This window comes from Bradyrhizobium sp. BR 10261, assembly GCF_019455395.1.
GTDB classification, from domain to species: domain Bacteria; phylum Pseudomonadota; class Alphaproteobacteria; order Rhizobiales; family Xanthobacteraceae; genus Bradyrhizobium; species Bradyrhizobium manausense.
Genome location: NZ_JACOFQ010000002.1, coordinates 260,073 through 315,117 on the forward strand (window position 1 = coordinate 260,073; position 55,045 = coordinate 315,117).

Below are 55,045 nucleotides of genomic sequence, written 5' to 3' on the forward strand. Positions count from 1 at the left end.
GGAAACCCGTTGTCGACGTCAGCAGCCAGACGGTGGGCACAGCGGGAGACAGAACGATCGGGTCAGTCCAGCTTGATCCAGACCCCCTTCGTGTTCAGGTACTCGTCGAGCTGTTCAGTGCCGCCCTCACGGCCATATCCGCTCATCTTGTAGCCGCCGAAGGGCAATGCAGGATCGATGGCGTGGTAGGTGTTCACCCAGACCGAGCCTGCGCGCAGGCTGCGCGAGACGATGTGGGCCTTGCTCACGTCGCGCGTGAACACACCGGCCGCAAGCCCATATGGCGTCGCATTGGCCCGTTCCACGGCTTCATCGAGCGTGTCGAACGGCAGCGCGGAGATGACAGGACCAAAGATTTCGTCACGGGCGATCTGCATGGTGTCGGAGACGCCGGCGAACACTGTCGGCTCGACGAAGTTGCCCTTGGCGAGGTTTCCTTCCTTCAACCGCCTGCCACCGGCCACGACCTTCGCGCCCTCGTCGCGTCCGCTGCGCAGGAAGCCTTCAACCTTGTCGAGTTGCCGCTCGGAAACCAGGGGGCCGATGTCCGTCGAGGGGTCGGCGCCATCGCCAATTTTCAGGGCCGAGGCAAACTTGCCCAGCCGTTCGACCAGTTCGTCGTGAATGGCCCGCTCGACGAACAGCCGCGAGCCGGCGATGCAGATCTGGCCTGAGTTTGCGAATGCCGCCATCGCGGCAATCGGAACGGCCTTGTCGAGGTCGGCATCGGCGCAGACGATGACGGGTGACTTTCCGCCAAGCTCGAGCGACACCCGCTTGAGATTGCCGGCAGAGGCACGAATGATGGCCTGCCCGGTTGCCGTGGAGCCCGTGAAGACGATCTTGTCGACGCCTTGATGTTCGGCCAGAGGCGCACCGGCCTCAGGCCCGGTCCCTGTCACGACGTTGACGACACCGGGCGGCACGCCTGCCTGGTTCATCAAATCCGCGATCAGCAGCGGCGTCAGCGGCGCCTCTTCGGAGGGCTTGAGCACGATCGTACAGCCGGTCGCCAGCGCAGGTCCGATCTTCCAGACCGACGCCGCCGTGGGCGCGTTCCAGGGAATGATCGCGCCGACCACGCCGACGGGCTCCTTCCGCGTGAACGAGACGATGTCGCCTGGAAGCGAATTGTCAATCGTCTGTCCGTGAATCGCGGTCGCCATGCCGGCGTAATATCTCAGCATGCCGAGCACGCGGAGCTTGTTCGCCCGCGTCCTCACGATCGGCATGCCCATGTCCGCCGTGTCGGACTGGCTGATCTCCTCCCAATGTTTCTCAAACAGATCGGCGATGCGCAGGAGCAGCGCCTGCCGCTCGAACGGCTTGAAGCGGCTCCATGGTCCGACAAGGGCGCGGCGAGCAGCGGTGACGGCGATGTCGATGTCGCCGCCATCGCCACGCGGGACACGGCCGATCACTTCTCCCGTTGCTGGGTTGCGCGTCTCGAAGACTTTCCCCGAGCGCGCCTCCACCCACGTGCCATCAACGAACATCTTGCGAGTTCGGCCGTCTAGGGGAAATCGGATCTCGGTCTTTGTCATTCGCTCAGTCTTTCCTGTCTCAACGCTCATTCTCTGGCCTGGGCTGCCGGCTTCGCCTTGCGAAGCAGCCGTGCAGGTCCGAAATATAGGCTCGGCCATGGCCGCCTTCGACCACGGCTGCGATGGCAGAGCGGACGCCGTCTGCGATCGCTTTGGAGGCGCCGGAGCCGTTCGCCATCGTCTGGTCGTAACCGGTATCCTTTAGCGCATTGGCGACGAAGAATGGAACGGTGCTGACGTCGCCCGTCACCAGGGCCGGAAGAGGCACATCGATCATTGAGAAAGACTGACACCCCGTTCAGGATTACTGCGGTGACACGGGACGCATTTGGCTAGACCTGCACCGAGGTCAGCTTTTTCAGGCAGCGCAGCGCAAACGATGAGCGGCTGTGACGAATGCCTGGAATGCGATAGAGCTTCTCGCGCAAAAAGCGTTCGTAGCCGGCGGTGCTTTCGACAGCGACCTTCACGACGTAGTCGTAGTCGCCGGTCGTGAGATAGGCCTCGATCACCTCCGGCAAGCTCGTCAGCAATTGGCCGAAACGCTCGAGCATCTCCTCATCGTGGCGATCGAGCGTCAGCTCTATGATGACCGTCTCGGGCAGGCCGGCTTGTCCTGATTGAGCAGCGCAACGTAGCCATCGATGTAGCCCTGCGTTTCCAGACGCTTCAGCCTGTTCCAGCACGGCGTGGTGGAGAGCCCGATTCTTTCGGCGAGTTGCGCCGTGGTCAGGCGTGCATCCTGCTGCAGGGCGCGCAGGATCTTGCGATCGATCTCGTCGAGCCGAAGCGCATCCTTGCGCGGTGCCTTGACCGGCCTTGTGGCACGCCTGGCTGGCGCCATACCGAGAACTTCTTTCTGGATTTTCCAACAATACGGAGAAATTTCATCCTACCTATCCATGGTATACCGAGATTAATGGAACGACAATCCTGACGTTTGGCAGTATCGTTTGCTAAAAGATGAGATCAACGCGGTGTTTTTGCTCGAACTCCAGACCAGCGATATGCACGCCGCACTCGGCCGCCTGCTCGACCAGACGCGTGTCGCGGGACTACGGCTCGCGGCCGTCAGCGCACGGGCGGACGCGAGCGAATGCCGCATCTCGGCTTCCATAGACATCGATGATCGCGACGCTGTCGACCGGATCGCTCGCCGCGTCGGCGCGTTGTTCTGCATCGATGCGATCGAGGTGAGAGGTGAAAGCCAATGCCCGACTCGGACCTCACACATGACACCATGAGCCCGCGGCGCGAGGTGGCTCCATCCCCCGCGCCTGCGCCACTGAAGCTGCACGTGCCCGAGCCGGCAGTGCGCCCGGGCGGCACGCCCGATTTCTCGAACATCCGCATCCCGCGCGCCGGCCAGGTCGATCGTCCCAGCGTCGACGTCGATCCCGAGGCCATCCGCGATCTCGCCTTCTCCGTCATCCGTGTGCTCAATCGCGACAGCGAAGCGGTGGGGCCCTGGGCCGGGGCGCTTTCGGACAGTGAATTGCTCGAGGGCCTGCGCCACATGATGACGCTGCGTGCGTTCGATGCGCGCATGCAAATGGCGCAGCGCCAAGGCAAGACCTCGTTCTATATGCAGCATATGGGCGAAGAGGCGGTGAGCTGCGCCTTCCGCAAGGCGCTTCTTCCGGGCGACATGAATTTTCCGACCTATCGCCAGGCGGGGCTCTTGATCGCCGGAGGCTACTCGCTGGTCGAGATGGCCTGCCAGATCTACTCCAACACGCACGATCCCCTGAAGGGGCGCCAATTGCCCGTGATGTATTCCTCCAGGGAACACGGCTTCTTCTCGATCTCGGGCAATCTCGCCACCCAGTACATCCAGGCAGTCGGCTGGGCGATGGCGTCCGCCATCAAGAACGACACCAAGATCGCCGTTGGCTGGATCGGCGACGGTGCAACCGCAGAATCGGACTTCCATGCCGCGCTGGTGTTCGCTTCGACCTATCGCGCGCCGGTCGTGCTCAACATCGTCAACAATCAATGGGCCATCTCGACCTTCCAGGGGATCGCACGCGGTGGCTCCGGCACGTTCGCCGCGCGCGGTCTCGGCTTCGGCATTCCGGCGCTGCGCGTCGACGGCAACGACTACCTCGCAGTCCATGCGGTCGCGAAATGGGCTTGCGAGCGCGCACGCCGCAATCTGGGTCCGACCCTGATCGAACACGTCACCTACCGAGTCGGCGCCCACTCCACTTCCGATGATCCGGCAGGCTACCGGCCGAAGACGGAGTCCGACGCGTGGCCGCTGGGAGATCCCGTGATCCGGCTGAAGAACCATCTGATCGTTCGCGGTGCCTGGTCGGAGGAGCGGCACAAGCAGACGGAGGCCGAGATCCTCGACACCGTAATCTCGGCGCAGAAGGAGGCCGAAAGCTACGGCACGCTCCATTCCGAGCAGCGGCCTACGGCACGCGACATGTTCGAGGGCGTATTCGCCGAGATGCCTCCGCATCTGCGCCGCCAGCGCCAGGAAGCCGGACTCTGAACCATGACACGCCGGACCATGATCGAGGCCATCAGGGATGCCATGGACGTGATGATGTCGCGTGACGACAATGTCGTCGTGTTCGGCGAGGATGTCGGTTATTTCGGCGGCGTGTTTCGCGCCAGCCAGGGACTGCAGGCGAAATACGGAACGAGCCGCTGCTTCGATACCCCGATCAGCGAGCTCGGCATCGTCGGCATCGCGGTAGGCATGGCGGCCTACGGATTGAAGCCCTGCGTCGAGATTCAGTTCGCCGACTACATGTATCCTGCCTACGACCAGATCGTCTCGGAGGCTGCACGGCTGCGCTATCGCTCCAACGGCCAGTTCACCTGCCCGCTTGTGGTTCGCATGCCGACCGGCGGCGGCATCTTTGGCGGGCAAACGCACAGCCAGAGCCCGGAAGCGCTGTTCACCCACGTCTGCGGTATCAAGACCGTGGTGCCGTCGAACCCGCGCGACGCCAAGGGTCTGCTGATCTCGGCCATCGAGGACCCCGATCCCGTGATCTTTCTCGAGCCGAAGCGTCTTTATAATGGTCCGTTCGATGGCCACCATGACCGGCCGGTGACGCCGTGGTCGAAGCACGATCTCGGCGAAGTCGACGACGGACACTTTGCAATTCCCCTCGGCAGCGCCGCGATCCGCAGGCAGGGCAAGGCCGTCACCGTCCTCGCTTACGGAACGATGGTTCATGTCGCCGAGACCGCCGCAAACGAAACCAGCATCGATGCCGAGATCATCGATCTTCGCTCACTGCTGCCGCTCGATCTGGATACCATCGAAGCCTCGGTCAAGAAGACCGGACGTTGCGTGATCGTGCATGAGGCAACGCTCACATCCGGCTTCGGGGCCGAGCTCTGCGCGCTGGTCCAGACGCGATGCTTCTATCATCTTGAAGCTCCCATCCTGCGCGTCGCCGGCTGGGATACGCCCTACCCGCACGCGCAGGAATGGGATTACTTCCCTGGCCCGGCGCGCATTGGCCGCGCGCTGATCGAAACGATGGAGGCCTGAGATGGCCGAGCGCGTGGTCAGGCTGCCCGACGTCGGCGAAGGCATTGCGGAAGCCGAACTGGTGGAATGGCACGTGAAGGTCGGCGATGTCGTTCGTGAGGACGCCGTGCTCGGCGCCGTCATGACCGACAAGGCGACCGTCGAAATCCCCTCGCCGGCTGATGGACGCGTCACCTGGCTCGCCGGCAATGTAGGCGACCTTCTCGCCATCGGCTCGGACTTCGTTCGGATGGAGGTCGATGGCGCGAGCGAGCGGGTGCCGGAGGCGGCAAAACCGGCATCGCCGGCAGCAAGCGCTCTGGCCAAAAAGGCGGATCACGGTGCAACCACCCCGCGCGCGCCCGCGAGCGCGCCACCCGATGCACGTAGGTCGCAGCCCTCCGCTGCGCCACTCCATCCAGCGGTCGAACGGCCTTTGGCCGCTCCGGCCGTCCGACTCCGGGCGCGGGAGGCAGGCGTCGATCTGCGGCAGATTCACGGCACGGGTCCGGCTGGACGGATCACTCACGATGATCTCGACGCTCTTCTCTTGCGCGGCCGCGCTGGAACGCCAGCGACGTCGCATCTGGCGCAAACTGCGGTCACCGACATCAAGATCGTCGGGTTGCGGCGCAAGATCGCCGAGAAGATGTCGATTGCGAACGCGCGCATCCCGCATATCACCTATGTCGAGGAGGTCGATGTCACTGCGCTGGAAGATTTGCGCGCGAAGATCAACGACCGCAAGCTGCCGGGCAAGCCGAAGGTGACATTGCTGCCGTTTCTGATGCGCGCGATGGTGCGCGCGATCGCCGAGCTGCCACATCTCAATGCCCATTTCGACGATGAGGCCGGGATCGTGCACCAGCACGCCGGCGTTCATATCGGGATCGCCACACAGACCCCGACCGGTCTGGTGGTTCCCGTCATCAGACACGCCGAAGCGCGCGATCTCTGGGATTGCGCCAGTGAGGTCGCGCGGCTCGCGGAAGCCGCCCGAAATGGCAGCGCCTCCCGCGACGAACTCACCGGCTCAACCATCACCATCACATCGCTCGGTGCCCTCGGCGGGCTGGCGACGACTCCCATCATAAATCACCCGGAGGTCGCGATCGTCGGCGTCAACCGGATCGCCATCCGGCCGCACTGGGACGGTTCGGCTTTCGTCCCGCGACAGATGATGAACCTGTCGTCCAGCTTCGATCATCGCGTGATCGATGGTTTTGATGCCGCTCAGTTCGTGCAGCGCATCAAGCTGCTTTTGGAGACGCCGGCGATGATCTTCATTGATTGAAAAAGCGATGACCGAGATCACCTGCAAGCTCCTCGTCATCGGCGCCGGCCCCGGCGGCTACACCTGCGCGATCCGTGCCGGCCAGCTCGGCATCGATACGATCGTCATCGAAGCCGAAAGGCCGGGTGGCACCTGCCTCAATGTCGGCTGCATTCCCTCGAAGGCCCTGATCCACGCGGCCGGCGAGTATGAAACGATTGCGATTGCCGCCGGGGGCAAGAGCCCGCTCGGAATTTCGACCGCAAGGCCGTCGCTCGACTTCGCCAAGACCATCGCCTGGAAAGACGGCATCGTCAGGCGCTTGAACGGCGGCGTGGCTGGCCTGCTGAAGAAAGCCGGCGTCAGGCTGATTGCCGGGCACGCTCGCTTTCGCGACGGCAAGTCGATCGAGGTCAGAACGCAATCCGGCTCGCAGATGATTCATGCCGAAGCGGTGGTGATCGCGACGGGGTCTGAGCCGATTGCGATTCCGACTCTGCCGTTCGGAGGTCGCGTGATCTCCTCCACCGAGGCCCTTGCGCTCACCGAGATTCCGGACAGGCTGATCGTGGTCGGCGGCGGCTATATCGGTTTGGAGCTCGGCACGGCGTTTGCAAAGATGGGCGCGGCCGTCACGGTCGTCGAGGCCGCCCCACGCATTCTGCCGCAATATGATGCCGAACTGAGCGCGCCTGTGGGAAGGCGCCTCGCCGCGCTCGGGGTGGGCGTTCTGACAGGCGCGAAGGCGAAAGCTCTCGTTTCGGACGGCACAGCGCTCGCGGTCGAGACCGCCGACGGCCAGCAGACGACCCTCGATGCCGACAAGATTCTGGTGACAGTGGGCCGCAGGCCTGTGACATCAGGATTCGGCCTCGAGACCCTCGATCTCGACATGAACGGATCTTTCATCCGGATTGACGACCGATGCTGTTCTTCGATGCGCGGCGTCTTCGCCATCGGCGACGTCACGGGCGAGCCGATGCTGGCGCATCGCGCCATGGCGCAAGGCGAGATGGTCGCAGAGATCGCCGCCGGCCGTCACCGCGCCTGGGACAGGGTTTCGATCCCGGCGATCTGCTTCACCGATCCCGAGATCGTCACGGTCGGCTTGTCGCCGAGCGAGGCAAGCGGTCAGAGCTTCGACATTAAGACGGACCTCTTTCCGTTCAAGGCCAACGGCCGCGCACTGACGCTGGAGCGCGAGGACGGCTTCATCCGGACCGTGGCGCGGGCGGACAATCATGTTCTGCTTGGCATCCAGGGCGTCGGAGCCGGTATCGCCGAGCTTTCTGCGGCCTTCAGCCTTGCGCTGGAAATGGGCGCGCGGCTCGAGGACGTCGCTCTCACCGTCCACGCGCATCCGACCCAAAGCGAGGCCCTTCAAGAGGCCGCTCTGAAGTTGCTGGGCCACGCAATTCACATCTGAAACATAGAGGGAGAAGCCGTGAGCCAGCCCCGGTGCGCAGTCACGCGGCAACTTCAATCGGTGCCTTCGCGCCGGTCATGAAGGCAACCGCATCCGACATCGTGTAGGCCTTGGGATCGATCACCGTGAGCCGCCGGCCGAGTCGATGAATATGGATGCGATCGGCTATCTCGAACACGTGCGGCATGTTGTGGCTGATCAGGACCACCGAAACGCCACGCCGCCGCACATCGAGGATCAGTTCCAGCACCCGACGCGATTCCTTGACGCCGAGCGCCGCAGTCGGCTCGTCCATGATGACGACGCGCGAGCCGAAGGCCGCGGCCCTCGCAACCGCCACACCCTGGCGCTGACCGCCCGACAAGGTTTCGACCCGCTGATTGATACTTTGCACGGTCATAAGGCCAAGCTCGGTGAGCTTCTCGCGGGCGATGCGCTGCATGGCCTTGCGATCGAGCATGCGGCAGATCGTTCCGAGCGGCCCGGCCCGGCGCAGTTCGCGGCCGAGGAACATATTGTCGGCGATCGATAGGCTGGGCGACAGAGCAAGCGTCTGGTAAACCGTCTCGATGCCGGCCGCCTGAGCGTCGAGCGGCGAACGAAATGCGACTGTCTTGCCGGCGAGTTTGATCTCGCCCGAGTCCGGAACGAGCGCGCCCGAGAGCGCGCGGATCAGCGATGATTTTCCGGCGCCATTATCTCCGATCACGGCCAAGATCTCGCCCTGATAGAGATCGAAGTCGGCATGATCGAGCGCCGTCACGCGGCCATAGCGCTTGTTGAGGCCACGTGCCTGAAGGAGCGGAGCTGTACCGGGAACGTTCGATCCTGTGCTCATGCCGACACCTTGCGAATCCATTGATCAAGCGCCACTGCGATGATGATCAGCCAGCCGACGGCGAATTCCTGCCAGAGCACGTCGACATCGGACAACGCGAGCCCGTTGCGAAATACGCCGACGATCAGCGCGCCAATCAGCGTGCCGATAATCGAACCGCGCCCGCCGAACAGACTTGCGCCACCGACGACCACCGCAGTGATGCTGTCCAGATTGGCTGTCTGGCCGGCCTGCGGGCTGATCGAGCCAATGCGTCCGATCAATGCCCAGGCACCAAGCGCGCAAATCACGCCGGCGATCACATAGACACTGAAGAGAATGCGGTCGGTCCGGATGCCGGAAAGCCGCGCCGCATCGGGATCGTCGCCCACCGCATAGAGATGGCGCCCGAAGGCGGTGCGATTCAACACGAACCAGATCAACGCCACGAGGCCGAGCATGAAGAAGGAGCCATAAGTGAAGCGGGCGCCAAGAATGTTGACCGGCGTTCCCAGGGCCTGCAGCAGCGGGGCGATTTTCGCGACCTCCTGCGAACGGATGGTCTCGGACGCCGAATACCAAAGATTAAGCGCAAAGAAGATCGACCACGTCCCGAGCGTCACGATGAAAGGCGGCAGCTTGAGTCGGGTCACGAGCGTACCGTTGATCACGCCGCAGCCGGCACCTGCGGCAACGCCGACAACGAGCGCGATGGGAGCCGGCAGTCCCATGGTGACCGCGAGCTTGCCCATGATGACGGAGCACAGCACCATGATGGCCCCAACCGAGAGATCGATGCCGGCGGTGATCACGATCAACGTCTGCGCCGCCCCGATGATACCGATGATCGTGACCTGCTGGATGATCAGCGAGAGGTTGAACATCGACAGAAAACGCGAGCCGACGGTGAAGCCGAACGCCGCAACGCTGAGCAGCAGCACGATCGCCGGCACTGCTGTCGGATTGGCGTGCAGGAAATGCTGAAGCTTCTGCAGCGGCGATCGCGCACGAACCTCGAACTCGGCGACGCGACTCTCGCCCTTGTCGAGCACGAGCTCGAAGGCTTGGGCAACCGGGCGGCTACTGCCGATATCGGTCATGACCATTTTCCTCGTTGCATGCGGGGATCTGCCCGTCCGATCGCGGAAGGGCTTCCGGCTTTTGGCGCCCGGCTCGCGGGCGCCAATCCTTGGCGACGACAAGTCAGAGCTGCGATCAGCCCCAGCACTTCTTCAAGGCAGCAGCGCTGTCGATCGACGGCATTTCGCCAACAGGCTTGTCGGTGACGAGTTCGACGCCGGTATTGACAAAGTCGAGACCGGGCGACGCCTTCGGCTTGCCGCCGCCGGTGGCAAAAGTCTTCACCGCCTCAACGCCCTTCGCCGCCATCAGCAGCGGGAATTGCATGGAGGTGGCGCCGATGACGCCATCCTTCACGTTGCGCACGCCAGGGCAACCGCCGTCGACCGAAACGATCAGCACATCCTTGTCGCGGCCAACCGAGCGCAAGGCCTCGTAAGCTCCCGCCGCCGCAGGCTCGTTGATGGTATAGACGAGCGAGATGTCCGGATTCTTCTGGAGCAGATTCTCCATCGCCTTGCGGCCGCCTTCCTCGCTGCCGAGCGTCACATCGTGACCGACGATGCGCGCATCCTTCTCGTCACCGATCTTGGCGGGGTTGCCGAGATCGATGCCAAAGCCTTTCAGAAAGCCCTGATCGCGCGCGACATCGACCGAGATCTGATTCACGTTGAGGTCGAGCAGCGCAATCTTCGCCGATGCCGCCTTGGCGCCCAGCGTCTTGGCAGCCCATTGGCCGATCATTTCACCTGCCAGGAAATTGTCGGTGGCAAACGTTGCATCAGCCGCATTCGCCGGATCGAGCGGGGTGTCGAGGGCGATGACCAGAATGCCCGCCGCCCGCGCTTTCTCGACAGCGGGGACGACCGCGCGGGAGTCGTTTGGTGTGATCAGGATGCCCTTGGCACCGGCGGCGATCAGGTTCTCGATCGCCGCGACCTGACTCTCATTGTCGCCGTCGACCTTTCCGGCAAACGAGCGGAGCTCGACATCATTCGCCTTGGCCGCCTCGTCGGCGCCGGCCTTCATCTTCACGAAGAACGGGTTGGTGTTGGTCTTGGTGATGAGGCCCACGATCGGCTTGTCGGCCGCGAAACTGCTGGTGGTGCCCAGAGTCAGCGCGAACGCTGTGAATAGTCCGAGTGACTGACGCATCAATTCCCTCCTCGTTAGTCGTCTTGTTGGCCTGCACGGTTTCGACCGCGTGGTGGGACATCCTAGAGAGCGCAAAACGACCTTGTCAATAAATAAATCATCCCGACTTATTAATTGACACGCATTGCCAACTGCGGTCATTGTAGCGGCCGACTGCCGGGAAGGGGCTAATCGACCTGTCGCTAGGACGGATTCCCCGGATTGTGAGGAGCCGAAGATGGAAGAAACAGCCGCGGTTGCTGGAACTACGGTGGCCTTCCCCGGCGACAGCCGCGGCACCACTCAAACCGGCGTGAGACTGTACAACGAGCGCCTGATCCTCTCCCTCATTCGGCGCCATCGTAGTCTCGCCAAGGTCGAGATCGCGCGCCTCACCGGGCTTTCGACTCAAACCACGACGGTGATCATCAATCGGTTGGAAGCCGACGGACTGCTCCGTGCAGGCGAACCGCAGCGAGGCCGCATCGGCCAGCCGTCGGTCCCCTATTCGCTCAATCCGGACGGCGCGTTTGGACTGGGGCTCATGATCGGCCGTCGCAGCTCCGACCTGGTGTTGATGGATTTCGCCGCCGGCATCCGCGCCAGGCGCCGCGTGATCTACTCCTTCCCGGCCCCCGAAGAGATCATGGCATTTGCCGAACGCGAGATGCCTGGTCTTCTCGCCGAATTGCCAGAAGCCCAGCACGACAGGATCAGCGGCATTGGCGTCGCGATGCCATTCGAGTTGTGGAATTGGGAAGCTGACCTGCAGACGCCACCCGGCGCACTCGGCAAATGGCGTGACTTCAATGTTGCAGCCGAGCTGTCGCGCCGTTTCGTCCCTTGGCCGGTGCGCGTCAGCAACGACGCGACTTCGGCATGCGCAGCCGAACTCACCTTCGGTGCCGGCGCGGCATATCGGGATTTCGCCTATTTCTACATTGGCGCCTTCATCGGCGGCGGCATCGTTCTGAACGGCAGCCTCTTCCCGGGACGCAGCAGCAATGCCGGCGCGCTCGGCTCCATGCCGATCATGCGACGGGAGGAAAATGGTAAGGCAAGCCTTCAGCAGTTGATCCGCACCGCTTCGATCTATCAGCTCGAGCGCCGACTGATCGCCGCTGGCCGACCAGGTACCGATATCTGGCTCTCGCCCGACGACTGGTCGAGCTTCGAGGAGCCGCTGGAAGCGTGGGTTTCCGAGGCGGCCGCAGCGCTGGCGCAGGCGATCACCGCCCTGCTCGCAGTGATCGACTTTGAAGCCGTCATCATCGACGGGGCCTTTCCGGTCGACGTGCGCCATCGTCTCGTCGAGCGCACAAAGGAACATTGGGCCGGTATGGACCGGCAGGGCCTCACCGACGCTGTCGTGGTGGAGGGCTCGATCGGGCGCGATGCGCGCGCGATCGGCGGCGCGGCGCTGCCGTTGCTCGCGGCGTTCGCTCGCGACCACGACGTGCTCTTCAAGGATTGAGCATGGTCGTCCTGATGAACGAGGGTCGCGCATCATGATTCTTGTCTGTGGCGAAGCCCTGATCGATCTGTTTGTGAGGGCGCACGGCGGGTCCGCGATGTCGACCCATGCCGTTGCCGGCGGCTCTCCCTTCAATGTTGCTGTTGGCCTCGCTCGGCTCGGGGTTCGAACGGCCTTCCTGAGTGGCATCTCGCGCGATCATTTCGGCGCGTTCCTCGCGGACAGGCTCGCTCGCGAGGGCGTGGATGGCAGCTTTCTCGTGCGAAGCGACCGGCCGTCCCCGATCTCGATCGTGGCGACGACCGGTGACGGCCAGCCAAACTATACTTTTCACGGCGAAGGCGCGGCAGAGCGCGCGCTGAGACTTGCCCATCTCCCCCGCATGCTGCCGGACGATATTCAGGCTCTGACCTTTGGCTCCTATTCCATGGCTGTCGAGCCGGTCGGCTCCACGTTTGCCGCGCTCGCCGAGCGCGAGCATGGCCGCCGCGTCATCAGCGTCGATCCGAACGTGCGACCGACCGTCGTCGGCGACATGAAAAGCTGGGCCATCGCCGCCGAACGCTTCTACCGGACGGCTACAATGATCAAGGCGAGCGACGAGGATGTCCGCATTGCGTGGGGTGGTCGTGCCTCGATTGCGGATGCGGCCGCCTACTGGCTCGCGTGCGGCGCGCATCTGGTGGTCGTGACCGAGGGAGCAAAGGGCGCAACCGCCTTTTCGACCACTGGCAGCGTCTCGGTGCCCGGTCGTCCCACGGTCGTGCGCGACACCGTGGGCGCCGGCGACACATTCCACGCCGCGCTGCTTGCGCAGCTTGCGAAAACCGGCCGGCTCCGTCCCGAGGCCATTGCGGCGCTCGAACCGCCTGATATCCGCGAGTTGCTCGCTTACGCAACGGCTGCCGCCGCCATCACGGTGTCCCGCGATGGAGCCGACCTGCCGACCGCCGCCGACATCGATGCGAGTACGGAGCCATGCCATGCTTGACAGAGTGACGGACACAACGCGGCACATCAAAGAGACTCGAATTGAAGAGGGGGCGGGCATGACAAGCCGCGTCATCCCGGTGGCACCCTTCGTCCTGACCGTTTTCGGCGTGACCGGCGATCTCGCACGCCGCAAGCTGTTGCCGGCGCTGTTTCGCCGCGATTTCGCCGGCCAATTGCCGGATGACGCCACCATTCTCGGCGTCGCGCGCGGTGCAATGTCGCGCGACGACTTCCTCGCCATGGTGCGCGAGGCGATCGTGCAACATGTGCCGGCATCGGAAACGACGGGAGCGGAACTCGATCGCTTCCTGGCCCGCATCTCCTACATGGCCGCCGACGCGGAAGGCGAGCATGGCTGGACCGAACTCGCTGCGGCGCTGTCGGCCTATGCCGACCGCATCCAGGTCCACTATCTGGCAACGGCACCGCATCTGTTCGGGCCGATCTGCGAAAGGCTCGGTCACTACGGTCTTTCAAAGGGCGATTCCCGCATCGTCATCGAGAAGCCCATCGGCAAGGATCTCGAATCCGCAATCCGTTTCAATCAAACCGTCGGGATGATTTTTCCGGAGGAACGCGTCTATCGGATCGATCACTATCTCGGCAAGGAGACGGTGCAGAACTTGATGGCGCTGCGGTTCGCCAACGCGCTGTTCGAACCGCTGTGGAATGCCGCCCACATCGACCATGTGCAGATCACGGTCGCCGAATCCATCGGCGTGGAGGAACGCGGCCCCTACTACGACAAGTCCGGTGCCCTGCGCGACATGGTTCAGAACCATCTTCTGCAGCTGCTCTGTCTGGTGGCGATGGAGCCGCCACATTCGCTCGAGGCCGACGCCGTGCGCGACGAGAAGCTCAAGATCCTGAAGTCGCTCGAACGGATCGACGAAACGAACGCTGCATTCCTGACCGTACCGGGCCAATACCGCGCCGGCGCATGCAATGGCATCGCCGTGCCCGGCTACGCGGAAGAGATCGCAGATCGCCCAAGCTCGACGGAGACGTTCGTTGCGCTCAAGGCCGCCGTTGCAAATTGGCGCTGGACCGGCGTTCCCTTCTACCTGCGCACCGGAAAGCGGCTGCAACAACGCAGTTCCGAGATCGTCGTGACCTTCCGCAAGGTCCCGCATTCGATTTTCAACTCGAACTCGGGAAAGGCGTTGCAGACGCGGCTCGTGATCCGTCTGCAGCCCGACGAGGGGATCAAGCTCTGGCTGATGATCAAGGAGCCCGGACCGGGCGGCATGCGATTGCAATATGTCCCTCTCGACATGAGCTTTGCGGAAGCATTCGACGTCTCCGTGCCGGACGCTTACGAGCGGCTGTTGATGGATGTGGTCCGCGGCGATGCGACCTTGTTCATGCGCCGGGACGAAGTGGAAGCGGCATGGCGTTGGATCGACCCGATCCGTCAGGCGTGGAGCCGGATGAATGAAATCCCGCGTCCCTACGTTGCCGGCAGCTGGGGCCCCTCCGCCGCCGTCGCGCTGATCGAACGCGACGGCCGGACATGGATGGAGGACGGTCCGTGACCACGGAGCAGCTTGTTGCCGAGGCCAGGTCCGCAGTCAGGAGGCGTGTATGACGATCGAAGCAAAGGTCAATGCGCGGGTGGCCGAAGTGACGGAGCGCATCATCAGGCGCAGTCACGACAGCCGGGCACGCTATCTCGACCGCATTGCGAATGCGGCGAGCACGCCGGTCCGCCGGCGGCTCGGATGCGCCAACCAGGCCCACGCCTTCGCGGCTTGCGGCGGGCACGACAAGAAGCTGATGCAGGACGGTCACGTCCCCAGCCTCGGAATTGTCACGGCCTACAACGATATGCTCTCGGCGCATCAGCCCTACGAGCGTTTCCCTGAACTCATCCGACGGAGCGCGCGCGCGGCCGGCGGGGTCGCCCAGGTCGCGGGCGGCGTACCGGCGATGTGCGACGGCATCACCCAGGGCGAAGCGGGAATGGAGCTCTCGCTGTTCTCGCGCGAGGTCATCGCCTTGTCCACCGCGGTCGCACTGTCGCATCAAACCTTCGACGCCGCGGTGTTTCTCGGCATTTGCGACAAGATCGTGCCGGGCCTCGTGATCGGCGCGTTGTCGTTCGGGCATCTGCCCGCGGTCTTCATTCCATCCGGTCCGATGACCTCGGGCCTCGCCAACGACGCAAAAGCGAAAATCCGGCAGGCTTACGCGGAAGGAAAGGTCGGCCGCGACGCCTTGCTGGAAGCCGAGGCGCAGGCCTATCACGGCGCGGGGACGTGCACGTTTTACGGCACCGCCAATACCAACCAGATGCTGATGGAGATCATGGGCCTGCAGCTGCCGGGCGCATCCTTCGTGAACCCGAACACGCCCTTGCGCGATGCGCTCACCTGTGCCGCGACCGAACGCGCATTGGACATCACCTCGCTCGGCAATCAGTACATCCCGATCGGCCGCGTGCTCGACGAGCGCGCCTTCGTCAACGGCATCGTCGGGCTGCATGCCACCGGCGGCTCGACCAATCTGACGCTGCATCTGGTCGCCATGGGCGCGGCGGCCGGCCTCACTTTGACCTGGGACGATTTCGCCGACCTTGCTGAGGTGACGCCGCTGATCGCGCGGATCTATCCCAACGGCTCCGCAGACGTGAATCATTTCCATGCCGCCGGCGGCATGAGCTTCCTCATCCGGGAATTGCTTGCTGCCGGGCTCCTGCACCGCGACGCCCTGACCGTCTGCGGCGCCGGGCTCGAGGCGTATCTGCAAGAGCCGCGGCTCGATGGCGAGGGAATGCTGACGTGGCGCGATGGACCGCCCGCAAGCGGCGATACCGCCGTGCTGCGGCGGACCTCCGACCCGTTCCAAACAACAGGCGGCCTTCGGGTTCTGAACGGCAATCTCGGGCGCGCCGTCGTCAAGACGTCTGCGGTGGCACCGCAGCGCCATGTGATCGAAGCACCGGCTCGCGTGTTCCATTGCCAGGAGGATCTGCAACGGAGCTTCGCTGCGGGCGAGCTCACGAGCGATATGATTGCGGTGGTGCGCTTCCAGGGTCCCAAGGCAAACGGAATGCCTGAGCTGCACAAGCTGATGCCGCTCCTTGGCGTTCTTCAGGACCGCGGGCTGAAAGTGGCACTTGTGACCGACGGGCGGCTTTCGGGCGCGTCGGGTAAGGTTCCCACAGCCATTCACGTGACGCCAGAAGCGGCGGACGACGGTGCGATTGCGCGGATCCGCGACGGCGACGTCATCAGGCTCGACGCCGTCACCGGTCGGCTTGACGTGCTCGTCACGCCGAGCGAGTGGGCCGCGCGAACCTGCGCGCAAGCCGATCTCTCCGCGGCACATACAGGGATTGGCCGCGAGCTCTTCGGCTTCTTCCGCGAGCGCGTCAGCTGCGCAGATCGCGGCGCAAGCGTTTTTGTGACGTAAACGCAAAAGGCGGCCGGCGGGCAAGAGTCAAATGTCGTCTACTGGTGGCTCCGAGCGGGCGCCAGCTACTGGGAGCCGTGGGTGCGAAAAAACCCCAGCTTCACAAAGGATGGGTGAGCTGGGGCAAGTTCACCTTCTCGCCCAGGATCACGAACCTGGGCTACCGGGAAAACGTGGCAATCGCCCCGTCGTTCCTCGCGGTCGCGCAGGTTGAAGCCCGCAACAACATATGTTGTTGTGAATTACGGGGAAAATGCCCCCTCAGTGCCACGATCTACTTAGGTTTCTGTTTGGATGTTGTTCGCATGTCACGCCAACGCACCAACTCTGCTCTTGATCAATACCAGCTTGCGGTCGATGAGATCGTTGCAGCTTGTGACGGTGATTGGCGCGGCGCGCTCAGAGCGCTGATGCTGCTGAATGAGCGGCTGGAGCTGAGATTGGAGCAGATGAGTGAGGTTCATCCTCCTCACCAGCGGCTGCATTAGTACGCAGGATGGGTCGAGCCTTTGCGAAACGCCGTGTCTCGGCATCCCGGGCCAAAGATTTGTGAATTTGCGCCAATGATCGAGCAGACCCGGGAGCCGGGCCGGCTCAGATCCGTGGCCCGCGCATCACTCCCGCGGCCTCCGATTGCTGCGTGCGGGCTCGTCGTAGCCCTTGCGGCGGCTGTAGAACATCAGGGCCGTCAGGCCGCTGCCGATCACGAACATCAGGACGGCAGCAACTCCAAGGATGACATTGCGGTAAAGCGGCATTGGTGAGGTGGCTTGCCACACCGACGCGCAGTACCAGACAGCCAGAACAAGAAGAGCTGCCAGAGCCGCAGAAAGGAGCCAATGCCTGGTGTTGCGCACAATTGCCTCCGTCATAGGAACTCGGGACCCGCACAAGCTCCGCGACAAATCTGCCGCCGCCGGGATGTGAGACTTTCGCGGCGGCGTTGCTAAACCCACCGCCAGCCGCAATGACGACGACCGCGGTGCCACCAGCAAACCCAGCGACGGCGCCGGCGCGGCGGCGGGCGGCCCCAGCCGGGAGCAGGTCCCCAGCCAGGTCCCCAACCCGGACCCGGTCCCCACTGCACCTGGGTCAGGAGATCCGACCGCCCGGCGGCCTTGGCAAGATCGGGAGCCATCGGCATCGCTTCCGCGGCCTCAATGAAACGAACCCCAAGCGCGCCGATCGCTGCGGCGGCAACGGCGTTCCGGGCAAAGCCAAGAAAAGCTCGACGGTTGGGAGCGTCCATCATCCTTCTCCTCTTGTTACGCAGTGCTTCGCGCAGCGTGAAGCGCGTAGAGCAGCCAGGCGAGGCCGTGCGAGATCAGATCGACGCCCAGCAGGAAGCCGAGTGCCCAGGCGCTGATGGTGGGAAAACCAAACAGGATGAGCAGCCCGGCAAGGACTGCGAAGAGACCGGAGACCAGCATCATCCAGCCGTTCTGCCGCCAATAGGCGAAACTCAGCACGCATCTGATGACACCCGATGCGAACAGCACGGCGCCGAGGAAATAGGTCAGGATCAGGGCGCCCGCAGCCGGCTGAGTCAGAAGCACGAGTCCGAGGGCGACATAGAGTGCGCCGAGCAGGATCTGCCACAGGAAGCCGCCCCAGCCCCTGGTCCAGAAGGCATGGACGATCTCGAACGCACCCGCTGCAATTGCCGCCAGCCCGATCAGCTTCACGCTGATGACAGTCGCGAGCACCACGTCGCCAAGCGCCGCGACGCCGGCGCCGATCATCACGATGCCGAGGAGGACGCAGACCCACAGGGGCGGAGGACCCAGCGCTTCGATGCCGGACCGGCTGTCGTAGACCGTCATGCCATCCTCCTGGACCGCGATCATCTGCTTGGCATGGTAACTTCGGCCCCGCAGCCCCGGCATCCGACGAAACCCTGAGCAGGGAAGCGGGAAATCCAACCGTCGTCACCCGCTGTCGCGCGCTATCGCCGGCCGCGTGGGCCCAATGTCAGATTGGTGACGCCGGCCGCGAGATTGAGCCCGATCGATCGCTCGATCGACAGTGGCTGCAACATGATACTTCGGCGCGAACCGCCAATCAGAACGTTGGCTCCGAGGCCCGGTCCAAGGGCGATGGCGCCGCTCGCTCCCACATAGTTCCCGCGCAGGGTGGCGGGTCCGATCCGGGAATTCCTGGCGAGGACCCCCCAGGACAAGGTGCCGGCGGAGGTCACGCCAAGGTCGAGGCCGATGCGCCTGATGCGTCCCTCATAGATATATGGTTGACGTGTCCTGCGCGCGTAGAACACGCAGCGCAGCGCTTGCGCCGATCCAAGGACCAGCCCCACGCGCGGCTCACTGAAGCACAAGAGTCTGCCGACCCGGAATGCCTCGGCGCGGGCGGGCAAGGCGGTGCATATCAAGGCGAGCGCACCGATGAAAACGAGCCGCATTGTTCGCATTCAAGCCTCCCTCTGGTTGTTGATGGATCTCGTCGCTGGCCGTCCGTCCTGGCGGAGCCAGAAGGTAATGCCGAGCCCGATCAGCAGCACGGCACCCAGCAGGAAGAAGAAGACGGACTGCTTCAGCCAGGATATCGCCGGAACGGCCAAGCCCATCGCAAGGCCGAGGAAGGAGATTTGCAGCGACAGAAGGCTGACGCCGGCGAGAAACGTGCCGAGTGCGAGCAAGGTCAGCAGGACGAGGCCGGTTGCCGGTGTGGGAAGCAATTGCTGCACGCCCGACACCAGCATGATGTTCATGGTGACCAGGACGGCAACCCAATGCAGCGCCTGGGTCCAGATCAATCGGAGCTGGGCCTCCTTGCCCTCCGTCCCCGGCCATTTGGTGACGACGCAGACGACGCCGATGGACAGCGCCAGGAACTCCCAATAGCCGACAAGCGGCTGGTGGGACACGTTGGTATAGGCGACGCCCGCGATGGCAAGCACCAGCGCCACGACATAGGGCAATTGCTGCCACAGGAAGTGAGCCATCCCCGAACGCGGTGCGGGGCTCTCCGTGCCATCGTTCCGTTCGACTTCGACGTCGCTCATGGTCATCCACTTATGAATGTTTGGCGTTCAACCTTTTCTTGCAACGTCCGCCTGGGATCATCCTCAAGCCAGTCCTCGACGTAGAACCGGATGATCGCAACCCGCCCGACAGCGACCGCGGGCATGGCGAGCGCGATGCCCATGACGCCGAACATCGCGCCCAGCAGGACGATCGCAACCAGGGTCCAGGCAGGTGGAATTTCGACAGCCTGGCGCTGAATCAACGGGCCGATGACATAGCCTTCGACCGACTGGATGATGGTGTAAACGACGATGGCCCAGATCAGCAGTGAAGCGCCGAGCGGCATCGCCACGAGGGCGATCGGAATCGCGGCCACGATCGGCCCGAGATACGGGATGAAATTGGACAGGCCCGCCTGCAATCCGAGCACGAAGGGACCGGGCAGCCCGATCAGATAGAGCGCGATCCACACGCACAGCGTCATGAGGATGATGCGGACCAACTGCCCGACGAACCATAGCCGCATGACGGCGCCCATCTCGTCCATGACGGCGCTCGCCCGCGCGCGATACGACCGCTTCATCAGCATGACCAGGCTGTCGCGATGGCTGGTCGGATCGAACGCGAACAGGATTCCGAGGAACAGGATCACGAGAGCGCCGGTCAGCAGGCTCGATGCACCGCCAAGCACGATCTGGGCGTGGCTGATCAACCTGCCCTGGTCGGAAAAAAGCCATTGCGAGAAATTGCGGCCGCCTTCCGGCCCAAGCAGCTCCACGCCGTACGACAGCAAATGGGCCTGGACGATGTCGAGTTGGGTATCCATCACCTTGATCAAGTTCCGCGTCTGCTCCGGCAACTTGCCCGCGCCCCAGTCGAGGCCGAACCCCGCGATGGCCGATAGCAGCAACAGCACCAGCGTCAGCCGCCAGGCACGATTGAGCGGGATGACCGGCGCCAGGGCCCGCGCCGACGCATCGAGAAACGCCGCGCACAGCACACCCGCGAAGATGAGCAGGAGGCTGGAGACCGTCTGCCAGACCAGGAACAGCGCGACGCCGGCGGCGAGCAGGCTCAGTCCCGTTCCCAACATGCTGCGCGGTCCGGAATCGCGGCAAGGTTCGTCGCCTCGTGCGACTTCGCCGTATCTCTCGCCTGCACTCGCATCGTTCATGGGTCGACCAATTTGCAGGTCTTACTGCGGGGCCTGAACCTGGCTGCGGACGCGGCGGCTGCCAAAGTGCGGATGCTTGCCGCCGCGATGACGCCAGTACCGGTGCTTGGCCGGAGTCATGTTGGTATTGGGCGTCGATGCAGCGGATGCGGCAGGCGCGTTCGACTGGGCAAAGGACAGGATCGGCGGCGCAGCAGCCGCCGCCATTCCGATCAGGATCAGGGGGCCGAAGAGTGTGATTTTCATGTTCGCCTCCAAATCATCAGAGCTGGTTCAATTCAGATCGAGATCGCTCCGGTCGCGAGTGCATAGATGCCGGCGCAGGCGGCGATCGCGATCGCTGCGAACAGGACGGCCTCGAGTGGTGTGAAGGCCGCTTCCTTGCGTTCGCGCTTGGCCAGAAAGAACAGCGACGTGCCGGGCGCGTACAGAATCGACGACAGCAGCAGAAACTTGGGCCCGCCGGCGTAAATCATGCCGATCGCGTAAAGCGTCGCGATCAGCGCACGGATCCAATCGACGATACGCGCCCGCTCGAAGGCCTTGTAGGTCTCGCCGCGCGAAGCCAGCTTCAGGCCATAGGCCGCGACCAGGAAGTACGGAACCAGCGTCATCGCGCTGGTCATCTTCAGGGCGAGCGTGAAGGCGTATTCGGCAAACCAGGTCACGAGCAGGAAGAGCTGGATGACGCAGTTGGTGAGCCAGAGCGCACCGGAGGGAACGTCGTGCGCGTTTACGCGGGCGAGAAACGAAGGCATGGTGCGATTGACGGCCGCAGAATGCAGCACCTCGGCCGCCAGCAGCGACCATGAAAGATAGTTGCCGAGGATCGAGACCAGCAAACCGACGCTGATGAACACGCCGCCCCAGCGACCAACCATCGCTTCCATGACGCCCGCCATCGACGGCGTCGGGAGGCCCGCCAGCTGTTGCCGCGGCAGCACGCCGTACGACAGCAGCGTCACCAGGACGAGAAGGCAGAGAACGGTCAGAAAGCCGACGACGGTTGCAAAGCCGATGTCGGCGCGGTTGCGCGCATAGCGGGAATATACGCTTGCCCCCTCGATCCCGACGAAGACAAAGACCGTCAGCAGCATCGTGCTGCGGACCTGGGTGAACACATCGGAAGCATCCGGCGCTTCCGTTCCCCAGAAATTCCCGGTGAATACATCGCCGTCGAGGGTGATCGCGGCCACGACGATGAACAGGAATATCGGGATGACCTTGGCGTAGGTCGCCACTGTGTTCAGCGCGGTCGCGCCCTTGATGCCGCGCAGCACCAGCACGTGTACGCTCCACAGCAGCACGGTTGCGGAGGCAATGGCAATCGGTGTCGAGCCGTCACCGAACACCGGGAAGAATATTCCCAGCGTCGCCTTGATCAGGATGAGGCAGGCGACGTCTGCAAGACAGCAGCCGATCCAGTAGCCGACGGCCGAGGCGAACCCGATATACTCCCCGAATCCAGCCTTGGCATAAGCGTAAATGCCGGCATCAAGGTCGGGCTTGCGTTGCGACAGCGACTGGAACACCAATGCCAGCATGAGCATGCCCGTGCCCGCGATCGCCCAGGCGATGAGCGCTCCGAATGCGCCGGTGGCTCGTCCGAACGATGCCGGCAATGCGAAGATGCCAGAGCCGACCATCGACCCGATCACAAGGGCGATGAGCGCGTTGCGGGAGAGCTTCTGGTTGGCCTCGTTGGTCGAGGGAGCCATGAGGACGGCCTTCCACATCCGGGACGAAGCCGGCACCGATGGCGGCCAATCCCGGTGGAGAGCCTAGAGGCACCTCTCACCTTCGGACATCAGGGATTCTCTGTAGGTGGCAGAGCAGGAAATCGGCCCGTGGCGGAGCCCAGCAAGCCGCCATCAGAGCTTGGCGGCGGGTGCAGCCGGGCCCTCATCGCCACCGCATGATGGCGATCCGGGAAGAGCGGCGCGCGCTACGAAGACGACACCGGCGCGGAAGAATTCGCCGGCCTTCGCGAGCTCGGCGGCGATCCGCTGGGCGTGCAGAACGGCTGCGTCGTCATTGGCATGGTCGCATCCGATGCCATCGGGACAAAGACCGTATTTGTCGACGATATGGAAGAAGAAGCGCATGCCGCAGAATTAAGCCGGATCCCAGCCGGCTTCCAAGTGACAAAGCCGTAAGAGACCTACGCCAAAGGGATGAGAAGCGCCAGATTGCGCATTCGTCATGCGCGCTGATGGCTGCCTGAAGGCGGGTTGCAGGGGTTTTCGCCACCGGCACTCGGGTGATTGTCCGATGTCGCCGCCTGGTCCTTGAGGGTAGCGTGCCCCCAGCTCCGCGAGTTCAGGAGGAGGCAGGCGATGTCAAACCTTGACCAGAACCTTTCGACATCAGGCGCGATCGGCGGCGGCACGACTACGTTGGACGCCGGACTGCGCAACTACATGATGCGCATCTACAACTACATGGCTGCAGGTGTCGGCCTCACTGCGGTCGCCGCGTGGGTGACCTACCAGCTCACCGGCCCGGCCCTGCTGCAGAGTCCGCTGATGTGGGTGTTTATCCTGGCGCCGCTGGCGCTGGTGTTCTTCATCGGCACGCGCATCAATACGCTCTCGGTATCAACGGCGCGCCTGCTGTTCTTCGTCTATGCAGCGCTGGTCGGCGTGTCGCTCTCGACCTTGTTCCACATCTATACGAGCGCTTCGATCACCCGCGTCTTCTTCATCTCCGCCGCAACGTTCGGGGCGCTCAGCGTCTTTGGCTATACGACGCGGCGCGACCTCTCCGGTCTCGGCACCTTCCTGTTCATGGGGCTCATCGGCGTCATCATCGCCAGCCTGGTGAACATCTTCCTGCGGTCGACCGGGCTCGACTGGCTGATCTCGATCGTAGGGGTCGGCGTCTTTGCCGGGCTTACGGCCTACGACACGCAGCGGATCAAGGCGATGTACGATGCCGGTGACGATGAAACTTCGGCAGGCCGCAAGTCGGTCATTTCAGCGCTGTCGCTCTATCTCAACTTCATCAACCTGTTCATGATGATGCTACGCCTGTTGGGCGGCCGACGCTGAACGGCCAAAGGCGGCCGTTTCAAGCCGCCGGCCGCTCCGCGGCGGCGCTTGCGAGCGCGTCGCGCAGAGCCTGTTCCTTGGCGTCGTCCAGCGACGTCTTCAGCACCGTCCCGCCGGCGTCCTTGATCTCCTTCAGCACCTTGTCGGCGGTCATGTTCTTGATCAGGACGAACAGCGCGGCGTTGCCGGTGTGCAGTGAGCCGGCCAGCTGCTTCATGAAGGCGTCATCGATGCCGAAATCGGACAATGCACCGCCAAGTGCGCCGGATGCCGCGCCGATCGCGACACCGAGGATCGGATTGAGGAAAATCACGCCGATCAGAAGACCCCAGAAGCTTCCGGTCATCGCGCCCATCGCGGTGGTGTTGACGAGTTGATTGAGCTTGATGCCGCCGGACTCCGTTTTCACGGCGATTACGGCATCGCTTATCGTGATCAGATACTCTTTCTGCAATTTGAGAAGGCGCTGACGTACCTCCTCGGCTTTCGCTTCGGACGGATACACGATCGCGACGAGATCGGACATTGAGACCTCCGTTTCCATTGGGACAGGTCCGCTCAGGACCGACTGGCCCCGACTGCACAGCACGAAATCCAGGATAAAGCGTGAGCCACCACCCCGGCATCCGACAAAACCCCAGATGCGAAGGATGTTTTTCCGGTTCGTGCGGTGTAACCGAGATTGACCGCCCCGCACCAGCGCTTGAGTGTTCAATCCGTTCCAAACATCGAAGCGGCGAGCAGCACCGTCACGGCGAGCATGCAGATGCCGGCCGCCGGCCATTGACGGAGGACACGATCGCCTCGCTCGACAAGGCTGCCAAGCCGCAGACCGGCGCGCCGAACAGGACCGAGCACGCGCGTCAGATCTTTCCAGGCCATCGTGCCGGCCAGCGGATGTGGCCAGGGACCGAGCAGGACCGCGAGCGCTGCGCCTCCGAGCACGGTTGTGAGCAATTTGACGAGCGCTTCGACGCCGAACAGTTTCGATTCCAGAGCATACGGGATCGGCAAATATGGCTGCCATGGCACCAGGCCGAGCAGCAGCGAGCAGAGCGCCAAGGCAAGCGCCGCCAAATCGCTGCCGCGTTCCGGCCTCGCCGCGAGGACAACCGGCTGGTCCGGAGGCGAAAGCGCGTGAGCAAGGACCACCAGGACGTACGCGGCCGTGAACATCCCGCCAAGCTGGAGCACACCAGCCCACCACCACTGTCCCGTCCTCGCCGTCTCCTGGAGCAACAATTCCTTCGCGAGCGAGGCACCGCCCGGCTGAAGCCCCATCAGTGCGAAGCCGGCCAAGGCGAAGGTCATGACGCTCAGGGGCAGCGCCCGTGCGGCGCCACAGATCCTGGTGATGCGATCATGGCCCAGGCCGGCGTAGATCGACCCGACCGCCATGAACATCGCCGCTTTCGCGGTGGCGTGGGAGATTGCCTGTATCAATCCACCTGCCAGGGCCGGTCCGGTCTCGAGGCGGCCTGAGGCATCGACGGCCAGTGGAAACAGCAGGAAGAGGTACCCGATCTGGGCCAATGTCGAATATGCGACGAGCAGCTTAAGGCGCTCCTGCCGCAGGGCGAGGATGTTCCCGACCACGATCGCGCCAGCCCCCAGCGTTGCCAGAAACTGTGCGGCGGCAAAGCCCGGGAGGGCGGGCAGCACGTCGAACCATAGCCGCAGGAGGATGAAGAACGATCCCTTCACGACCAGTCCGGACAGGATTGCGCTCGCTGCGGCCGGGGCGCCGGCGTGAGCGGGCGGCAGCCAGAGATGCAGCGGAAACAGCGCGGTCTTTGCGAGCAGGCCTGATGTCATCAGCGCCGCCGCAATGAAAGCGCCGGGCTCTGCGGAAAGGCGATGCGACAGCAGCAGGATATCAAGCGTGCCGTAGAGGCCATAGAGCAAAGCGGTGCCCATGAGGTAGAGGGCCGACCCGGCCAATGCGAACAGCAGATAGCGCAGCGCGGCCCGAAGCGTCTCCGCGCGGCCCTCGAGAGAGACCAGCGGCACCGCTGCGAACGTCAGCAGCTCCAGGGCAACGTAAAGGGTGAAGAGGTCGCCGCCGACAAAGATGGTGTTCAGCGCGGCCCAGATCGCCATCAACAAGACCCAAAATGCGAACGGCACCCGCCGGCTTGCTGCTAGGGGATGAGAATCGGCCGCTGCATAAGCGCCGACCGCACAGATTACGATTGCCGTGGTCGCCAGCATCAGCGCAGACAGGCCGTCCGAGCGCAACGCCAGCCCCAGCGGTGGCGGCCAGGCGCCGAGAAGATAGACGATGAGACCATCGCCTCGCGGCAAGGCCAGGACAATGGCCACGGCGATTGCAACCCCGGCGGGCATGACGGCAAGGGCGACGTGCCGGACGTAGCGCTCGCTCAGAACGAACGCCAGCAGCACGCCCGCGACGGGCACAATGATCGACAGCACCAGCAAGCGGCCATCGGCGGTCGTCGCCAGCGAGGCGGCGGGGGCCGGCATCAACCACCGCACCGATCGGAGCGCGGCCTCGTCGGCGCGTCGCTATCCAGCGTGGCCGAGCCGGCCGTGCGAAACAGCCGGAGGAGCAAGGCGATCGCCAGGGCTGTCGCCGAGAACGCGACCACCACGCCAGTAATGACCAGGGCTTGCGGCACCGGATCACTGCCCATCCCTGCCAGCGCCCCCCGCCGCCCGACCACGCCGAACAGGAGGAACACGCCGCTGCCGAGCAGATTGAAGGCGATGATCTTGCGGAGGGGGTGCGGATTTGTGATCAGGCCGTAGAGCCCAAGTCCGACCACGGCAGCAGCGCACAGGCCAAACACCGTCACGGTGCCCATCACAATATCCATGGCTCCGCGCTCCGTTCCGGCGCGCCTGACAGCAGCAGGCCGAGGGTTGTCGCGATCGTCAGGACCATTGCGACCTCGATCCCGAGGATCAGTGGCTTGGCCAGCGCCGGCGGATAGGAAAGGAATGCAGCGCCGAACAGAAGGCCCGCGATGCCGACGGCCAGGAACAAGCCGGGCCCGGCCACCAGAATGAGCCGTAGACATCGGCTGCTCACCGGTGGCGTGTCCGCCAACCCGGCCATGATGGTCAGCAGCCACATCGACGCGAGAATCGCGCCGCCCTGAAAAGCTCCGCCGGGATGGTTGGCACCCGTCCAGAAGACATAGATCCCGACGACAATGCCGATGGGCGACAGCAAGCGCGCGAGAAAAGCAAGAACGCCGTGTCGATCGGCCTGGTGGCGCGGCCCCGGACGGCCTCCCCAAGCGAAATCAGGTGCAAGCGACCAAACGCCGACGACGGCCAGCACGAGCACGACCTTCTCAAGCAAGGTGTCCATCGCCCGGAACGCCATCAGGACGTTGGTCACGGGATTGGACAGGCCTGTCGCCCAGGCATTTGCGACAGCAGCCCGAGCGAGCGACGGAGCAGGATCGGGCAGCAGCAGGATCGCGCCGGCGAGAGCTGCGGCCGTCAACGTCGACAGCGCAGCCGCGCTGGCCCGCAGCAATTTGCCCGGCGCTGCTTCCGCCATCGGTTCGGCATCGCGCAACCGCGCGGCGGCACCCAACAGCAAGACGCCGCCGAGCCCTCCGCCGATGGCCGCCTCGGTCAGTGCGACGTCGGCGGCATCGAGACGCACCCAGACGAGCGCCACCAGCAGTCCATAGGCAACGAAACCGACTGTCGCCGCAAAGGTCTGGCGGACAACGATGGTCCAGGTGCCGAGGCCCAGCAAGACCGCAGCGAGCATGATTTCGAAAGCCGTCGCGATGCTCATCTGGTCGATCCGCCATGGCGCGCGGCGCGCGCAATCAGTTGGGAGACCGTCGCGCCTGCGAGCAGCACGAGCAGCCAGATACTGACCAGCTTCAGCGCGTCTCGAAGCTGGCCTGCTTGCGGGAGCAATCCGAGCACGACGAGACCGAGACCGAGATTGTCCGCCTTGGTGAGCGCGTGCAGGCGCGTCAGCGTATCGGGAAAGCGAAGCAGACCGACGGTACCGGCCAGAAAGAAGAACGCGCCCGCCGACACGGCCGATATGCTGATCATGTCGCGTACCAGGCTCATTCGGTCTCCGTTGATGCGGTCCCGTCGGCTTCGAACCGGGAAAGCCCCTTCTTGACGAACGCGATGGAAGCGAAGGTTGCGAGGAGCGCCAAAGTCAGCGCCACGTCGACTGCCGCAGGGACGCCCGCAACAGTGCCGAGCAGCAGCAGCGCGGCAATCCCTCCGGTTCCGATCAACTGCGTCGCCATCACGCGGTCGGCGTCTCCTGGACCCCGCAGGATCGACACCAGCCCAAGCGCCAACATGGCCAGGATGAAGCCGACCGCGGCCGTCAGGAACTCAGTCATTGTAAAGCGCTCGAACCAAGGCATCTTCCTCCGCAGCAAGCTCCGTCATCACGGGCTGTCCGACATCGAGGCAGTGATAGAGGATCTGCGCGCTTTCCTCTCCTGCCGGCACGGTGCCAGGCAGCAGGCTGGTGAGCGCTGCGAACACGTTACGACGCGGGCCAGGTGGCAGACCGGTTGGAAACGCGACAAATCCTGGGCGCAGCGGCAGCCGTGGATCGAGCGCGCGCCTTGCGACATCCGCTCCGGCAACGACGGAGTGGACCAGGAAGAGCAACATCAGCCGGCAGAGTGCGCCAGGCGAGAGCCGCGAGGTGCCGGGCGCCAGCAAACGCAGGCTCGTCCAGGTCGCCGCGGCGACGGCGATTGCGGCTGCAGGAACGTCATCGAGGGCGGCGCCGGCAAGGACGAGCCAGAGGCAAAGAAACAATGCTGCTCGCGACGCCGCGCTCCACCAGCGAACTCGACCACGCACGTCTCGTCTCCCAGAGGACCCAGTCCTTGAGCGCGAAACGCTGCGCTCCTGATCGGACCTGCGATATCGGGTGATCGCCTGACTGGGTGTCGGGAATTCCCTAGACCATCGCCGGAGCGCGTTGTTCTTCCAGGTTCATGGCCGCCGCGATTGCATCCAGCCACACCGGGTAGATTTACCGATGTGTGCGGCCGATCCCTTGGGCAAAGCTACCGATGGGCGAACCCGCGGAATCCCCCACCCAGGAGAGCCCGCACGGCAACATTTCCGCAACTTGAAGGGCTGCTGATGATGTGCGGCCGCCGAACGACAGCTCGACAAGTGTTTGCACCGATCCTGATGGCCGCCGCATCCGCGCTGATCCTGGCTGCGTGTGGACGCGACACGGAAACCAAGGAATCACCGCCGCGTCCGGTTCGAACCACGACCATCGAGAAGCGCGAGAGCCTCGAGCCCTTGACCTTCACCGGTCGCGTGGAGGCCGAGGACGAAGTCAGCGTCGCCTTCCGGATTTCGGGACGCCTCCTTGCGAACGACATCAAGCTTGGCGACAGGGTTGAGGCCGGCCAGTTGCTGGCTCAACTGGAGCCGCAGAACGAGCTGAACACTTTGCGGCAGGCGAAGGCGGCCCTTTCCGCGGCACAGGGCCAGTTGACGCAGGCGCGCAACCATTACGAACGCCAGGAGACACTCCTGGCGCAGGGGTGGACCACGCGCGCTAATTTCGAGGCGGCAACGCAAGCGCGACAGACGGCCCAGTCGCAGGTCGAGGCAGCCGAGGCACAGCTAAATTCCGCGCACGATCTCGTCAGCTTCACCGAACTGCGAGCCGACGCGGCGGGCAAGATCATCGCGACCGGACCACCCGCCGGAGAGGTCGTTCAGGCCGGCCAGATGATAGCGAGGATCGCCCGACAGGACGGCCGCGACGCCGTCTTCGACATCCCGGCTCAGATGGTCAGATCGGCGCCGGCCGGCGTGCAGGTCACGGTCAGCCTGACGGACGACCCCAGCATTACGGCAAAAGGCCGTATTCGCCAGATCGCAGCGCAAGCCGATGCCGTCACCCGCACGTTCGAGGTCAAGGTCGGCTTGAGCGATCCGCCGGCAGCGATGCGGCTCGGCGCGACGGTGAACGGGCGAGTCGAAATCAGCTCCGGGCCGACGATCGAGATACCGGCGACCGCGTTGACACGGATCAATCATCAGCCGGCCGTGTGGATCGTCGATCCGTCGACGAACCTCGTGACTGCACGCAACGTTGAAATCCTGCGCTTCGACCAGGCACAGGTGACCGTCTCGCAAGGATTGGATGCCGGAGAGATCATCGTCACCGCGGGCGTTCAGGCCCTGCATCCGGGCCAGAAGGTGCGCGTGCTCGGGTCAGAGCCATGACCGGGCTCAACCTCTCCGAATGGGCGCTCAGGCATCGCTCGCTCGTCGTCTATGTCATGATGATTGCCGTGATCACCGGGAGCCTGGCGTATTTCCGGCTTGGTCGAAACGAGGATCCCTCGTTCATCATCAAGACCATGGTGGTTCAGGCGGCCTGGCCGGGGGCGACGGCCGAAGAGACCATGAAGCAGGTGACGGAACGGCTCGAGCGTCAGTTGCAGCAGACGCCCCATCTGGACTTCCTGCGCAGCTCCACCCGGGCAGGGCTCGTCACGATCTTCGTCAACCTGAAAGGAAGCGCGAACGCAAGGCAGGTTTCCGATGCCTGGTACGAGGTGAGGAAGAGCATCGGCGATATCAGCCACACCCTGCCCTCAGGAGTTATCGGCCCGGGCTTCAATGACGATTTCGGTGACACGTTCGGCATCGTCTACGGCTTTACCAGCGATGGCTTCACCCAGCGGGAGTTGCGCGACCATGTCGAGGATATCCGCTCCCGATTGCTTCGCATCCCGGACGTGTCGAAGATTGAACTGATTGGCGCACAGGATGAGGTGATTTTCGTCGAATTCTCCAAGCAGGAACTTGCCACTCTGGGCATCGATCGGGCCGCCCTGCTCGCCGCGCTGCAAGCACAAAATATCGTCCGTCCGGCCGGCACGATCCAGACCGGCAAGGAAAGCATCTCCATCAGGGTTTCGGGCAGATTTCAATCGGAGCAGGACATCGCCGCCGTCAACTTCGTCGCAGGCGGTCGCACGCTTCGCCTGAGCGACATCGCGCAGGTACGACGGGGCTATCTCGACCCGCCGCAACCGATGTTCCGGGTCAATGGCCAGCCTGCCATTGGGCTTGCCGTCGCCATGCGCGATGGCGGCGATATTCTTGCACTCGGCAGGAACATCAAGACCGTGATGGGGCAGATCACCGCCGACCTCCCGATCGGAATCGAGCCGAGCCTCGTCGCTGACCAGGCCGTGGTGGTCCGAGGCGCGATCGGCGAATTCATGACGTCGCTCCTGCAGGCCATCGCCATCATCATGGTGGTGAGCTTCGTCAGCCTCGGAATCCGTCCCGGCCTCATCATCGCGCTTGCCATCCCGTTGACGCTGGCCATCGTATTTCCGATCATGGAGATCGCCCGCATCGACATGCAACGGATATCGCTGGGAGCGCTGATCATCGCGCTCGCGCTGTTGGTCGACGACGCGATGACGACGACGGACGCAACGCTCAACCGGCTGGCGCAAGGCGACAGCAAGATCGACGCCGCGACGTTTGCCTATCGTAGCCATGCCTTTGCCATGCTGGCCGGAACGCTGGTGACAATCGCGGGGTTCATTCCGGTTGGTTTTGCCGCGAGTTCGGCCGGCGAATATACGTTTTCGCTGTTTGCCGTGGTCGCGATCGCGCTCCTCGTGTCGTGGCTCGTTGCCGTGATCTTCACGCCGCTGCTGGGCGTGCTCATTCTTGTTCCACCGCCAGAGAGGATCTCCGCTGCGCCCGGCAGGATATTCCGTTTTTACCGGAGTTGCCTGATCCTGGCGATGCGGGCGAAGTGGTTGACGATCGCGATCTCGCTGGCGCTCTTCGTCGCCTCCGTTCTTGCGCTTCCGTTGATACCGCAACAGTTCTTTCCGTCGTCCGACCGGCCCGAACTGCTTGTGGATCTCAGCCTGCCACAGAATGCATCGATCTTTGCCAGCGAGACGGCAGCGAAGCGTCTGGATGCGGCTCTGGCCAGCGACCCCGATGTCCATCACTGGAGCACCAATGTGGGGCGTGGTGCAATCCGCTTCTATCTTCCTCTCAATGCAGAGCTTCCGAACGATTTCTTCACGCAAGCGGTCGTCGTGGCAAAGGACGTTGCAGCGCGCGAGCGCCTGCATGTGAAGCTGGAGCGTCTGCTCGCTGAGGACTTTCCGGCTGCGGTCGCGTCGGTTTCACCTCTCGGCCTCGGCCCGCCGGTCGGATGGCCTTTGCAATATCGCGTGAGTGGACCCGATCTCGAGCAGGTACGTGAGCTCGCCCTCAAGGTCGGGCAAATCGTCGCCTCCGATCCCCGCACCACAAGCATCAATTTCGATTGGATGGCGCCGGAGCGCGAGCTGCGCATTCACGTCGATCAAGATGAGGCGCGTCGTCTCGGGCTGAGCTCGCAGGCGATATCGACCGTGCTGAACACCGTGATTTCGGGCGCAACCGTCACCCAGGTTCGCGACGACGTCTATCTCGTCGACGTGGTAGCCCGTGCAGTCGATGAACAGCGCATGTCGCTGTCCAATCTGCGGACGCTTCAGGTGCCGCTGCCTGGTGGAACGACAGTATCGCTCAGCCAGTTTGCGACATTCGAATTTCAACAGCAATACCCGCTGATCTGGCGACGCGACCGCGTTCCCACGCTGACAGTGCGTGCCGCCATCAGCGACGGATCATTGCCGAATTCGGTGGTGGGTGCTCTGTCGCAAGCCATCGAACAGTTGAGGAAGACGCTGCCGGCTTCTTACGATGTGGCTGTCGGCGGGACCGTGGAAGAAAGCCGGAAATCGCAGGCATCCGTGCTCGCCGTGGTGCCCATGATGCTGTTCGTCATGGTCACGGTTCTGATGGTCCAGTTGCAGAGCTTTCCACGGCTGTTGATGGTCGCAAGCGTGGCGCCGCTCGGAATGGTCGGCGTCGTTGCGGCCCTGTTGCTCTCCGGCAGACCGCTGGGCTTTGTGACGATTCTGGGCATTCTCGCTTTGCTTGGCATGATCTGCAAGAACGCCGTGATCCTGATTGGCCAGATCGATGCGGAGCGCGCCCAGGGCAAGAGCCCCTGGGAGGCGGCGGTAGATGCCAGCAGTTCCCGCTTCCGCCCGATCATGCTGACGGCGATATCGACCGTTCTAGGCATGATTCCGATTGCTCCAACCGTATTCTGGGGGCCGATGGCTGTTGCAATCATGGGCGGCCTGCTGGTTGCGACCGTCCTGACCTTGGTCCTGCTGCCGACAATGTACGTGGCCTGCTTCGGCGAGAAGGAACGCACCAGCGCTCCCGCACCGTCCCCGTCTTGAGCCGTCGTTTCCGGCGAGGGAAATCCCGGCCCTCGACTAGGTGATCACCCGATATTCCGGGCTGTGCCCAAGGCGCATGGTGCAACGACCGGGCAAGTCAATCGGCCGGGATGTAGCGCACCCCTCGTGTCGCGAGGTCTCCCCATGACTGGGACGCCGTCAATCCAAAAGCTTTCTCTCTTCGCGTTGACCGCGATGGTGGTCGGCTCGATGGTCGGCTCGGGCATCTTCTCGTTGCCCCGCACCTTCGGCATCGCCACCGGCCCGTTCGGCGCCATCTTTGCCTGGTGCATTGCCGGTGGCGGCATGTACACCCTCGCGCGGGTGTTCCAGACACTGGCCGAGCGAAAGCCCGAGCTCGATGCCGGCGTCTACGCCTATGCCAAGGCGGGGTTTGGCGACTATCCCGGCTTCTTATCGGCCTTTGGGTACTGGATCGGTAGCTGCATCGGCAACGTGTCCTACTGGGTCCTGATCAAGTCGACGCTGGGCGCGTTCTTTCCCGTGTTTGGCGACGGCAACACGATCGTCGCGATCATCGTGGCATCGGTCGGGATATGGCTGTTTCACTTCATGATCCTGCGTGGTGTGCAGCAAGCCGCGGCCATCAACACCATTGTCACGATTGCGAAGATCGTGCCGATCCTGATCTTCATCGTCATTCTCGCGTTCGCGTTCAAATACGACACGTTCCGCGCCAATTTCTGGGGCGGCGAAGGTATGCCGGACAAGAGTCTGTTTGACCAGATCCGTGCGACCATGCTGGTCACCGTGTTCGTGTTTCTCGGGATCGAGGGCGCCAGCGTCTATTCACGCTACGCCAAGGAGCGATCCCACGTCGGCGCGGCGACGATTTTGGGCTTTGTGGTCGTCACCAGTCTCATGGTGCTCGTCACCATGCTGCCTTACGCGGTGCTTCCACGCGCGGACATCGCCGACATGCGCCAGCCGTCCATGGCGACCGTGCTCGAGGCGGTGGTCGGGCATTGGGGCGCCGTCTTCGTCAGCATCGGGCTGCTCGTCTCGGTGCTGGGGGCCTATCTTGCATGGTCGCTGATCTGTGCCGAGGTGCTTTCGGCGGCCGGCCGGACCAGGGACATGCCAGCCCTGTTCGGAACGGAGAATGCGAACAAGGTCCCGGCCGCGGCGCTGTGGCTGACGAATGTGATCGTTCAGCTCTTCGTCATCAGCACCTATTGGTCGCAGGATGCGTTCGCGCTGATGCTCAATCTGACCAGCGTGATGTCACTGATTCCATTCTTCCTGGTCGCAGCCTACGGGCTTCTGCTCGTCAGGCGGGGCCAGACCTATGAGAAGAGCGGCAGTGAGCGAACGCGCGACACGATCTTCGCCGGCATCGCCTTCATCTACACGCTGTTCCTGATCTACTCCGCCGGGATGAAGTTTCTGCTGCTGTCGCTGATCCTCTACGCGCCCGGGACGGCCCTGTATTTCTGGGCGCGCCTGGAACGGAAGGCGAAGGTCTTCACAGCTGTCGAGTGGGGCATCTTCATCGCAGCTGCCGTCGGCGCGGCTGTCGGAATCCACGGATTGGCCACTGGCTACATTACGATCTAGGCAGCAAAACTCCCGGGAGAGTTCCCATGGCAAATCAGAACTCGGCCACTTCGATTCGCTTTGGTGTCCATTCGGAGGTCGGGCAATTGAGGAAGGTGATGGTCTGCTCGCCCGGCCGCGCCCATCAGCGTCTCACGCCGTCGAATTGCGACACCCTGCTGTTTGACGATGTGTTATGGGTGGAAAACGCGAAGCGCGATCATTTCGACTTCGTGCAGAAGATGCGCGACCGCGGCGTCGACGTCGTCGAGATGCACAACCTGCTGGCGGAGACGGTCGCGATCCCCGAGGCCAGGAAGTGGATTCTCGACAACCAGGTCGTTCCCGATCAGGTCGGCCTTGGTCTCGTCGACGAGCTTCGCTCCTACCTCGAAGGCCTCAAGCCGCGCGACCTTGCGGAGACCCTGATCGGCGGCGTGTCGACGCATGATTTCCCGGACGCACATGGCGGTGAGACGCTCAAGCTGGTCCGCGAAGCGGCAGGCATGACCGAATATCTGCTGCCGCCATTGCCGAACACGCTGTACACGCGGGATACGACCTGCTGGATCTACGGCGGGGTCACGCTCAACTCGCTCTATTGGCCTGCGCGCCACGAAGAGCCGATCCTCACGACGGCGATCTACAAGTTCCACCCGGATTTCGCCGGAAAGGTGAATGTCTGGTGGGGCGATCCGACCAGGGATCACGGACTGGCCACACTCGAAGGCGGCGACGTGATGCCGATCGGCAAGGGTAATGTGCTGATCGGCTTGAGCGAGCGCACCTCGCGTCAGGCGATCAGCCAGCTCGCTGCGGCTCTGTTCAAGCAGAAGGCGGCCGAGCGCGTCATCGTCGCCGCCATGCCGAAGTTGCGCGCTGCGATGCATCTCGACACCGTGTTCACCTTCGCCGACCGCGATTGCGTGCTGCTTTATCCCGACATCGTCAACAACATCACGGCGTACTCCTATCGTCCGGCCGCCAATGCCACCGGCATCGAACTGCGGAAAGACGAGAAGCCGTTCGTAGAGGTCGTGGCCGGATCGCTCGGCCTGAAGAGGCTGCGCGTCGTCGAGACGGGCGGCAACGCCTATATGCGCGAGCGAACGCAGTGGGACAGCGGAGCTAACCTGGTTTGCGCCTCACCAGGCGTCGTGTTCGCCTATGATCGCAACACCTATACCAACACGCTGCTGCGCAAGGAGGGGATCGAGGTGATCACCATCGTCGGCGCCGAGTTGGGACGGGGCCGCGGAGGCGGACACTGCATGACCTGCCCGATCACCAGGGACGCGGTGGACTACTAGGCGGATCGCGTGAGGACCGGCCGTGGCCGGCGTGCCACGGCCGAACGCCGCTTTGGGCGAGATGGAACTCAAATCGAGTCCCGATCGTAACAGCGAAGCGTGGGCCTCCGCGCATGGTTCGCGAGGGCCATTCGCAGCGCTTGCACATCTATTGCATCGTATTTGAATCACTGTCCGACTGCGGCACAAACTGCATACTCGAACCTGTCGGCCTTCACAGATTTGAGAACTCGACCCTGCAGCAGTGCAACTTGTTTGTACCCGCAACCTAACGGTGTATAACAGTCGTGCCCTACGGGCGCGCGCATTCGTCCGCTACGCCCAGTCGGGCAGGTAGGAGACGCTCGATATTGAAATTCGGTGTGGAGCGTCACCGGAGAAGTGAGTGCGTGCCGTGAAGCCACATCGCTCTTCCCCCAGCGACCTGGATCATCCGATTTTCAATTTGGCGTCCATCCAGGAGGATATCCAGCAGCGGATTGCTTCCGATCTGCACGATTCGACATGCCAGCATTTGATCGCTGCGAGCCTCGGCCTGATGCGGATCCGGCGGAGCCTTTGCGATCCGGCCGCGACCGAGCGGATTTGCCAGGAAATCGACGCGTCGATCGACGAAGCGCTCCGGGAAATTCGCGCCTTTGCCTATCTGCTGCATCCGCAGAATCTGACGCTGGAGAGGCTGAAGGCCACGGTCGAGCATTACGCGGATGGTTTCGCGGCGCGCACGTCGCTACGGGTCACGACCAGAATCGCCCCAGAGGTCGATCTGCTGCCTTACGAAAAGCAGCGCTCGATCCTGCGGGTCGTTCAGGAGGGCCTCACGAACGTGTTCCGTCACGCGAAGGCGACGGAAGTGGGTATCGTCCTTGATGTGGCCGAGAGCGAACTTAGGCTGACGATCAGCGACAACGGGCGCGGGTTTCGAGCCGACCGCGCCGGGCCGGGAGCGACGCCGATATCGATCGGCGTTGGAATTCCCGCGATGAAAGCGAGACTTCAGCAAATCGGAGGTTCGCTCGAGATCTACTCCGATACGACGGCACACCGCTCCGGCACGATACTTCGCGCCGTGTTTCCGCACGGTCTGACGCCGAACAGGCGCAACTCGCGAAAGGCGGGCACCGTGATACGTGGAGCTACGAGAGCACTGTGAGGGAACAAGAACACTGAACACCGATGGCAGGCGAGAATAGAGCCATTCAAGCCGGGCCGCCGTGTGAATCACCCCGGAGTACTCGGACATGAAGCGTTTCCTTATCGCTGATGATCATGAAGCCGTGCGATCAGGTTTGCGAGCAGTGCTCGAGCAGCGAACGGATTGGGAAGTGGTCGCCGAAGTGAGCGACGGCGGCAAGGTGTTGAGCGCGGCAATCGAGAGCCAGCCGCATGTCGCGATCGTGGATTTTTCGATGCCGCGAATGACGGGCGTGGAGGTTGCGCGGCGGATCAGGGAATATCCGTTGCCGACGGAAGTCCTGATCTTCACGGTGCACAATTCCGGCCTGCTTGCGGAGCAGGCGTTCGAGGCCGGTGCACGCGCGTTCCTGGTCAAATCGGACGCAAACAGATTGCTTCTGGCAGCCGTCGAATCGCTTCTGGTGCATAGGCGATTCTGCAGCGTGAGTTGCCCGAGTGGAACGAACCGGACATCGTGCGGCAATGCCGACCAGTCCCACGGGCTCACTCCGCGCGAGCAGCTCGTCGTCAAGCTGGTTGCGGAAGGTTACAGCAACAAAAGCATCAGCACGGTCCTGAACCTCAGTGTCAAGACGACGGAGGCGCATCGGGCGGCGGCCATGCGCAAGCTGGACGTGAATTCAACTGCCGGCCTGGTCCGATACGCCGTGCGCGCGTCGCTGGTCGAGGCGTGAGGGCGCATTGGCCCCGGAGTGTCGCGAGCGAGGGCGCCAGCTGAGTAACTTCGCAGAAGCATCTCAGGGTTTTGTAGGATAATCCTGCAATGTGCGATCGATAGGATCGTTCGACTTTGCCGCCGCCGGTCATCTACTGGATTGTGGCCGAAACAACGAGAACGACGCCCGTGAAACGCATCTTGATTGCGGATGATCATGAAGTCGTGCGCTCCGGGCTGCGCGCAATCGTTGAAATGCAGCCGAACTGGATTGTTGCGGGCGAAGCGAGCAATGGCGAGCAGGCCATTGCGTTGGCCTTGGAGGCGAGGCCGGACATCGTGATCGTCGACTACTCGATGCCGCTCATCAACGGACTGGAGGTCAGTCGCCGTCTCAGGGCGCTCCATCAGCGTACGGAAGTGTTGATCTTGACGATGCACGAGGACGAGGAGCTGCTGACGGAAGCGGTTCTGGCCGGCGTCCGCGGCTTTTTGTTCAAGTCGGATGCCAAGAAGCACCTCATTTTCGCGATCGAGGCGCTGCTCGACGGAAGACCCTATTTTACCAGCGCCCTAGTGGAGAAGCTCCTGCACGACTACCAGCTCAACAAGCAGGGCAAGTCGGGCATGCTGCTAACGTCGCGCGAGCAAAGCATCGTCCAATTGATTGCGGAAGGGCATACCAACAGATCCATCGGCGTTGTTCTGAAGCTGAGCGTGAAGACGGTCGAGACCCATCGCGCCTCGGCGATGCGCAAGCTCGGAATGTCGTCAACGGCCGAACTGGTCCGCTATGCGATCCGCAAGAAGCTGGTTGTGCCGTAGCTATCCGGTTCTGCCTTCATCTCGAAAAACAACCCCATGCACAGTAGCCGACGCATTGACGCCACTGCGATTTTTTCGATTTTTACGAAAAAAGGCTTGATCCGTCGGGCAAAACAGGGGCATGATGTCAGGATCAGGCAGCTGACGGTCAACCATGCGCCGGTTCACAAGCCCGGCTTGCATCCGACAGCCGCGCTCGCCCGCTCCAGCGGGCCGAATGGCGCAGGCCTGCCCAGCAGATAGCCCTGCACCGAATCGATTCCTTGACCCCGCAAATACGCAAGCTGCTCCATCGTTTCGACACCTTCCGCCGTGACCTCCACATCGAGGCCGCGGGCCAATGTCATGATGGATGCGACGACCGCCCTGCTCGCCGGCTTGCCCGGCAGCTCGCTCGTAAACGAGCGGTCGATCTTGAGCTTGTCGAACGGAAATGAGACGACCGAACCCAGCGAGGCATAGCCGACGCCGAAGTCATCTAGGGCAAAGGTTATTCCAAGGTCCTTCAACCGGCGAAACAACAGGAGATTCTCCTCTCTGTCCTGCAGCAGCATTGATTCCGTCACTTCGAGCTCGAGCCGATGCGGCGGAAGGCCGGTTTTCATCAGCACGCCGATGATGGAGTCGAACAGCAGCCCTCCCCGGAATTGAGCCGGAGACAAATTGACCGCAACCCTAAGCTCTGCGGGCCACGATGCGGCGTCTGCGCACGCCCTTTCCAGGGTCCAACGTCCCAATGCCTCCATTAGCCCGCTATCTTCGGCAACTCCGATGAACTCATCTGGATAAAGCAAGCCTCGCGTGGGATGGCGCCATCGCAGCAGCGCTTCCGCGCTGCGCGGCCGCAGGGATTCGGCCTCGCAGATAGGTTGATAGTGGAGCTCGAACTCGCCGCGCGCAACCGAAGCACGGAGCTCATTGACGAGCCGATTGCGGTCTTGCGCGCGGCTGCGCATTTCATCCTCAAAGACATGAAATCCGCTGCGTCCGTCCGATTTGACTCGATACAGAGCCAAGTCGGCCTTGTAGAGCAGCTCTGGAACCGTAACGCCATGCAATGGTGCAATCGAGATTCCGATGCTGACGCCGACCGAGGCCTCCTGCGACTCTATCGAGAACGGTATGGCGATCGCCTGCAGCAGATCGATCGCGAGCGCCTCGGTCTGTTTACGCTCGTCGGTGGAGCTGGTCTGCACGATGGCGAATTCGTCACCCCCCAGACGTGCGATCAGGGCAGTTTCTGGAACAACCGAGACAAGACGTCCGCTTAGCTGCTTGAGCAATGCATCGCCGGCGGCATGACCGAGCGTGTCATTCACATGCTTGAAGCCGTCGAGATCAAGCAAGTAAATGATCAGCTGCTGCCGTCTTGCCTGTGCTCGGGATAGCCGTTCCGAAAGATCGTCCAGGAGAGCAGCGCGGTTCAGAAGACCGGTCAACGCATCATGGCGGGCCGCATGACTGAGCTGCGCTTCGGCCTTCTTTCGGGCAGTAATATCGACCCGGATCGCCATGTAGGCAACCGGCTTCCCGTCAGGACCAAGCTGGGGCGTGATCACGGTGTCGACCCAGTAGAGCTCCCCACTTTTGGCCCTGTTGCACAGCTCGCCCCGCCAGACGCCTCCTAGGGCGAGGCAACGGTACATCTGGCGAAAAACCTGCGATGAATGAACCCCCGATTTCAGGAGACGGTGGTTGCTTCCAACCAGCTCCTCCCGATTGTACCCGCTGATCTCGCAAAACCGATCGTTGGCGTAGGTGATGTTGCCGCGGACGTCCGTGATCGCGACAATGACGGCCTGGTCGATTGCGTACTGCCTCTCGATCAGTTCCTGCCTCGCTTCTTCGGCCCGGACCATTGCGAGGCGAAGCTCGGTAACATCGCGGTGCCGTTCGACGAAGCCACCGTCTGACATCGGATGCATATCGAGCTCGACGAACGACCCGTCTTGCAATTCATAGGTGGTGCCGAACGCTTCGCGCCGACCTATGGCCGCCAGATAGCCGGCCAATTGGTCATTTGCCTTCGCCCCGACCACCCGGGCATGGCGGCTTATGAAAACATCCTCAGCGGGGCGCCCCGGCGAGACCTCCGAAGACCTCAGTGAATAGAGGCTGCGGTGCTGTTCATTAGCTATCACCAGCCTGGATCGCCAGTCGAAGACACACAGGCCATGAGAGCTGCTTTCGATGGCGGTGTGGAGCAGTTGCTCCCAGTTCACCTCGCGCTTCGGCGCGCGTCCGCCGACCCCGAAATCAATCGTTGGTTGAGTCATTTGTGCCGCCAGACTTTTGAATGCTGCTAGGCTGCTCGAATTTCGGCAAAGAACGTTTCCACCTCCGACCGAAGCGCCGCAGCCTGCACCGAGAGCTCTTCGGACGCCCCCAGGAGTCTTGCCGCTGTCTGCCGAGTTTCAGTGGCGGCTTGGCTCACCCCGGTGATATTGGTGGATACCTCCTGCGTGCCCTGGGCCGCCTGCTGGATATTTCGCGCGATCTCGGCGGTCGCAACGCCCTGCTCTTCCACGGCCGCCGCTACGACGGTAGCGATCTCGCTGACGGAGCCGATGGTGCGGCCGATATCCTGTATCGCCGCCACCGCGCCCCTGGTTGCGCCCTGAATCGAGAGAATCTGCTCTCCGATTTCGCCAGTAGCCTTCGCCGTCTGCTCCGCCAAGGCCTTGACTTCGGAGGCAACGACAGCGAAGCCGCGCCCGGCCTCCCCGGCTCGCGCGGCTTCGATCGTGGCATTGAGAGCAAGCAAGTTAGTCTGTCCCGCGATTGTACTGATCAGCTCAACCACGTCGCCGATCCGCTGCGCCGCCTTCGCAAGGCTCTGGACTGTGTCGCCGGATCGCGCTGACTGCTCGACCGCAATCCGGACGATCTTCGTCGAGTCGGACACCTGACGGCCGATCTCCTGAATTGACGAGGTCAGTTGCTCGGTGGATGCGGCAACCGCCTGCACATTCGTCGATGCTTCTTCCGAAGCTGCCGCCACCGCGCCGGACTGCTGGGTCGATTGCGAGGAGCTTGCCGCCAGGGCATTGGCTGCGCTCTGGAGACTGTCCGCCGAACCATCGACGGTGTCCAATACCCTCTTCATCCGGGAATCAAAGCTGCGGATCGCAGCGTGGACCTTCTCCTGCCGCCTTTCCCGCTCGGCAAGCATTGCCTCCTGGTAGACGGAGATGGCGATTTCCATGTCGAGCATCACGGCGCAATTCACCGCGCTCAAGATCTCGCAGAGACGCCTTTGTCTCCAGCGATAGCGCCGCGTGGCGAGTGCCACGAGCTGGTTCAGAACAAAATTGTATCCACCAATGTACCAACGCGGCTCCAGGCCGATCTTGTTGTGGACCATGCCAATGGCACGGACCCCCTTCAGGTATTCGTCATCGAACCGCCCGTTGAACAACCGCGCCCAATGCGTGCCCTGGGCTGATTTCAGCCTGGGAATATCGTTGCCGATCAATCGGGCTAGCTGAGGCTCACTGGTTACGTGCCGGTAGAAACCGTCGAGAATGCGCGGAACGGCCGGCTCGGCAATGGCCCAGAACTCCCGCAACAGCTCCCCCGTGCGTGGCGCGATTCCCATGAAGCGCAGTCTCGCCTGGGCGTGCTGATCGGAGGTGGCGCGGGCGGGCAGGTCCGTCATGGTCTGGTCCTTTCAAAAGTGATTGTGAAAACAAGTACGGGAATCCGGCACCGAACCAGCTCAGCCGACGAACCGGTCGGAATAGCTTGAAAGGGTGAGCGCCATGTCGACGGCCACGTATTTTTCGAGTGTGACGACGAGCGCCGCGATGACGAGGTCACTCGGCTCGTCGAGCAAGCCCCATAGCCGCTCAGCCAGAATCCGGGTGCGCGTGTCGATTGCGAGATATCGAATAATCTGCGTCATGATGCTTGCACGTCTCGCCGGAGCTCCACGTGCAGAACAATAATGCCGACCCTGCTAACCTTCTGTTAGGCAAAATTGGCGGCTGCGAAGCGAATTGCGCGCGCATTGCCTATGTCCGCGCACCTCACTTCGGCAGTCTAGAGCCAAATTTGTGGCGATGGTCATCGATCGGCAAATGCAACGACAAATCTTGCGGAATCAGCCCTGGTGACGCGCCAAATTAGCGAGGACGCACACCCGGTTTTCCAGCCTCCGGAAACAAAAATTCGACACCGGCGCTCGCGAACGCGGCTTCGATCGCAGCAAGCGCCGGGTCGTTGTGAGGCGGAGCGCCGTCCGCTTCTTCCAGTCGTCGAATGGTCGCACGCGTGATCCCCGCAGCCTGCGCCAAATCCTTGACCGACCACCGCACGAGCCCGCGCGCCGCCCTGATTTGCGCCCCCGTCATGCGGTGGGTACCGGCGCGCGCCGTATCGCGGTCCAGATCAACACTGATCCCCAGCCACTCCTTGATATTGCCCGCATCATCCAGCAGCGGCTGGCCGGTGGAACGCTTCCATTTGAAAGTACCGTCGGCCTGGAGAAAGCGGTGCACGACGTCATAGCCGCGCTTCTCCCGGCTCGCGGCCGCACAAACTCCGAGCATCTTCTCCTGATCATCGGGATGGACGAGCTGGAGCCAGCCAGATTCGGACGCAACGATCTGGCTGCCATGATCACAATTGACGACTTCGTGGATTCGACCGTCCGATTTGGCGATCCACACCACGGCTCCCGCAGCCTTGATCAGGGCACGGTACCGCTCATCGGCAATCCGCAGCCGGTTGAGCTGATCCTCGCGGGTCGTGATATCGGTGCAGACACCGATGGCCTTCTCCGCCGCCCCCTCCTGGTCAACAAAGACGATGATCTGACAGTAGATCCAGGCGATGTTGCCGCCGCGGCGAATGACGCGGAATTTCCGTCTGATGGTCGAGGCCTCCTGGATGACCCGCTCCACCTCGGCCTGCGCGCCTCGATCGTCCGGATGGGTAACCTGGAGGATGGCCGCAAAGGATGGCGCTACCTTTCCCGGCTCGATCCCCAGAAGATCATGATACCCGCGGGACCAGTGCATCTCATCGGTACGCAGATTCCAGCTCCACAATCCGCACCGCAGCTCTCGCTCGATCAGACCGAAGCTTTCTTCGGTGCCTCTCTTCAAGAGGTCCAACATTTCTTGCTCTTGTTAATCCAAACCGCCGAAGACTTAACCAAGTCAGGAATGTTGTCCAGCAGTATGCCAACCGGCCCGCCGTGCGTTGAATGACGATGATGCGGATCGACCTCGCTATCGCCCGAAAACCTCGTCGGCCTGCAGGTCAGTGGCGGTATGCATCTTCGGAGCATGGGCAAATGATGCGATCGTCTCGCTGGCCGGGCTGCGCGAGCAGCTTCCGCCACGGCCAGCGATTGTCGCCACGCACCGGTCGATTGTCTCGAACGCGCAGCTCCGCATACCCGAGTCATAGTCGAGCCGGCAGAACGAATATTCCTTTGCCGCGGCCTGCTCCTCCGGGATCAGAGTCGTCGCGGCAGTCGACGCCGCGATAACCGCGGCGACGACTAAAATCCTCTGCATGCTTGCTTCCGTCATCTGTTGATGCTGAGACCCACAAGGCTCAGCGGGACTGCTCTATTCAAATACAACGCCCACACGAGCTAGTCGCAGACGAGGTACCTGCGATGACGGCTGTAAAAGTAACGGCATTCGCTACTCGCATAGTCGCTCGAGCGCGATCCGCCGGAGGCGTATCCAGCGTAGGCCCCGGCTGCGTAAGCGCCGGCATAAGCCGCGGCCCGCGCACCATATCCATAGCCGCGCCAGCCGCCATAGCGATAGCCTGCACCACCGATGTTGACCGCGGTCGTCCGCGCGGAGCCCACCAGAGCCGGCCCGCCGCCGGCACCTCGCGCGGCAAGATCAACGCGCGGCCCCGCTGCCGGACCGAGCCGAGGGCCGCCAAGCGCGGCGGGACCGGGACCTGCGAGAGCTGGGGGCGCTGCTGGAGCCATCGGTGGAGGGCCCGCGGGGGGTGGCGGCGGAAACTGCGCAAACGCCATGGACGGGGCGAGCGAACTCGCCGCGATCGTCACAGCGACAGCAAGCGTTGAACGAGTCTTCGAGAGCATCATCGTCTCCATTCTAGATCTGGGGCTCGAGCACGGACTCCGGGGCGTGGTGAGCGGGCCTCCGTTCGGCCGGCGCTTCGCTCGCAACGGAGTCGGGCTCATGTGAAGGTGAATCGTCCTCGTGGCCTGGATGGATCCTGAACCACGCCACGTACAGCGCCGGCAGAAACAGCAGGGTCAGCAGCGTGCCGACGATGATGCCCCCCATCATGGCGTATGCCATCGGGCCCCAGAAAATCTCCCGCGCGATCGGAATGAGCGCGAGGCTTGCGGCGGCCGCAGTGAGAAGGATCGGTCGCATGCGATGCTCGGTTGCCTCGACGACCGCATCCCAGGCAGGCCTGCCCTCCTTTCTCAGATCCTCGATCTGCACGATCAGGATCACGGAGTTTCGCACCAGGATTCCGATCAGCGCGAGCACGCCGAGGATCGCGACGAAGCCCAGCGGCGCGCCGCTCGGCAGCATGGCCATGACGACGCCGATCAGCGCGAGCGGCGCAACGGCGAACACAAGGAACAGGCGCGAAAAGCTCTGCAGCTGCAACATCAGCACGGTCGCCATGACGAACAGCATCAGCGGCGCCACCGCGATGATCGGCCCCTGGCTCTTGGCACTCTCCTCTACCGAGCCGCCGATCTTGATCGCGTAGCCCGCCGGCAGCTGCTTGGCAAATTCCGCTACACTCGGCGCGAGCTGGTCGACGACCGTCTTCGGCTGAACGTTGCCGACGACGGCAGCCTTCAGCGTGATGGTCGGAATCCGCGCGCGCCGCCAGATCGTGGGCTGCTCCAGCTCGTAGCGCAGATTGGCGACGGCACCGAGCGGGACCGGTTGGCCGCCCAGCCCGGTCAGTTGCAGATCGCGCAGCGTATCGATCGAGGCGCGCTCCTTCGCAGTCGCACGTCCCGTGACATTGACGAGATAGATGCTGTCCCGCACCTGCGTGATCGGCGAGCCCTGCAGCACGGAGTTCAGCGTGGTGGCGATGTCTTCCGAGGTCAGGCCGAGCTGGCGCGCCTTGTCCTGGAACACGTCGACCTTGACGACGCGGGCCGGCTCCATCCAGTCGAACACCACGTTGCCGAGATCGGGACTGCTCCGCACGATTCCCGCAAGCTTCTGTGAGAGATCGCGCACCTTGGCGATATCAGGCCCGCTGAGACGGTATTGCACCGGCCGCCCGACTGGAGGGCCGACCTCGAGCAGCTTGACGTAGGTGTCGGTGCCCGGGAACGTCCTCCTCAAATAGTCCTCGAACTGCGCCTTGAGCCGGTCGCGCGCCGGGATGCCGCCCTTCGTCACGATCACCTGCTGGCCGAACCAGGTGTTGGCAGTCTGAACATCGAACGACAGCACGAAGCGCGGCGCGCCAGTGCCGACATAGGTCGACCAGTGCTCGACCGCATCGTTGCCCTGCAACTGCTCGCGCTCGAAGCGAGCCATCTGGCCGTTGGTGTCGGTGATCGAGGCATTCTGCGGCAGGTTCCAATCGATGACGAGCTCGGCACGGTCGGACGAGGGGAAGAACTGCTGCTGCACGAACTGCATGCCGAACAAGGCGAGCAGGAAGGCGCCGGCCGTCACCGCAATGGTGCCCCAGCGGTGATGCATGCAGAACAGCAGGAGGCGCGCGAACATCTGCGCCACGCGGCCCTTCTGCTCGTGGTGTCCCTTCATCCTGGCCGGCAGGATGGTGACGCCGAGCAGCGGGGTGAACAAGACCGCCACGATCCAGGAGACGATCAGAGATACCGCGATCACCACGAACAGGGTGAAGGTGAACTCGCCGGCGTTGCTGCTGTTGAGCCCGATCGGGATGAAGCCGGCCACGGTGACAAGCGTTCCCGTCAGCATCGGAAATGCGGTCGACGTATAGACGTGGGTGGCCGCCTTTTCGAGGGGATCGCCGATCTCGAGCCGCGCCACCATCATCTCGACCGCGATCATGGCATCGTCGACCAGGAGGCCAAGCGCGATGATCAGGGCGCCCAGCGAAATGCGCTGCAGCGAGATGCCGCAATAGGCCATCACCACGAAGGTGATCGCGAGCACGAGCGGAATGGCGATGGCGACCACGAGACCTGCCCGCAAGCCCAGGCTCAGGAAGCTGATGCCGAGCACGATGATCACGGCCTCGAACAGCGCTTCGGTGAAGCCGGACACGGCATGTTCGACCACGACGGGCTGGTCGGCAACAAGGTGCACGCCGACGCCGATCGGCAGGTCGGCGATGATCCCAGTCATCTCCTCCTTCAGCGCCTCGCCGAACTGGAGCAGGTTGGCACCGGACTTCATGCCGATCGCCAGCGCAATGGCGGGCTGACCGTTGTATCTGAACAGCGTCGACGGCGGATCGGCATAGCCGCGCGTGATCGTGGCAACATCGGTCAGCGGGAAGAAGCGATCGTTGATGCGCAGATTGACCGTCTTCAAGCTCGCCTCGGAGGCGAACTGGCCGTTGACGCGGACGCTGATGCGCTCCGGCCCCTCCTGGAACACGCCGGAGGGCGCCACCGCGTTCTGACCTTGCAGCGAAGTCATGACGGCTTTGATATCGAAGCCGAGAGCCGCGACCTTGCGGGTGGAGAGTTCGAGATAGATCACCTCGTCCTGCGCGCCGAGAATGTCGACCTTGCCGACATCGGGCACGGTCAGCACCTTGGCCCTTATATCCTCGACCCGGTCGCGGAGCTGTCGCTGGCTCAAGCCGTCGCTGGTGAAGGCGTAGACGTTGCCGAAGACGTCACCGAAGCGGTCGTTGAAACCGGGGCCGACCACGCCTTGCGGGAGATCGCCCCGGATGTCTGCGATCATGTTGCGAACGCGCACCCAGGTCGGCTTGACGTCGGCCGCCTTGGTCGAATCGCGCAAGTAGACGAAGACGGTGGTCTGGCCCGCGACCGTCACGCTCTTGGTGTAGTCGAGCGATTCCAGCTCCTCCAGCTTCTTCTCGATCCGGTCGGTGACCTGCCGCGTCATCTCCTCGGGCGAGGCGCCCGGCCACTGCGCCTGGATCACCATGGTCTTGATGGTGAAATCAGGGTCCTCCTGCCGTCCCAGCTGGAGATAGGCAAACAGGCCGGCCGCCATGAAGGCGATCATGAAATACCAGACGAGCGAGCGATGGCCGAGCGCCCAGTCGGAGAGGTTGAACGACTTCATGGCTCTTGATCCTGTTGGATGCGGACGTGCTGTCCCGGCTTGAGGCTGTGAACTCCGGCGGTGACGACGCGGGCGCCTGCGGCAAGCCCGCCGATGACGCGGATGCCTGCCGGCTCGGCGACGCCGTCGATTTTCTGCAGCGAGACGGTGCTGGTGGTTTGATCGACCACCCAGACGAATTCGGCGCCGTCCCTGGCGAGCACCGCTGATGCGGGCAGGCGCAAGACCTTGCCCTGATCCTTGCCGAGCCTGGCCGTGACCGTCGCGCCGAGGCGGAAGCTTTCGGGCGGATTGTCGAGAGCAATCCGAACGCGGCGCAGCCGCGTCAGCGCGTCCGCCTGCGGCGCGATTTCACGGATCCTGCCCTCCACCTCGACGGCGGGAAGGAGCTGCAGGCTGACAGTGAAGGCGAGCCCCACCTCGAGCGGCACGGGAAAGTCGTCCCCGATATCGACGACCGCCTCGCGAATGTCCGGCCGCGCGACCGTCACGACGGTTTGGCCGGGCGAGACCACCTGGCCCACTTCCGCACCAACGGCGGTGACGACGCCGCCGAAGTCGGCCTTGATCTGGGCATAGCCGAGCTGCTCGATTGCTTTCGTCAGGCTCGCCTGCTCCTGTGCGACGCTCGCTTCGGCTCCGGCGCGCGCTTGCTCGGCATTGTCGAGTGTCTGTTTCGTGGTCGCGTCGCTGGTGATCAGCGTCCGTTGCCGCTCCTCCGTGGCCCTGGCCGTCGCAAGCTGCGCCTCAGCCTTCGCAAGCTGGGCTTTGGCGGCGCGAACGGCGAGATTGAGCGCGGTGGGATCGATCGTGCCGATGATTTGTCCTTCGCTGACGATGTCGCCAACATAGACCGGACGCGAGGTCAGCCGTCCGAGCACGCGAAAGCCGAGGTTGGTCTTGTAGCGCGGCTCGACGACGCCAACGGCAACGGTGCTGTCGCCGCTGTTCGGCTCGGCCAGCATCGAGAGCACGGGGCGCACGGGCTCCGGCGCGTTCGTCTCCTGCTGACACCCGGCGAGCAGCGAGGCCGCCGCGAGCGTGCCGGCAATCATCATGATCGGTCGCTTCATGACCGGCCTCCCGCTTCAGTCACCAACTGGCCAACGCTCAGGAGCTTGCCGCCGTCAACGACGACGCGCTCGCCGGGCTCGAGGCCAGCCTTGATCAGCACCTGTCCGGCCTCGTATGCGCCGACCGTGACCGGCTTCAGCGACGCCGTCTGCGTCTTGGGGTCGACGGTCCAGACGGCGGCTTTCCTGCCCGCGGCCATCAGTGCGCTCCAGGGCAAGGCGATCTCGTTCTGAGGCTTCGCCTTGACCGTTCCGGCGACGGCGCTGCCCAGTGTCATGGCGGCCGGCGGATTCTCGATGGACACCTTGACGCGGATCGTGGAGCTCTTCGCATCGATCACCGGTGAAATCTCTCTCACCTCACCCGTTGCTGTCACATTGGGATCGGAGACGAGCGCCAGCGTGACGCGGCGGCTGTCGGCCTGGCGGAGGAAGGCGGATTCATAGAGCTCGAAAACGGCGTCACGCTCTCCGTCCTGCGCGAGCGAGAACACGGATTGCGCGGCAGCCACGACCTGGCCGACCTCGAGATTTCGCGCGGTCACGACGCCGTCCGCTTCGGCGCGAAGGACGGTGTAGCCGAGCGCATCCTGCGAGGTGCCGAGCTGCGCCCGGGCTGCTTCCAGCGCCCCCTGCGCCGTTCGCAGGCCCTCCTGGGCCTGATCGTAGACGGTGCGGGTGGTGAAGCCGCTTGCGATCAGCGCGCTCTGGCGCTCGAACGTTGCCTTCGCCACACGGAGCTGAGCTTCGGCGGAGGCCACTGCCGCGGTCGCAGCATCCACGTCGGCCGCCTGCTCGGCCTGATCGAGCCGGGCGAGGACGTCGCCCTTGTTGACGTGAGCACCAACGTCCACGGTGCGCGCAACCACACGTCCGTCGACGCGGAAGGAAAGGTCGGCACGGAAGCGGGCCTGAACCTCTCCCGTCAATGTGATGGCGCCTTGCCGGTCGCGCGGCTGCACGATCGTGGTCCGGACCAGCGTGGCCCGCGTGGCCGTCTGCGCCGCGTGATCATTGCAGCCGCTCAGTGCGATACTGACGAGCGCGCCCGCTGCGGCGAAAACCTTCACCGCACGCGGCGCCATGATCGGATGGGAGGATCGGCTGGTCATGGCGCGACCGTCGGATGGGAAAGCGTCAACAGCCCGGCCAGCGCATCCCTGGATCGGCGGGAAGCGAGCGCTGTGTCACTTGAAGCGGTGGCCTTCGTGCGGCGCGGCGCCCTCATCTGGCGCGTCGCGATGGTCCAGTTTGCGTCCCGTTCGCGCTCGGTCAGCGGGAACGAGAGCACGATCGAGGTGAATTCGGTGCCAAAACCCTGCTCAATCCGGCCGCCGAGCGCTCTGGCGATATCCCGCGCGATCCGCAATTCGCGGTCTGACGCATCGCGCGCGGGACGCGAGCCGTTGTCCAGGATCACGCAGTTCACCAGCGCGCCGGTCCGGGTCAACTTGACCCTGATCTGCCCGGGTCTCGCGTCGAAGCAGGCGTGCCGCGCCGCGTGCATCACGAGTTCGTGGACGATCAGCCCCAGATGCCAGCAGCGCTCCGGCTGCAGCGCGAGCGGCTGGGTCGCGAATGCCAGCTGAATGTTCATCCGGTCCAGAACCGCGCGCCGCATGCCACAGCCCAGCTTGCGAATGGAGGTCGCGGCGTGGATCAGCGTGTCGCCCGCGGGCATGGCCAGCGCACGGTGCACATCGGCGTAGCCATGCAGCAGCTCGACGACGTCGCTCAGCGCGCATTTGGCTTCCGCCCCCTCGACCCGGATGGCCGCGGCGGAGACCAGGTCGATGGCGAAGGCAACGCCATTGCTGACCCTGTGGTGCAGCTCCCGCAGCAGCGGGCCTTCCTGCAAGCCGGACGGCCCTCGGTTCAACAGAGTCACGACATTCTCCTCATTTGGATCGAACGATCCGGCCAAAGTCCACTTTGCGGCCCGGATCATCCGGGGCGCTCGCCAGGCCTGCCGAGCAGGCAAATAATATACTATACCGTATATTTTCTTTTTCTTGCCTTTCTTTGCAGACCGTGTCAAGCGGGAAAGCGACATGCACGGACTCGTGATTTCGGAGGTCCAAAAATGAAGAAGACGAAGCGAGGCAGACCGCCCAAGGATCTTGCCGGCGACGCGCAGGCGCGCATCCTCGATGCAGCCCGGCAGCTGTTTCTGGAGAAGGGCTATCGCAGCGCCAGCATCGACGACATTTCCGAACTCGCGCCCGCGAGCAAGCCGACGATCTACGCCCACTTCCCCGGCAAGGAAGCGCTGTTCGCGGCGGTGGTGGCCCGCACGGTCGAGGGATTGACTGATTTCAAGGGATTCTCGCCGGAAGGCCGCACCATCGAGGATAAATTGACGAACCTCGGGACCGAAATCGCGGAACGCTTCGTGGAGGAATCGGTCGACTTGGTCCGCGCCACTATTGCCGAATCGCAGCGGTTTCCCGAACTGAGCCGCAACGTTCATGACACCGCACGCGATCGCTCTCAGGCCGCGGTGTCCCAGCTGCTGGACGACGCCACGCAGAAGCTTGCGCGCGCACCCAAGGGCCCTTTCAGCGCCAAGCGAAGCCGCGCCACCGCGCAGATCTTTCTCGACCTGATCGTGCTGCCAATGCTGTTCCGGTCGCTGGTTGGCGAGACACCGAAGGACCTGAAGAGGGAGCTTCCCGACTTCGTGCGCGAACGCGTCGGATTCTTCCTGGCGGCCTGCGAGACGGACTGGTCGTACTAGAATTGCGGCCAGCCTTGTCTTCGGCGCGAGCGACTCCTTCAGCCGGCCTTGAGCTGCCCATGAGGTATCACCTTGGCCGGCTGCAACGATGGCGCACGACGCAAAGCGCTCGTACAAAATCTCAACATCTCGTCGAAGCTTGGCCGCAGCGTCGCAGCGCCGACCCGCGATGGGTTGAGATGGACGTCCATGGCTTCCAGCAGGCAGCAGGTCAACGCCATCGGGCTGCCGCCCTGCAGTTCGCCGCGTGCTTGCCCCGTGCCGATGATTGGTCGCACCAGGCCCCGGATCTTGTCTTGATAGGCGAGGACGACCGTCCAATTCTGACGAACAGCCAACGCCACCAGATCCTGCGCGCGTCGGCGCTTCGCTGATCGACCTTCATTGCAGTCGGCAATCGCTTTCAGGATCGCCGCCAGACGCTGCAGCGCCGGCCCCTGGATACGGGCCGCCTCAGCTGCAGCACTGACCGTCTCGTCGAGCAGCGCTGCGACCACAGCCTCTTCAATCGACCGCTTCGAAGGAAAGAAGCGGTAGACGTTGGCTGAGGACATCGACAAGCGCCGCGCGATGTCGGCGACCGTGGTCTTGTGGTGACCGATCTCGCAATAGAGCTGGAGAGCCGCCTGCATCAGCCTGCGGCGGGCAGTCTCGTTCCCGGCCCTGTCACCAATCTGCTCGCTCATGATCTCACCGCGCCGGAAGATTCATGAGCTCGCTGCGGCAGGCTTCGCCGAAATCCCGCAAAGGGTCCATCTCTTCGATGAAGTCGGGCAAGTCGACGAACGTCCGGTTTGGCGACAGGTAGGTCTCGATGATGAGGCGACCGGTGCGCTCGGCGGCGTGCACGACCTCATCACTCGACAGGATCCGCATACGGCCCACCAGCGTGTACAGGCTGACAAGTTGCGGAATCTCGGCCCTGTCGCTGACCAGCGCGTCGGCATAGAGCCGCGAGGCTTCCTCGATGAAGCTGCGGTACAGCCGCTCGCGCTTCGAGAAGGCGCGGGCATGATGACGCTCGCGAAGGCGCCGGCGCCGGCTGAACCACCCGCTGACGATGGTCGAGACCGCTCCGAACGCCGAGCCGCTGAAGGCAGCCAGGGCCGGTATATACACCGCGCTCATGAAATCGCTCCTGTGTCCTGCCGCGATGCCGATGCAATTCAGGGCAGGAAGCCCGCGGCACCGGTTGCGGCATCAATCCTTATCTGCCCCTGGCCGAGCCGGTGCTGGCTTGGTCGAACACCGCCTTGCACGCTTCGCTCAGGTTCGATTTCCTCTGCCGCAGGCAGGCCTCGACACCCGACGGGTCCGGAATGTAGGCGCTGCACAGACGAAAGGCGTCCGGCGTACAGGCCGCCCTCTGCTCCGCCGTGCCCTGGTTCTCCTGAGCTGGTGCAGATGCGCTGCCAAGCGCGATCACGACCGCTGCGAACAATATTTGCGTCAATCTCGTCATGTCAGATCCTTTCTTTGCGCGAGGCTTCAGGTTGGGCGGAGCCTCACCGCCTTGATCCTGCACACGCGCTTGTGAGGTCCTCGTCTTGACAGCATCCGCGGCGCGTGCTTTATATGAACTATACGGTGTATTTTATTAAGGAAACGGAGAATGTCAACCGTGCTGTTCGCATTGATGCGCGAAAATCCGCTGCCCGGACTTGCCGCCGCATCGCTGAACATCGTCGTCGCCATGTGCCTCGTGGCGTTGAGCCTGCTGCTCGGCATCACCATCGCGATGATCGCGTGGGCTCATTCGCTCGCCACGCAGGAGCCCGCCTCGGTTCGCCTGCCGCGGAGGACGGTCGCATGACGCCTGCCCTGCTGATTGCCCGCGACTGCATCATCTATTGGGTCAATGTCTGGCTCGCGCCGGTCGAATTCGTCTTCGACGAGATCGAGTCCGAGCTCGCGCGCAGAAACGCCGCGGCTGAGGACTTCCAACGCCCTGCGCGACGTGAGATCACGACCGGTGACGCGACATGCTGAACTTCATCGAAGTCTTTGACGTGATGGAAGTGAATCCGATCAGCCGGGAGGCGGTATGGATCGGTCTTACCGGAACGCGGACGGCACTCCAGCGCGACGGATTCATGATCGACCCGAAGGCAGGCGCCTTTTGTCCGGCGGACTGGCTCGACGAGCGCGGCTATCTCGACGCCAGGCTTGCGCGCCAGCATCCGCGTCCGTGGGGCATCTGACGATGACACTGTGTGATTCCACCGCCGGGAGCGAGCTGTCGTGAGCCGACGATCTGCCATGTTCATGCGCGCAAGGCAGCCGATCGATAGCGCGCTTCCTCTGCGCGGCTATTTCCTGTCGGTGAGCGGAGCTCTGGTCTGCTTGTTATGGTTGGCGGACTGGGCGCTGCCGGCGCAACTGCCGGGTCGCTCTTCCGAGCCGAATCCCGCACGGCCTGAAATCCGCATCCACTCCGACGTGAAGGGACCGGAGCTGGTCACGATCGATACCAATCAGCCCCTGCCCTCGCCCTCCGACAAGGAGATCGTCGTCGCCCACGCGCCTGTCGCAGGCGACTGACCAACCCAATCGAGATTGATCCGATGTCCAAGAACCATTTGTTTGCAGCGATCGTGTGGTCCGCAGCGCTCGCCGCGACCGGAGCGGCCGCTGACGTGCGGAATTCCGCTGATGCAAGCAAGCAGGCCGTGAGCGAGCAGAGCGATGCCGAAGAGGCAGCCATCCGCCGCGTGCTTTCGGAGTTCCGCACCACCCGCGTCCCGCTCAGCCAGGCGATGGCGATAGCAGAGCGCCTGCATAGCGGATCGAAGACGGCCGACATCAGCTTCGAGATCGCAGGCCCGCCCGTCTATCGCATCCGCACGCTCAGAAATGAGCGCGTCTGGGAAAATGCCATCGATGCAAAGACCGGAGACGTCACGGGCACGGAGACGACATTTTCACTCAAGGAGCTCGATCGGGAAGATCTCGCCAAATTCGTCGCCCTGAAATGGATCAAGCAGGAATTGTCTGATGCCGTGCAGGTCGCCGAGAAGGCCGCAGGAGGCAACGCTCTTGCCGGCGGATTGATGCGACAAGACGGCAGGCTCAACTTCGTGGTCGTCGTCGCATCCGGGGACCACTTGAAGGAAGTGATGCTCGAGCCGCCCAAGATCAGTGGGCAGGCTTCGGGCGATCGTTGACACGGACCTTCCCATCAATCCTCAAAGAGCAAACTCCATGAACTTCCAATCCCGGTCACAGCTTTCATCCGCACAGCGGCAATTGCCATTCGATTGCATCGCCCTGCTGTTGCAGGGTGGCGGTGCGCTCGGTGCCTATCAAGCCGGC

The 55,045-nt window shown here is 63.3% G+C and carries 60 protein-coding genes (1 of these 60 running past the window's edge); 25 read left to right on the forward strand and 35 right to left on the reverse strand.

What is annotated here, in order from left to right:
• Positions 1-62: 62 nt before the first annotated feature.
• The 4 genes from HYH07_RS03275 to HYH07_RS36705 are packed head-to-tail and all read right to left on the reverse strand — an operon-like array spanning position 63 to position 2,388.
• On the reverse strand, positions 63-1,544 hold the full coding sequence (locus HYH07_RS03275) for an aldehyde dehydrogenase (RefSeq protein WP_220001105.1): 1,482 nt from the start codon (positions 1,542-1,544) through the stop codon (positions 63-65).
• 19 nt (positions 1,545-1,563) lie between these two features.
• Positions 1,564-1,821 (reverse strand): hypothetical protein, encoded by a 258-nt coding sequence (locus HYH07_RS03280; protein WP_220001106.1) that lies wholly within the window; start codon positions 1,819-1,821, stop codon positions 1,564-1,566.
• Between the two features lie 55 nt (positions 1,822-1,876).
• Positions 1,877-2,098 (reverse strand): Lrp/AsnC ligand binding domain-containing protein, encoded by a 222-nt coding sequence (locus HYH07_RS36700; protein ID WP_312016627.1) that lies wholly within the window; start codon positions 2,096-2,098, stop codon positions 1,877-1,879.
• Between the two features lie 29 nt (positions 2,099-2,127).
• Positions 2,128-2,388 (reverse strand): winged helix-turn-helix transcriptional regulator, encoded by a 261-nt coding sequence (locus tag HYH07_RS36705; RefSeq protein ID WP_312016628.1) that lies wholly within the window; start codon positions 2,386-2,388, stop codon positions 2,128-2,130.
• A 139-nt stretch (positions 2,389-2,527) separates the two neighbouring features.
• Between HYH07_RS36705 and HYH07_RS03290 the strand changes: the two genes are divergently transcribed.
• From HYH07_RS03290 to lpdA, 5 genes are read left to right on the forward strand one after another with little or no spacing between them, the layout of a single operon-like run.
• Positions 2,528-2,788: a hypothetical protein gene (locus HYH07_RS03290; RefSeq protein ID WP_220001107.1), complete on the forward strand. Its 261-nt coding sequence runs from the start codon at positions 2,528-2,530 to the stop codon at positions 2,786-2,788.
• Positions 2,785-4,044 carry a 3-methyl-2-oxobutanoate dehydrogenase (2-methylpropanoyl-transferring) subunit alpha gene (locus tag HYH07_RS03295; RefSeq protein ID WP_220001215.1) on the forward strand — a complete coding sequence of 420 codons (1,260 nt, stop codon included), beginning with the start codon at positions 2,785-2,787 and terminating at the stop codon, positions 4,042-4,044. The genes HYH07_RS03290 and HYH07_RS03295 overlap by 4 nt, the downstream gene beginning before the upstream one ends.
• A 3-nt stretch (positions 4,045-4,047) precedes the next feature.
• The gene (locus HYH07_RS03300; protein WP_220001108.1) at positions 4,048-5,061 is read left to right on the forward strand and encodes an alpha-ketoacid dehydrogenase subunit beta; all 1,014 of its coding nucleotides are present in this window, start codon (positions 4,048-4,050) and stop codon (positions 5,059-5,061) included.
• A gap of 1 nt (position 5,062) precedes the next feature.
• Positions 5,063-6,334, forward strand: coding sequence for a dihydrolipoamide acetyltransferase family protein (locus HYH07_RS03305; RefSeq protein WP_220001109.1), 1,272 nt, complete (start codon positions 5,063-5,065; stop codon positions 6,332-6,334).
• Between the two features lie 7 nt (positions 6,335-6,341).
• Positions 6,342-7,739, forward strand: coding sequence for a dihydrolipoyl dehydrogenase (gene lpdA / locus HYH07_RS03310; protein WP_220001110.1), 1,398 nt, complete (start codon positions 6,342-6,344; stop codon positions 7,737-7,739).
• 40 nt (positions 7,740-7,779) lie between these two features.
• Here the strand turns inward: lpdA and HYH07_RS03315 are convergent, their stop codons facing one another.
• From HYH07_RS03315 to HYH07_RS03325, 3 genes are all read right to left on the reverse strand, one after another.
• The gene (locus HYH07_RS03315) at positions 7,780-8,598 is read right to left on the reverse strand and encodes an ATP-binding cassette domain-containing protein (protein ID WP_220001111.1); all 819 of its coding nucleotides are present in this window, start codon (positions 8,596-8,598) and stop codon (positions 7,780-7,782) included.
• The gene (locus HYH07_RS03320) at positions 8,574-9,656 is read right to left on the reverse strand and encodes an ABC transporter permease (protein ID WP_220001112.1); all 1,083 of its coding nucleotides are present in this window, start codon (positions 9,654-9,656) and stop codon (positions 8,574-8,576) included. Before HYH07_RS03320 ends, HYH07_RS03315 begins: the two co-directional genes overlap by 25 nt.
• A gap of 115 nt (positions 9,657-9,771) precedes the next feature.
• On the reverse strand, positions 9,772-10,791 hold the full coding sequence (locus HYH07_RS03325; RefSeq protein WP_220001113.1) for a sugar ABC transporter substrate-binding protein: 1,020 nt from the start codon (positions 10,789-10,791) through the stop codon (positions 9,772-9,774).
• 217 nt (positions 10,792-11,008) lie between these two features.
• Here HYH07_RS03325 and HYH07_RS03330 point away from each other — a divergent pair, with 217 nt between their 5' ends.
• From HYH07_RS03330 to HYH07_RS36775, 5 genes are all read left to right on the forward strand, one after another.
• Positions 11,009-12,244, forward strand: a complete 1,236-nt coding sequence (locus HYH07_RS03330; RefSeq protein ID WP_220001114.1) for an ROK family transcriptional regulator — start codon at positions 11,009-11,011, stop codon at positions 12,242-12,244.
• Positions 12,245-12,278: 34 nt separating this feature from the next.
• A complete protein-coding gene (locus HYH07_RS03335) occupies positions 12,279-13,235 on the forward strand; it encodes a carbohydrate kinase (protein ID WP_220001115.1) in 957 nt (318 codons plus the stop codon).
• Between the two features lie 58 nt (positions 13,236-13,293).
• Positions 13,294-14,772: a glucose-6-phosphate dehydrogenase gene (gene zwf, locus HYH07_RS03340; protein WP_220001116.1), complete on the forward strand. Its 1,479-nt coding sequence runs from the start codon at positions 13,294-13,296 to the stop codon at positions 14,770-14,772.
• Between the two features lie 49 nt (positions 14,773-14,821).
• Positions 14,822-16,651 (forward strand): phosphogluconate dehydratase, encoded by a 1,830-nt coding sequence (gene edd, locus HYH07_RS03345; protein ID WP_220001117.1) that lies wholly within the window; start codon positions 14,822-14,824, stop codon positions 16,649-16,651.
• Positions 16,652-16,728: 77 nt separating this feature from the next.
• On the forward strand, positions 16,729-17,139 hold the full coding sequence (locus HYH07_RS36775) for a hypothetical protein (protein WP_409363875.1): 411 nt from the start codon (positions 16,729-16,731) through the stop codon (positions 17,137-17,139).
• Positions 17,140-17,265: 126 nt separating this feature from the next.
• Here the strand turns inward: HYH07_RS36775 and HYH07_RS03355 are convergent, their stop codons facing one another.
• The 8 genes from HYH07_RS03355 to HYH07_RS03390 form a co-directional block, all read right to left on the reverse strand.
• The gene (locus HYH07_RS03355) at positions 17,266-17,523 is read right to left on the reverse strand and encodes a hypothetical protein (protein WP_220001118.1); all 258 of its coding nucleotides are present in this window, start codon (positions 17,521-17,523) and stop codon (positions 17,266-17,268) included.
• 393 nt (positions 17,524-17,916) lie between these two features.
• Complete coding sequence (locus HYH07_RS03360; protein WP_220001119.1) at positions 17,917-18,474, reverse strand: HdeD family acid-resistance protein; 558 nt, start codon at positions 18,472-18,474, stop codon at positions 17,917-17,919.
• 122 nt (positions 18,475-18,596) lie between these two features.
• The gene (locus HYH07_RS03365; protein ID WP_220001120.1) at positions 18,597-19,076 is read right to left on the reverse strand and encodes a DUF992 domain-containing protein; all 480 of its coding nucleotides are present in this window, start codon (positions 19,074-19,076) and stop codon (positions 18,597-18,599) included.
• Entirely contained in the window at positions 19,077-19,670 is a 594-nt protein-coding gene (locus HYH07_RS03370; RefSeq protein WP_220001121.1) for a hypothetical protein, read from the reverse strand.
• Positions 19,671-19,672: 2 nt separating this feature from the next.
• A complete protein-coding gene (locus tag HYH07_RS03375) occupies positions 19,673-20,725 on the reverse strand; it encodes an AI-2E family transporter (RefSeq protein ID WP_228749188.1) in 1,053 nt (350 codons plus the stop codon).
• 102 nt (positions 20,726-20,827) lie between these two features.
• Complete coding sequence (locus tag HYH07_RS03380) at positions 20,828-21,052, reverse strand: hypothetical protein (protein ID WP_220001123.1); 225 nt, start codon at positions 21,050-21,052, stop codon at positions 20,828-20,830.
• Between the two features lie 32 nt (positions 21,053-21,084).
• Positions 21,085-22,524 (reverse strand): basic amino acid/polyamine antiporter, encoded by a 1,440-nt coding sequence (locus HYH07_RS03385; protein WP_220001124.1) that lies wholly within the window; start codon positions 22,522-22,524, stop codon positions 21,085-21,087.
• 153 nt (positions 22,525-22,677) lie between these two features.
• Entirely contained in the window at positions 22,678-22,911 is a 234-nt protein-coding gene (locus HYH07_RS03390) for a DUF6894 family protein (protein ID WP_220001226.1), read from the reverse strand.
• 231 nt (positions 22,912-23,142) lie between these two features.
• Here HYH07_RS03390 and HYH07_RS03395 point away from each other — a divergent pair, with 231 nt between their 5' ends.
• Positions 23,143-23,856 carry a Bax inhibitor-1/YccA family protein gene (locus HYH07_RS03395; RefSeq protein ID WP_220001125.1) on the forward strand — a complete coding sequence of 238 codons (714 nt, stop codon included), beginning with the start codon at positions 23,143-23,145 and terminating at the stop codon, positions 23,854-23,856.
• Between the two features lie 19 nt (positions 23,857-23,875).
• On the opposite strand, the gene HYH07_RS03400 is transcribed toward HYH07_RS03395, so the two are convergent.
• The 7 genes from HYH07_RS03400 to HYH07_RS03430 all read right to left on the reverse strand — a co-directional run bounded on the left by HYH07_RS03400 (position 23,876) and on the right by HYH07_RS03430 (position 28,686).
• The gene (locus tag HYH07_RS03400; protein ID WP_057751038.1) at positions 23,876-24,382 is read right to left on the reverse strand and encodes a DUF1269 domain-containing protein; all 507 of its coding nucleotides are present in this window, start codon (positions 24,380-24,382) and stop codon (positions 23,876-23,878) included.
• Positions 24,383-24,567: 185 nt separating this feature from the next.
• Positions 24,568-26,340, reverse strand: coding sequence for a complex I subunit 5 family protein (locus HYH07_RS03405; protein WP_220001126.1), 1,773 nt, complete (start codon positions 26,338-26,340; stop codon positions 24,568-24,570).
• Positions 26,340-26,693 carry an NADH-quinone oxidoreductase subunit K gene (locus HYH07_RS03410; RefSeq protein WP_409363876.1) on the reverse strand — a complete coding sequence of 118 codons (354 nt, stop codon included), beginning with the start codon at positions 26,691-26,693 and terminating at the stop codon, positions 26,340-26,342. The genes HYH07_RS03405 and HYH07_RS03410 overlap by 1 nt, the downstream gene beginning before the upstream one ends.
• The gene (locus tag HYH07_RS03415; RefSeq protein ID WP_220001127.1) at positions 26,681-27,634 is read right to left on the reverse strand and encodes an MnhB domain-containing protein; all 954 of its coding nucleotides are present in this window, start codon (positions 27,632-27,634) and stop codon (positions 26,681-26,683) included. Before HYH07_RS03415 ends, HYH07_RS03410 begins: the two co-directional genes overlap by 13 nt.
• On the reverse strand, positions 27,631-27,924 hold the full coding sequence (locus HYH07_RS03420) for a monovalent cation/H(+) antiporter subunit G (protein WP_220001128.1): 294 nt from the start codon (positions 27,922-27,924) through the stop codon (positions 27,631-27,633). The genes HYH07_RS03415 and HYH07_RS03420 overlap by 4 nt, the downstream gene beginning before the upstream one ends.
• Complete coding sequence (locus HYH07_RS03425) at positions 27,921-28,211, reverse strand: monovalent cation/H+ antiporter complex subunit F (protein WP_220001129.1); 291 nt, start codon at positions 28,209-28,211, stop codon at positions 27,921-27,923. The genes HYH07_RS03420 and HYH07_RS03425 overlap by 4 nt, the downstream gene beginning before the upstream one ends.
• Positions 28,204-28,686: a Na+/H+ antiporter subunit E gene (locus HYH07_RS03430; RefSeq protein ID WP_312016629.1), complete on the reverse strand. Its 483-nt coding sequence runs from the start codon at positions 28,684-28,686 to the stop codon at positions 28,204-28,206. The genes HYH07_RS03425 and HYH07_RS03430 overlap by 8 nt, the downstream gene beginning before the upstream one ends.
• A 291-nt stretch (positions 28,687-28,977) precedes the next feature.
• Here HYH07_RS03430 and HYH07_RS03435 point away from each other — a divergent pair, with 291 nt between their 5' ends.
• The 7 genes from HYH07_RS03435 to HYH07_RS03465 all read left to right on the forward strand — a co-directional run bounded on the left by HYH07_RS03435 (position 28,978) and on the right by HYH07_RS03465 (position 38,684).
• Entirely contained in the window at positions 28,978-30,081 is a 1,104-nt protein-coding gene (locus tag HYH07_RS03435) for an efflux RND transporter periplasmic adaptor subunit (RefSeq protein ID WP_220001219.1), read from the forward strand.
• Positions 30,078-33,140 (forward strand): efflux RND transporter permease subunit, encoded by a 3,063-nt coding sequence (locus tag HYH07_RS03440; protein WP_220001130.1) that lies wholly within the window; start codon positions 30,078-30,080, stop codon positions 33,138-33,140. The genes HYH07_RS03435 and HYH07_RS03440 overlap by 4 nt, the downstream gene beginning before the upstream one ends.
• 144 nt (positions 33,141-33,284) lie before the next feature.
• Positions 33,285-34,718 carry a basic amino acid/polyamine antiporter gene (locus HYH07_RS03445; protein WP_220001131.1) on the forward strand — a complete coding sequence of 478 codons (1,434 nt, stop codon included), beginning with the start codon at positions 33,285-33,287 and terminating at the stop codon, positions 34,716-34,718.
• Positions 34,719-34,744: 26 nt separating this feature from the next.
• Positions 34,745-36,007, forward strand: a complete 1,263-nt coding sequence (gene arcA, locus HYH07_RS03450; protein ID WP_220001132.1) for an arginine deiminase — start codon at positions 34,745-34,747, stop codon at positions 36,005-36,007.
• Between the two features lie 394 nt (positions 36,008-36,401).
• On the forward strand, positions 36,402-37,160 hold the full coding sequence (locus tag HYH07_RS03455; RefSeq protein WP_312016630.1) for a histidine kinase: 759 nt from the start codon (positions 36,402-36,404) through the stop codon (positions 37,158-37,160).
• Between the two features lie 88 nt (positions 37,161-37,248).
• Positions 37,249-37,878, forward strand: coding sequence for a response regulator transcription factor (locus tag HYH07_RS03460; RefSeq protein ID WP_220001134.1), 630 nt, complete (start codon positions 37,249-37,251; stop codon positions 37,876-37,878).
• A 170-nt stretch (positions 37,879-38,048) separates the two neighbouring features.
• Entirely contained in the window at positions 38,049-38,684 is a 636-nt protein-coding gene (locus HYH07_RS03465) for a response regulator transcription factor (RefSeq protein WP_220001220.1), read from the forward strand.
• Between the two features lie 164 nt (positions 38,685-38,848).
• Here the strand turns inward: HYH07_RS03465 and HYH07_RS03470 are convergent, their stop codons facing one another.
• The 10 genes from HYH07_RS03470 to HYH07_RS03515 all read right to left on the reverse strand — a co-directional run bounded on the left by HYH07_RS03470 (position 38,849) and on the right by HYH07_RS03515 (position 50,884).
• Complete coding sequence (locus HYH07_RS03470; protein ID WP_220001135.1) at positions 38,849-40,960, reverse strand: bifunctional diguanylate cyclase/phosphodiesterase; 2,112 nt, start codon at positions 40,958-40,960, stop codon at positions 38,849-38,851.
• Positions 40,961-40,986: 26 nt separating this feature from the next.
• Positions 40,987-42,342 (reverse strand): globin-coupled sensor protein, encoded by a 1,356-nt coding sequence (locus HYH07_RS03475; RefSeq protein ID WP_220001136.1) that lies wholly within the window; start codon positions 42,340-42,342, stop codon positions 40,987-40,989.
• Positions 42,343-42,402: 60 nt separating this feature from the next.
• Positions 42,403-42,588 (reverse strand): hypothetical protein, encoded by a 186-nt coding sequence (locus tag HYH07_RS03480; RefSeq protein WP_220001137.1) that lies wholly within the window; start codon positions 42,586-42,588, stop codon positions 42,403-42,405.
• Between the two features lie 220 nt (positions 42,589-42,808).
• On the reverse strand, positions 42,809-43,804 hold the full coding sequence (locus HYH07_RS03485) for a PAS domain-containing protein (protein ID WP_220001138.1): 996 nt from the start codon (positions 43,802-43,804) through the stop codon (positions 42,809-42,811).
• Positions 43,805-43,918: 114 nt separating this feature from the next.
• Positions 43,919-44,209, reverse strand: a complete 291-nt coding sequence (locus HYH07_RS03490; protein ID WP_220001139.1) for a DUF3551 domain-containing protein — start codon at positions 44,207-44,209, stop codon at positions 43,919-43,921.
• Positions 44,210-44,289: 80 nt separating this feature from the next.
• Positions 44,290-44,643: a hypothetical protein gene (locus HYH07_RS03495; protein ID WP_228749190.1), complete on the reverse strand. Its 354-nt coding sequence runs from the start codon at positions 44,641-44,643 to the stop codon at positions 44,290-44,292.
• A 130-nt stretch (positions 44,644-44,773) separates the two neighbouring features.
• Positions 44,774-47,923 carry an efflux RND transporter permease subunit gene (locus HYH07_RS03500; RefSeq protein ID WP_220001141.1) on the reverse strand — a complete coding sequence of 1,050 codons (3,150 nt, stop codon included), beginning with the start codon at positions 47,921-47,923 and terminating at the stop codon, positions 44,774-44,776.
• The gene (locus tag HYH07_RS03505) at positions 47,920-48,996 is read right to left on the reverse strand and encodes an efflux RND transporter periplasmic adaptor subunit (protein WP_220001142.1); all 1,077 of its coding nucleotides are present in this window, start codon (positions 48,994-48,996) and stop codon (positions 47,920-47,922) included. The genes HYH07_RS03500 and HYH07_RS03505 overlap by 4 nt, the downstream gene beginning before the upstream one ends.
• A complete protein-coding gene (locus tag HYH07_RS03510; RefSeq protein ID WP_220001143.1) occupies positions 48,993-50,108 on the reverse strand; it encodes an efflux RND transporter periplasmic adaptor subunit in 1,116 nt (371 codons plus the stop codon). The genes HYH07_RS03505 and HYH07_RS03510 overlap by 4 nt, the downstream gene beginning before the upstream one ends.
• Positions 50,105-50,884, reverse strand: coding sequence for a sensor histidine kinase (locus HYH07_RS03515; protein WP_312016631.1), 780 nt, complete (start codon positions 50,882-50,884; stop codon positions 50,105-50,107). Before HYH07_RS03515 ends, HYH07_RS03510 begins: the two co-directional genes overlap by 4 nt.
• A gap of 195 nt (positions 50,885-51,079) precedes the next feature.
• Between HYH07_RS03515 and HYH07_RS03520 the strand changes: the two genes are divergently transcribed.
• Entirely contained in the window at positions 51,080-51,733 is a 654-nt protein-coding gene (locus tag HYH07_RS03520; protein WP_220001144.1) for a TetR/AcrR family transcriptional regulator, read from the forward strand.
• Between the two features lie 38 nt (positions 51,734-51,771).
• Here HYH07_RS03520 and HYH07_RS03525 read toward each other — a convergent pair whose 3' ends face one another.
• From HYH07_RS03525 to HYH07_RS03535, 3 genes are all read right to left on the reverse strand, one after another.
• Positions 51,772-52,419 (reverse strand): TetR/AcrR family transcriptional regulator, encoded by a 648-nt coding sequence (locus HYH07_RS03525; RefSeq protein WP_220001145.1) that lies wholly within the window; start codon positions 52,417-52,419, stop codon positions 51,772-51,774.
• Positions 52,420-52,423: 4 nt separating this feature from the next.
• Entirely contained in the window at positions 52,424-52,861 is a 438-nt protein-coding gene (locus HYH07_RS03530) for a hypothetical protein (RefSeq protein ID WP_228749192.1), read from the reverse strand.
• Positions 52,862-52,940: 79 nt separating this feature from the next.
• Positions 52,941-53,195 (reverse strand): hypothetical protein, encoded by a 255-nt coding sequence (locus HYH07_RS03535; protein WP_220001146.1) that lies wholly within the window; start codon positions 53,193-53,195, stop codon positions 52,941-52,943.
• Positions 53,196-53,345: 150 nt separating this feature from the next.
• On the opposite strand from HYH07_RS03535, the gene HYH07_RS03540 reads away from it, so the two are divergent.
• The 6 genes in view from HYH07_RS03540 to HYH07_RS03565 are tightly spaced (at most 40 nt apart) and all read left to right on the forward strand, a layout consistent with a single transcriptional unit that may run on beyond the window.
• Positions 53,346-53,546, forward strand: coding sequence for a hypothetical protein (locus tag HYH07_RS03540; RefSeq protein ID WP_220001147.1), 201 nt, complete (start codon positions 53,346-53,348; stop codon positions 53,544-53,546).
• Positions 53,543-53,722 (forward strand): hypothetical protein, encoded by a 180-nt coding sequence (locus HYH07_RS03545; protein ID WP_220001148.1) that lies wholly within the window; start codon positions 53,543-53,545, stop codon positions 53,720-53,722. The genes HYH07_RS03540 and HYH07_RS03545 overlap by 4 nt, the downstream gene beginning before the upstream one ends.
• Positions 53,716-53,934 (forward strand): hypothetical protein, encoded by a 219-nt coding sequence (locus tag HYH07_RS03550; protein WP_220001149.1) that lies wholly within the window; start codon positions 53,716-53,718, stop codon positions 53,932-53,934. The genes HYH07_RS03545 and HYH07_RS03550 overlap by 7 nt, the downstream gene beginning before the upstream one ends.
• Before the next feature lie 40 nt (positions 53,935-53,974).
• Positions 53,975-54,274: a hypothetical protein gene (locus HYH07_RS03555; protein WP_220001150.1), complete on the forward strand. Its 300-nt coding sequence runs from the start codon at positions 53,975-53,977 to the stop codon at positions 54,272-54,274.
• A gap of 23 nt (positions 54,275-54,297) precedes the next feature.
• The gene (locus HYH07_RS03560; protein ID WP_220001151.1) at positions 54,298-54,897 is read left to right on the forward strand and encodes a PepSY domain-containing protein; all 600 of its coding nucleotides are present in this window, start codon (positions 54,298-54,300) and stop codon (positions 54,895-54,897) included.
• A gap of 37 nt (positions 54,898-54,934) precedes the next feature.
• Positions 54,935-55,045: the beginning of a DUF3734 domain-containing protein gene (locus HYH07_RS03565; protein ID WP_220001152.1), read on the forward strand. Its footprint extends 1,056 nt past the window's final position; only the first 111 of its 1,167 coding nucleotides appear in the window; its start codon is at positions 54,935-54,937; its stop codon lies off the right edge, out of view.

Coding starts and splice junctions, on each gene's coding strand:
- HYH07_RS03425 (WP_220001129.1), bottom strand. CDS start 28,211: ATGACTGAGTTCCTGACGGCCGCGGTCGGCTTCATCCTGGCCATGTTG.
- HYH07_RS03510 (WP_220001143.1), bottom strand. CDS start 50,108: ATGACCAGCCGATCCTCCCATCCGATCATGGCGCCGCGTGCGGTGAAG.
- HYH07_RS03485 (WP_220001138.1), bottom strand. CDS start 43,804: ATGTTGGACCTCTTGAAGAGAGGCACCGAAGAAAGCTTCGGTCTGATC.
- lpdA (WP_220001110.1), top strand. CDS start 6,342: ATGACCGAGATCACCTGCAAGCTCCTCGTCATCGGCGCCGGCCCCGGC.
- HYH07_RS03275 (WP_220001105.1), bottom strand. CDS start 1,544: ATGACAAAGACCGAGATCCGATTTCCCCTAGACGGCCGAACTCGCAAG.
- zwf (WP_220001116.1), top strand. CDS start 13,294: ATGACAAGCCGCGTCATCCCGGTGGCACCCTTCGTCCTGACCGTTTTC.
- HYH07_RS03380 (WP_220001123.1), bottom strand. CDS start 21,052: ATGAAAATCACACTCTTCGGCCCCCTGATCCTGATCGGAATGGCGGCG.
- edd (WP_220001117.1), top strand. CDS start 14,822: ATGACGATCGAAGCAAAGGTCAATGCGCGGGTGGCCGAAGTGACGGAG.
- HYH07_RS03470 (WP_220001135.1), bottom strand. CDS start 40,960: ATGACTCAACCAACGATTGATTTCGGGGTCGGCGGACGCGCGCCGAAG.
- HYH07_RS03330 (WP_220001114.1), top strand. CDS start 11,009: ATGGAAGAAACAGCCGCGGTTGCTGGAACTACGGTGGCCTTCCCCGGC.
- HYH07_RS03495 (WP_228749190.1), bottom strand. CDS start 44,643: ATGGCTCCAGCAGCGCCCCCAGCTCTCGCAGGTCCCGGTCCCGCCGCG.
- HYH07_RS03335 (WP_220001115.1), top strand. CDS start 12,279: ATGATTCTTGTCTGTGGCGAAGCCCTGATCGATCTGTTTGTGAGGGCG.
- HYH07_RS03325 (WP_220001113.1), bottom strand. CDS start 10,791: ATGCGTCAGTCACTCGGACTATTCACAGCGTTCGCGCTGACTCTGGGC.
- HYH07_RS03375 (WP_228749188.1), bottom strand. CDS start 20,725: ATGTTGGGAACGGGACTGAGCCTGCTCGCCGCCGGCGTCGCGCTGTTC.
- HYH07_RS03305 (WP_220001109.1), top strand. CDS start 5,063: ATGGCCGAGCGCGTGGTCAGGCTGCCCGACGTCGGCGAAGGCATTGCG.
- HYH07_RS03530 (WP_228749192.1), bottom strand. CDS start 52,861: ATGAGCGCGGTGTATATACCGGCCCTGGCTGCCTTCAGCGGCTCGGCG.
- HYH07_RS03395 (WP_220001125.1), top strand. CDS start 23,143: ATGTCAAACCTTGACCAGAACCTTTCGACATCAGGCGCGATCGGCGGC.
- HYH07_RS03440 (WP_220001130.1), top strand. CDS start 30,078: ATGACCGGGCTCAACCTCTCCGAATGGGCGCTCAGGCATCGCTCGCTC.
- HYH07_RS03300 (WP_220001108.1), top strand. CDS start 4,048: ATGACACGCCGGACCATGATCGAGGCCATCAGGGATGCCATGGACGTG.
- HYH07_RS03320 (WP_220001112.1), bottom strand. CDS start 9,656: ATGACCGATATCGGCAGTAGCCGCCCGGTTGCCCAAGCCTTCGAGCTC.
- HYH07_RS03280 (WP_220001106.1), bottom strand. CDS start 1,821: ATGATCGATGTGCCTCTTCCGGCCCTGGTGACGGGCGACGTCAGCACC.
- HYH07_RS03420 (WP_220001128.1), bottom strand. CDS start 27,924: ATGAGCCTGGTACGCGACATGATCAGCATATCGGCCGTGTCGGCGGGC.
- HYH07_RS03355 (WP_220001118.1), bottom strand. CDS start 17,523: ATGACGGAGGCAATTGTGCGCAACACCAGGCATTGGCTCCTTTCTGCG.
- HYH07_RS03500 (WP_220001141.1), bottom strand. CDS start 47,923: ATGAAGTCGTTCAACCTCTCCGACTGGGCGCTCGGCCATCGCTCGCTC.
- HYH07_RS03365 (WP_220001120.1), bottom strand. CDS start 19,076: ATGCGAACAATGCGGCTCGTTTTCATCGGTGCGCTCGCCTTGATATGC.
- HYH07_RS03435 (WP_220001219.1), top strand. CDS start 28,978: ATGTGCGGCCGCCGAACGACAGCTCGACAAGTGTTTGCACCGATCCTG.
- HYH07_RS03405 (WP_220001126.1), bottom strand. CDS start 26,340: ATGCCGGCCCCCGCCGCCTCGCTGGCGACGACCGCCGATGGCCGCTTG.
- HYH07_RS03445 (WP_220001131.1), top strand. CDS start 33,285: ATGACTGGGACGCCGTCAATCCAAAAGCTTTCTCTCTTCGCGTTGACC.
- HYH07_RS03390 (WP_220001226.1), bottom strand. CDS start 22,911: ATGCGCTTCTTCTTCCATATCGTCGACAAATACGGTCTTTGTCCCGAT.
- HYH07_RS36700 (WP_312016627.1), bottom strand. CDS start 2,098: ATGCTCGAGCGTTTCGGCCAATTGCTGACGAGCTTGCCGGAGGTGATC.
- HYH07_RS03520 (WP_220001144.1), top strand. CDS start 51,080: ATGAAGAAGACGAAGCGAGGCAGACCGCCCAAGGATCTTGCCGGCGAC.
- HYH07_RS03370 (WP_220001121.1), bottom strand. CDS start 19,670: ATGAGCGACGTCGAAGTCGAACGGAACGATGGCACGGAGAGCCCCGCA.
- HYH07_RS03360 (WP_220001119.1), bottom strand. CDS start 18,474: ATGACGGTCTACGACAGCCGGTCCGGCATCGAAGCGCTGGGTCCTCCG.
- HYH07_RS03490 (WP_220001139.1), bottom strand. CDS start 44,209: ATGCAGAGGATTTTAGTCGTCGCCGCGGTTATCGCGGCGTCGACTGCC.
- HYH07_RS03505 (WP_220001142.1), bottom strand. CDS start 48,996: ATGAAGCGACCGATCATGATGATTGCCGGCACGCTCGCGGCGGCCTCG.
- arcA (WP_220001132.1), top strand. CDS start 34,745: ATGGCAAATCAGAACTCGGCCACTTCGATTCGCTTTGGTGTCCATTCG.
- HYH07_RS03525 (WP_220001145.1), bottom strand. CDS start 52,419: ATGAGCGAGCAGATTGGTGACAGGGCCGGGAACGAGACTGCCCGCCGC.
- HYH07_RS03315 (WP_220001111.1), bottom strand. CDS start 8,598: ATGGATTCGCAAGGTGTCGGCATGAGCACAGGATCGAACGTTCCCGGT.
- HYH07_RS03535 (WP_220001146.1), bottom strand. CDS start 53,195: ATGACGAGATTGACGCAAATATTGTTCGCAGCGGTCGTGATCGCGCTT.
- HYH07_RS03295 (WP_220001215.1), top strand. CDS start 2,785: ATGAGCCCGCGGCGCGAGGTGGCTCCATCCCCCGCGCCTGCGCCACTG.
- HYH07_RS03385 (WP_220001124.1), bottom strand. CDS start 22,524: ATGGCTCCCTCGACCAACGAGGCCAACCAGAAGCTCTCCCGCAACGCG.
- HYH07_RS03550 (WP_220001149.1), top strand. CDS start 53,716: ATGCTGAACTTCATCGAAGTCTTTGACGTGATGGAAGTGAATCCGATC.
- HYH07_RS03475 (WP_220001136.1), bottom strand. CDS start 42,342: ATGACGGACCTGCCCGCCCGCGCCACCTCCGATCAGCACGCCCAGGCG.
- HYH07_RS03545 (WP_220001148.1), top strand. CDS start 53,543: ATGACGCCTGCCCTGCTGATTGCCCGCGACTGCATCATCTATTGGGTC.
- HYH07_RS36705 (WP_312016628.1), bottom strand. CDS start 2,388: ATGGCGCCAGCCAGGCGTGCCACAAGGCCGGTCAAGGCACCGCGCAAG.
- HYH07_RS03480 (WP_220001137.1), bottom strand. CDS start 42,588: ATGACGCAGATTATTCGATATCTCGCAATCGACACGCGCACCCGGATT.
- HYH07_RS03540 (WP_220001147.1), top strand. CDS start 53,346: ATGTCAACCGTGCTGTTCGCATTGATGCGCGAAAATCCGCTGCCCGGA.
- HYH07_RS03410 (WP_409363876.1), bottom strand. CDS start 26,693: ATGGATATTGTGATGGGCACCGTGACGGTGTTTGGCCTGTGCGCTGCT.
- HYH07_RS03400 (WP_057751038.1), bottom strand. CDS start 24,382: ATGTCCGATCTCGTCGCGATCGTGTATCCGTCCGAAGCGAAAGCCGAG.
- HYH07_RS03415 (WP_220001127.1), bottom strand. CDS start 27,634: ATGAGCATCGCGACGGCTTTCGAAATCATGCTCGCTGCGGTCTTGCTG.
- HYH07_RS03560 (WP_220001151.1), top strand. CDS start 54,298: ATGTCCAAGAACCATTTGTTTGCAGCGATCGTGTGGTCCGCAGCGCTC.
- HYH07_RS03460 (WP_220001134.1), top strand. CDS start 37,249: ATGAAGCGTTTCCTTATCGCTGATGATCATGAAGCCGTGCGATCAGGT.